Below are 57,059 nucleotides of genomic sequence, written 5' to 3' on the forward strand. Positions count from 1 at the left end.
CCCCTCCCAGCCACCGGCTGGAACTCCGGGTCATCGCAGGCCGCCCTGGCGCGGCACGGCGGCGTCACACCCCCCCGGTGGTGGCCGTAACGATCGTCGCGCCCCGATCTTCGTCCCGCACGGACGGGATCGGGAGATCGAATGCGGCGCGCGCCCGATGGGCACCCCGGTGCGAAGGAGAGGCTTCGCACAGGCGGGGATGCCCGGTTCGCCGGATGGCGAATCAGACCATCGGCCCGGTGTCCGAATTATTCCTTTGTGAACGATATGAATTTACACAACCGCACCAGAACCACCGCGCTGCCTTCACCATGCCGGACAGCCGCCGAACGGCCGGACTAGCCGGGCAGCAGGAGTTGGGTGGCGGCCAGCTCGCGGTAGAGGGCATCGTCGCCGAGCAGCTCGTCGTGGGTGCCCACGGCCCGCACCCGGCCCGCCTCCATCACCACGATCCGGTCGGCCCCGGTCACCGTGGAGAGGCGGTGTGCGATCACCAGCACCGTCGTCTCCGCCGCCACCTCCGCGATCACCTCGCGGAGCCGCAGCTCGTTGACCGCGTCGAGCTGGGAGGTGGCCTCGTCGAGTAGCAGGAGCCGGGGGCTGCGCAGCAGGGCACGGGCGATGGCGACCCGCTGGCGCTCGCCGCCGGAGAGCAGGATCCCCCGATGGCCGACCCTGGTGTCCAGCCCCTCGGGGAGCCTGGAGACCAGCTCCTCCAGGCGGGTGCGGGCGAGCACCCGCCTGATGTCGGCCTCCTCCACGCCCGGCGCGGCGAAGACGAGGTTCTCCCTGAGCGTGCCGTCCAGCACCGGCGCGTCCTGCTCGACGTAGCCGAGGCAGGCGCGCAGCTCGGCCAGCGGCCAGTCCCCGATGTCTCGGCCGTCGATCCTGATCGTCCCCGACTGCTGCTCGTAGAACCGCTCCAGCAGGGCGAAGACCGTGGACTTGCCCGCGCCCGATGGCCCCACCAGGGCGGTCAGCCCGCCCGCGGGCACCTCGAAGGAGACGTCGTCGTGGATGATCGGCCTGTCGTCGCCATAGCGGAAGACGACGCTCTCGAAGGAGACCCAGGCCGGAGTGCTCCCGACCTCGTAGACCTTGCCGCCCGTCTTCTCGACGGGAAGCTCCTCGATCTCGCGGATCCGCCGCACCGCGGCCAGGCCGTTCTGCAACTGCGTGAAGCCCTGGACCAGCTGGCCGATGGGGGCGACCAGGTAGAACAGGTAGAGCAGAAAGGCGATCAGCGAGGAGACCTCCAGCGTGCCCGAGGAGACGCGCGCGCCGCCCACGCCGAGCACGGCCACGAAGGCCAGCTGCGCGGAGACCCACGCCGAGATACCGGCGATCGAGGCCAGCCAGGCGACGGCGATGCCCCGGTCACGCGCCTCGCGGGCCGCCTCGGTCACCGCGGCGATCTCCCGCTCCTCGGCACCGCTGGCCTTGACGGTACGGAACGCCTGGAGCACCCGGTCCAGGACCGCGCCCATCTCGCCGACCGCGATCTGGGCCTGCGTCGAGGCCCGCTGGATACGGGGCAGGACCAGGCCGACGAGCCCACCGACCAGGACCAGCACTCCCAGCGTGATGAGCAGCAGCGCCCAGTCCATGATCGCCATCATGACCACGGCGCCCACGATCATGAAGAGCGAGCTGACCGTCTCGACCACGCTGTTGGCGAACACCGCGCGCAGCAGCGTGGTGTCGGAGGTCACCCGGGACATCAGGTCACCGGGTCTGAGCCGGTCGACCTCGGACGTGCGCAGCCGCAGCATCCGGTCGACCAGGCCGCGGCGGGCGGAGAAGACGATGCTCTCCCCCATCCGCTCCAGCACGTAGCTGCCCAGCGCGCCGAGGCCGGCTCCCACCAGCACGGCGGCGGTCAGCCCCAGCACCGGGCCGAGCAGGGAGCGCTGCTCCCCGAAGGCGTCGACCACCGTCTTGGCCAGGAGCGGCATCGCCAATCCGGCCAGCGAGCCGACGAGGCTGAGCACCCCGCCCAGCAGCAGGGTTTTCCGGTGGGGCCCTAAATAGGCGACCAGCAACCGCCAGGACGCGGTCTCGGACAATGCGATCCCCCTTCGAAACGACGCGATCGACCTCCGGCCGCTTTTCCTGTTTACCTCGCACGAGTCCCCCCCGAGCGCCTTCGCCGTGTTTCGTAACGAAAGTCGGTGACGTCACCAATCTTGTTAACCAAAGTTGACATCAGAGGGTCAGCGAAGGCCCCGTCGGTTCGGCGCCGTTTCACGGCGGGCCGGCGGGGCCGTACGGAATGTCAGGAATCCAGGGAGGGGGTGAGGACCAGGCAGGCGTTGCTGCCCCCGAAGCCGAAGGAGTTGGACAGGACGGGGGCGACGGCCACGGACCGGGGCTCAGCACAGACGATGTCGATGAGGTCGGCCTCGGGGCCGCCCGCGAAGTTGGCGGTCGGGGGAATCAGGCCCTCTCGGGCCGACAGCAGGGCGATGACCGCCTCCAGCGCGCCCGCGCCGCCGACGAGGTGGCCGGTCACGCCCTTGGTCGAGGTCACCGGGGGCGTACGGCCACCGAAGCAGGCGTGCAGGGCGGCGGCCTCGGCGCTGTCGTTGTGCGGGGTCGAGGTCCCGTGGGCGTTGACGTGCCCGACGTCGCCGGTGTCGAGTCCGGCGTCGAGCAGGGCGGCGCGCATGCACCCGGCCGCCACCGAGCCGTCCCTGAGCGGCGCCACGATGTGGTTGGCGTCGCAGTTGGCCGCGTAGCCGCTGACCTCGCCGTAGACACGGGCCCCCCGCGCCTCGGCGAGGTCGGCGCGCTCCAGGACCAGAAAGGCCGCGCCCTCCCCCATGACGAAGCCGTCACGGTCGGCGTCGAACGGGCGGGACGCCTCCGAGGGGGCGTGCGTCCGCTCCGACAGGGCGCCGACCCGGGCGAAGGCCTCCATCGCGAGCGGGGAGAGCAGCACGTCCAGGCCCCCGGCGACGGCGGAGCCGACCACGCCCGAGCGGATCGCGCGCAGCGCCTCGCCGATCGCGGTGGCCCCGCTGGCGCAGGCCGTGTTGAAGGTGAGGCACGGCCCCCTGAAGCCGTACCTGATGGCGACGCGCGAGGCCGTCGAGCTGGACATCAGCGTCGGAACCGCGTGGACCGGCACCTTCTCCCTGCCGAGCGTGTGCCCCACGATCAGGTTCTCCAAGGTGGCGAACCCGCCGCCGCCGGTGCCCACGTACACCCCGCAGCCCTCGGCGGGCAGGCCGTCCGCGTCGGCGACGGCGTCGATCGCCGCGGCGAGGCCGATCTGGGAGGTCCGGTCGAGGGTCCGGAGCTCGCGCCCGCCGAAGTAGTCATCCGGCTCGAACGGCGCCAGCGGGCACCCGATCGAGACCGGCACCCGGGCGTCGGCCAGTTCGGGGATGGCGGTCGCGAGCGACTTGCCCGCGAGCACCGTGGCGAAGACGTCCCCCGCCGTGTTGCCCGCCGGGCTCTTGACCCCCAGACCCGTGACGACGACGCGCGTCACCGGGCCGCCAGCGCGGCGTGCAGTACGCCCGCCATGTCGGCGACGGTCTGCGCCCCGGCGAAGTCACTGGGGTCGAGCTGGATGCCCAGCTTCTCCTCGATGATGACGGAGATCTCCACCCATTCCAGGCTGTCGATCTGGTGGTCGGCGATGGTGGCCCCTGGCTTCACCTGATCGCTCGGTACGCTCAGCACCTCGGCGATCGCCGACCGGACCACGGATGTCGCTGAATCGAGGCTTGTCATTCGCCCACCTTTAAAAGGATTGGTCCACTCGCGCCCCTGCAATGCCTTCGGACTATAGCGAAACAGACATATATTCTGTCTATGTACGACCAGGCGGAATTCTCGAAATTTCTACTCATTAAGTGATGAGCGGTGCGGGGAAAAACCACCCCTCCCGGGGCCGGCCCGAGGAGCGGCCGCCGCGTACCGGTGCCCCGCCGATCCGGAGCCGGCTCAGCAAGGAGCCCATCGGCGGAACACCGGCGAGCGGAGTCAGTGGCGGCGGACGCCGTACTCCCTGCGCATTTCCGCGACGGTGTCCAGGATCTCGTCCTGGGTCTTCAGCAGCCTCGCCTCGGCCTCCTCGGTTCTGGCCTCGGCCACCAGCCGGCGGTTGCCCGTCCGGCCGGCCAGCCTCCGCTTGACCCTGGCCTTCAGTTCGCGCAGGTTTAACTTCTCCATCAGACCCATGATCAGCACCCCTTCGGCAGGCAGGGCCGTCATCTGCCCGGCGCGCGGCCGGATATGCACGGGTTCGAAAGCTCACCACGACCGTGCCGCCGCTTTCCCCTCGTCCCTCAGTCGGGGTCGGGGACGTCGTCGTAGTCGATGTCGCCCTCCTCCGCGCGGCGCAGCCCGATGTCCTCCACCCAGGCGCCGGCGAACCGGCGGATCTCCCAGAGCCGCTCACCCCGCACGCCGTGGGCCTCGAAGTCCTCGTCGGCGATCAGGGCGACGAACTCCAGCCGCATCATCAGCTCGGCGAGCGAGAACCCCTCGTCGTACCGGCGGGCGAGGTGTTCGAGTTCGCGGAAGCCGTACGGCTCGGAGACCGAGGCGACGTCGATGACGTCGCGGGCGAGACCGCGCTCGTGCAGTGCCCACACTCGCGGGCCGATCTCGGCTCCCGGCCCACACGGCGAGGGCGACGGCGAGGACGATGGCGAGGGCATCGGCGGTTCAGCGGCGGGAGCGTCGGCGGGTGGAGGGGAGGTCATGACGGCCGGAGACGAACTCCTGGAAGGCGATCTTGCCGCGGATCACCGGGCGGCGCCAGCGCTCCTCGCGGCGCTCGGCCCTGGCCATCTTGCGGAGCCGCGGGTGCCGAGCGCCCGGAGCGAAGAACCAGTGTGCCCAGGGCGATCCCGGGCGGGCCAGCCGCACGGCCCCCGGCACCAGGAGGATCGGCACGAACAGCCCGACCAGGCCCGTCCAGATCTTGCCCTTGAGCAGCGTGACCACGGCGAGCCCGAGGTTGGTCACGATGAGGCCGGCGGTCAGCCAGGTGCCCCTGGGGGTGCCGTCGGAGTTCTCCCAGCCGAGGGGGCGCAGGCCGAGCAGGAGCAGGCCGGTGATCGCGACGGCGATGAACACCGCGTCCACGGAGGCTCGGCCCTCCTCCTCCCAGTAGACGTCGCGCAGGTGCAGGATCAGCGCGAACTCGTCGAGGACGAGGGCGGCGCCGATACCGAAGATCGCCGCCGTCACCGCGTACCAGCCCTCGGAGACCCCGGAGACGACGAGGCCGGACACCCCGCCGAGCAGGGTCAGCACCACGCCGAACACCACATGGTGAATGTGCATCTCGCCGACGTTGACGTTACGGAACCAGCCGATCTTGGCCCGGATGAGCCGGACGTTGATCCTGGTGAACACGAAGGCGACGATCAGCGCGACAAAGAAACAGAACAGCGGCAGCCGTCCTGTTTCCATGATCCGATCTCGGAGCAAATCCCCCACCGCTTTATCAGGCTATGCGAGGAAGCCCCGTAGCAGCGCGGCGGTGCCCTCAAGGTGCTCGGCCACGGCGCGGCGCGCGCCCTCGGGGTCGCCGGCCAGGATCGCCGTCACGATCGCCTCGTGCTGGATCGCGGCGTGCTCGATGTTGCGCCGGAGCACCGGGATGGCGTTGAGCAGGTCGGTGACCCGCAGCCGGGCGTCGGCGCAGGCCGCGGCGAGCAGCGGGGAGCCGGTCAGCTCGGCGATGGCCAGGTGGAAGGCCGTGTCGAGACGGCGGTAGTCGTCGGGCCCCGCCGAGTTGACCTCACGCAGCCGCTCCCGCAGGGCGTCGCGCCGCTCCTCGGTGAGCGTGGTGGTGGCGAGCACCTGGGCGGCGCCGCACTCCACGGCCATCCTGAAGGTGAGCGCGTCGCCCAGGTCGTCGGTGCCCATGTCGACGACCGCCCTGCGCAGGTCGTCACGGCGCGGGCGCGGCGGGGTGTAGGTGAGAAAGGCGCCGCCGTACCTGCCACGGCGCACGGTGAGGTAGCCCGCCTCCGCCAGGGCGCGGATGGCCTCGCGCAGGGTGACCCTGCTGATCCCGAGCTGGGCGGCGAGTTCCCGCTCGGGCGGCAGCTTCTCGGCCACCAGCCCCAGCTTGATGACCTGGAGCAGGCGCTCCACGGTCTCCTCGAACGCGTTACCCGCGCGCACCGGCCGCAGCACGGTCGCCAGTCGCGACACCTCGTCCAATTGATCTCCTCCGACCCTTGACAATGCTCCCCCCGCTACACGTCAATGGTCTGACACTAGCCCAATAAGACTCCGGCGAGGAGGGCGTGTGGACGTCCGCGAACTTCACGACGAGGTGCGGGCAGGACGGATCGACACCGTGCTGCTGGCGATCGTCGACATGCAGGGCCGCCTGCAGGGGAAACGCCTGTCGGCACGTTACTTCCTGCAGGAGGTGCTGGGACACGCCTCCGAAGGATGCAACTACCTGCTCGCGGTCGACGTCGACATGAACACGGTCGACGGCTACGCGATGTCCTCCTGGGAGCGGGGATACGGCGACTTCGTCATGAAACCCGACGTGTCCACCCTGCGCCGGGTGCCGTGGCAGGAGGGGACGGCCCTGGTGATGGCCGACCTGCTCTGGGAGGACGGCTCCGACGTGGCCGCCTCGCCGCGGCAGATCCTGCGCCGGCAACTCGCCCGGCTGGCCGAGCGGGGCTGGGGGGCGTTCGTCGGGACCGAGCTGGAGTTCGTGATCTTCAACGACAGCTACGAGGACGCCTGGCGCGGCGGTTACCGTGACCTGACGCCCGCCAACCTCTACAACGTCGACTACTCCCTCCTCGGCACCGCCAGGGTCGAGCCGCTGCTGCGCAGGATCAGGCTCGGCATGGAGGGCGCGGGCATGTACGTCGAGTCGGCCAAGGGCGAGTGCAACCTCGGCCAGCACGAGATCGCCTTCCGCTTCGGCGAGGCCCTGTCCAGCTGCGACGACCACGCCGTCTACAAGAACGGCGCCAAGGAGATCGCCGCCCAGGAGGGCATGTCGATCACCTTCATGGCCAAACCGAACCAGCGCGAGGGCAACTCCTGCCACATCCACATCTCGCTCAGGGACACCGCCGGAGAGCCGGTCATGGCGGGTTCCGAGGCGCACGGACTGTCCGCGACGGGACAGCACTTCATCGCCGGTCAGCTCGCCCTCATGCGCGAGCTGACCCTGCTGTACGCGCCGAACGTCAACTCCTACAAGCGGTACGTGCCGGGCAGTTTCGCCCCCACCGCCGTCAAGTGGGGCGTGGACAACAGGACGTGCGCGCTGCGCCTGGTCGGCCACGGCCCCTCGCTGCGGATCGAGAACCGGGTGCCCGGCGGCGACGTCAACCCCTACCTGGCGGTCTCGGCACTGGTCGCGGCCGGGCTGCACGGCATCGAGAACGAACTGCCGCTTGAGGAGGCGGTCACGGGGAACGCCTACACCTCGGGCGCGGAGACCGTCCCGCACACCCTGCGGGACGCGCTGGAGCTCTGGGAGGGCTCCGCGTTCGCGGCCTCCGTCTTCGGCGAGGACGTCGTGGCGCACTACGCGAACAACGCCCGGACCGAGCTGGCCGCCTTCGACGCGGCGGTGACCGACTGGGAGCTGTTCCGAGGATTCGAACGGATGTGACGGTGAAGATCATAAATCCGGCGACAGAAGAGGTGATCGCCGAGGTCGAGATGGCGGACGCCGCCGAGGTCGACAGGGCGGTGGAGCGCGCCAGAAGGGCCTTCGCCACCTGGCGGAGCGTCGGCCCCTCCGACCGGGCCCGGCTGCTGCGCCGGTTCGCCTCGCTGGTGCGCGAGCACGCCGAGGAACTGGCCCTGCTGGAGGTCGCGGGCGCCGGGCACACGATCGGCAACGCCCGCTGGGAGGCGGGCAACGTCGCCGACGTGCTCGACTTCTACGCCGGGGCGCCCGAGCGTGACCACGGCCTGCAGATCCCGGTGCCCGGCGGCCTGGACGTCACCTTCAGGGAACCGCTGGGCGTCGTCGGCGTGGTCGTGCCGTGGAACTTCCCGATGGTCATCATGACCTGGGGGACGGCCCCGGCGCTGGCCGCGGGCAACACCGTGATCGTCAAGCCCGCCGAGTGGACACCGCTGACCGCCCTGCGCCTGGCCGAGCTGGCCCTGGCCGCCGGGCTGCCCGAGGGGGTGTTCCAGGTCCTGCCCGGCGCCGGAGAGGTCGCGGGCGCCCGGCTGGTCGAGCACCCGGACGTGGCGAAGATCGTGTTCACCGGCTCCACCGAGGTGGGCAAGGAGATCGCCGCCGTCTGCGCCGGGCAGGTCAAGCGGCTCACCCTGGAGCTGGGCGGCAAGAGCGCCAACGTGGTCTTCGCCGACGCCGACCTGGAACGGGCGGCGGCGACCGCGCCGTACGCGGTCTTCGACAACGCGGGCCAGGACTGCTGCGCGCGCTCCCGGATCCTGGTCGAGCGCTCGGTGCACGACGAGTTCCTGGCCCGGTTCGGCGAGGCCGTGCTGAAGGTCAGGGTCGGCGACCCCCGTGACGAGAGCACCGAGATGGGCCCGTTGATCAGCGCCGAACACCGGGAGCGGGTGGCCTCCTACGTCACCGAGCCGCCCCACCTGCGGGGCACGTGCCCGTCGGGGCCGGGGTTCTGGTTCCCGGCGACGGTCCTGACCCCGACCTCGGCCGACGACCGGGCGTTCACCGAGGAGATCTTCGGACCGGTGGTGTCGGTGCTGCCGTTCGACGACGAGGCGGACGCCGTGCGGATCGCCAACGACACCCCGTACGGCCTGAGCGGATCCATCTGGACCCGTGACGTCGGCCGGGCGCTCCGGGTGGCCAGGGCCGTCGAGGCGGGCAACCTGAGCGTCAACTCGCATTCGAGCGTCCGCTACTGGACCCCGTTCGGCGGTTTCAAGCAGTCGGGCCTCGGCCGCGAGCTGGGACCGGACGCCCTGTCCGCGTTCACCGAGACCAAGAACGTCTTCATTTCCGAGGAGTAGAAGCGATGCTGCGTTTGCAGGACCGGGTGGCCGTCATCACCGGCGCCGGTAGCGGGATCGGCCTGGCCACCGCGCGCCGGTTCGCCGAGGAGGGCGCCCGCGTCGTGTGCGTGGACCTGGACGAGACGACCGGCGCGGCGGCCGCGGCCGAGGTCGGCGGCCTGTTCGTGAAGGCCGACGTGACCAGCGAGGACGACGTCGTCCGGATGTTCCAGACCGCGTTCGACAGCTACGGCAGCGTGGACATCGCGTTCAACAACGCGGGCATCTCACCGCCGGAGGACGACTCGATCCTGGAGACCGGCATCGACGCCTGGCGCCGGGTCCAGGAGGTCAACCTCACCTCCGTCTACCTGTGCTGCAAGCACGCCATCCCGTACATGCGGCGGCAGGGCAAGGGGTCGATCATCAACACCGCGTCGTTCGTGGCCGTGATGGGCTCGGCGACCAGCCAGATCTCCTACACCGCCTCCAAGGGCGGGGTGCTGGCGATGTCGCGCGAGCTGGGCGTGCAGTTCGCCCGCGAGGGCATCCGGGTCAACGCGCTCTGCCCCGGCCCGGTCAACACCCCGCTGCTGCAGGAGCTGTTCGCCAAGGACCCCGAGCGGGCACAGCGCCGCCTGGTGCACATCCCGATCGGCCGCTTCGCCGAGGCGACCGAGATCGCCGCCGCGGTGGCGTTCCTCGCCTCGGACGACGCGAGCTTCGTCACCGGCGCGGAGTTCCTGGTGGACGGCGGCATCTCGGGCGCCTACGTCACGCCACTCTGACCGCTCCCCGCCATCTCCGCCCCCGCCACCTTCGCGACCGGCGGTGGCGGGATTTGCCCAGGCCATACCCTGGCCCCGATAACGTGCGAGGACGTGGGCGGATGTCCCATGTCCCCGGCGTCCGCGTGAGAAAGAGACCATGTCCCGTCCCGTCATCGGCATCACCTGCTACGTCGAGCCCGCGAGGTTCACCGTCTGGGAGACGACCACCGCGCTGCTGCCGTACGACTACGTCGACCACGTGGCCCGCGCGGGCGGGCAGCCGGTGATCCTGCCGCCCGCGGGCGACCCCGCGACGCTCGTGGAGCGCCTGGACGGGCTGATCCTGGCCGGCGGCGGGGACGTCGGCCCGGAGCGGTACGGGCAGGAGCCGCACGAGCGGACCGGCTACGTCCGGCCGTTCCGCGACGACGCCGAACTGGGACTGGTCCGGGCGATGCTGGAGCGGGACCTGCCCTTCCTTGGCATCTGCAGGGGCATGCAGATCCTGAACGTCGCCCTCGGCGGCGGCCTCCACCAGCACCTGCCCGACGTGGTGGGCCACCAGGGGCACGCCCCGGCCCCCGGCAGCTACGGCAGGATGCCGGTACGGCTCGCCCCCGGCAGCCTGACCTCGAAGGTCTTCGGGACCGAGACCGTGGAGGTGGCCCACTACCACCACCAGGCCGTTGACCTGCTCGCCGAGGGCCTGACCGTGACCGCCCACGCCGAGGACGGCACGGTGGAGGCCGTGGAGGTGGAGGATCATCCGTTCGCCCTCGCCGTCCAGTGGCATCCCGAGACCGACGACGAGCCGGCCCTGTTCGAGGCGCTGGTCCGGCACGCCCGCCGCTGAGCGGCCCGCTCACCGTGGGGCGGAGCACCGGAGCCGGGCTCATTCCCGCGTGAGGATCAGGGCCAGCGGAAGCCGCTGCACCAGCAGGGCGGGAACAGCGGAGGCCAGGGCCGCGAGCGTGACGGCCACCACCGCCGCGACCGCCGCTCCCACGACCACCGCACTCGGCAGGTCACCCGCCAGCGCGAACGCGGCCGTCACCCCGCCCAGGACCCCGGCGAGGGCGCCGAGCAGGCCGATACCGGCCCCCTCCAGGACGATCAGCCGGGCCAGCGAGCCCCCCGACCAGCCCGAGGCGCGCAGCGCGGCCAGTTCGGTGTCGCGCTCCCGTACCCCCAGGTAGAGCACGTCGGCCACGGCCAGCACCGCCAGCCCGAACATCACCGCGACAGCCGCGTAGTCGGCCGGGCGGGCCTGCACCACTATGGCGTCGCCGAGCAGCGAGCCCACCACCCGGCCGCGGAAGCCGTAGGTGACGCCGAGCAGCACCGTCAGCCCGAAGACCGCGGCCGCGAGCGTCGCCGCGCCCAGCAGGGTCCGCCCGGGGGACCTGGTCAACCCGCTCATGGCCTCGATCACCTCGGTCATCGACCCCGAGATCATCGTGCTGACCGGCGGGACCCTGCTCGCGGGCGGCGACATCCTGCGCGAGCTCGTCGAGCACGAACTCCACGCGCTGACCATCCCCCGACCACCGCTGCTGCTGTCAACCGTCGAGGGCAATCCCGTCCTCGCCGGCGCGCTGGACCTGGCCCTCGCGACCGTCCGCGACGAGGTCTTCGGCTCCACAGTCCCTTCTTGACCCTCCCGTGTACCCCCCACCCCCCAGGAGGCAGCCGTCGTGCACCGACGCTTTCTCACCTTCGCCCTGGCCACCCTGACGGCCACCGCCCTGACCGCCTGCACCGCGGGCACGGAGAGCGCGCCCGCGCTGGGCTCCCAGCCCAAACCCTCGGGTTCGGCCTCCGCCGCGCTGCCGGCCTCCACCATCGAGCTGTGGCACGGGTTCTCCGCGCCGGCCGAGGTCAAGGCGTTCGAGGACGCCATCGCAGGATTCCGCACGAAGTTCCCCCAGATCACCGTCAAGCTGGTCAAGGGCGTCCAGGACGAGCAGATCACCCAGGCGGTGCGCGGCGGGAAGGCCCCTGACATCGCCTCCTCGTTCACCACCGACAACGTGGCCCAGTGGTGCCGCAGCGGAACGTTCCAGGACCTCACCCCGGTGATCAAGCAGGACGGCATCGACCTGTCCGTGCTGCCCGAGGTCTCGCGCTCCTACACCGAGTACGAGGGCAGGCGGTGCGTGATGCCCCTGCTCGCCGACGCGTACGGGCTCTACTACAACAAGGCCCTGATGAAGGGCTCCGCGCCGCCGAAGACGCTCTCGGAGCTGACCGAGCTGACCAAGAAGCTCACCGTCCGCGACGCGGAGGGCAACATCAAGGTCGCCGGGTTCATCCCGAGTTTCCAGTACTACGAGAACTCCGCCTCGCACCTCGCCCCGATGGTCGGCGCCACCTGGTACAAGCCGGACGGCACCTCGGCGGTCGGCTCCGACCCGGCGTGGAAGGAACTGCTGCGCTGGCAGAAGGAGCTCGTCGACTGGTACGGCTACGACAAGCTGGAGAAGTTCCGCAAGAGCCTGGGCCAGGAGTGGTCGGCCGCCCACCCGTTCTACAAGGGCAAGGTCGCCATGGTCCTGGACGGCGAGTGGCGTAACGCCATGATCGCCGGTGAGGCCGCGGACCTCGACTACGGCACCGCACCGCTCCCGGTCTCCGACACCAAGCCCGACCTGTACGGCAGCGGCTTCACCGCGGGCACCGTGATCGGCGTACCCAAGGGCGCCAAGAACCCGCAGGCGGCCTGGGAACTGGTCAAGTATCTGACCACCGACACCTCGGCACTGGTCACGCTCTCCAACGCGTTGCGCAACGTGCCGACCACCAAGGCCTCACTGGAGTCGCCCGACCTGGACAAGGACCCGAACTTCCAGACCTTCCTCGACATCTTCGCCCACCCGAAGACGAGCACGGTCCCGGCGAACGTCAACAGCACCTTCAACCAGGACTCGCTGCAGGAGTTCCTCGTCAAGTGGGAGAACGGCTCGGCCACCGACCTCGACGCCGGGTTGGCCGCGGTCGACAAGCGCCTCGACGACAAACTGAAGCTCTCCGGGGGCTGATCCTCGATGAGCATCGTCCACGCCGCGCCGCCCAGACGGCGGCGCGGCGAGGGCCTCAAGGCCCTCCTCTGGATGTCGCCCTGGCTGGTGGGGTTCGCGGTGTTCTTCGCCTACCCCCTCGCGGCGACCGTCTACTTCTCCTTCCACCGCTACGACCTGTTCACCCTGGAGTTCGTGGGCCTGGACAACTACCGCTACTTCCTGGTGGACGACCGGGCCTGGGTCTCCATCAAGAACACGCTGTGGCTGGTGGTCTTCATGGTCCCCGCCCAGGTGGTCTTCGGGCTGGGCGTGGCATGGCTGCTCACCCGGCTCAAGGCGGGCGTCGGCTTCTTCCGCACGGTGTTCTACCTGCCGTCGTTGATCCCGGTGGTGGCCGGGACGGTCTCCTTCGTGTTCCTGCTGAACCCCTCGGGACCGCTCAACCAGTTCATCGAGTTCTTCGGAATCCCCGCGCCCGACTGGTTCGGGGACAAGGACTGGTCCAAGCCCGGCCTGACCATGCTGGCCATGTGGGGCATCGGCAACACAATGATGATCTTCCTCGCGGCCCTGCTGGACGTGCCCAAGCACCTGTACGAGGCCGCGGCCATCGACGGGGCAGGCGGGTGGCGGCAGTTCAGGAGTATCACGCTGCCGACGATCTCGCCAGTGCTGATGTTCTCGGCGGTCACCGGCGTCATCTACGCCCTGCAGTACTTCACCCAGGCGATGATCGCCTCCCGAGTCGCCTCAGGGGTCACCGACTCCCCTGGCACCGCCTTCGTCCCCGGCTACCCCGAACTGTCGACGCTGACGCTGGCCCAGTGGCTGTTCCACGTGGGCTTCCGCGACTTCAGCATGGGCTACGCCTGCGTGCTGGCCCTGCTGCTGTTCGCGGTCTCCATGCTCTTCACCCTCGTCCTGCTCCGCCGGTTCCGCGCGTTCGACGAAGGAGGAGACCGGTGACCGCCCTGACCACCCCGACCACGCGGTCCGCCGAGGCCACCTCCCCCGCACCGCGCCCCGCCGCGCGCGGCCCGCGCGTCCGGGTGATCCTGTACTGGATCGCCACCCACGCCCTCGCCGTGGCGCTATCGCTGATGTTCATCGGCCCGCTGGTGTTCGTGGCGCTGACGGCTGTCATGAGCACCGACCAGACCCTCACCGCCGACCTGTGGCCGGACACCTGGAACTGGGGCAACTTCGCCGACGTGTTCGCCAGGTCGCGGCTGCTGGCCTGGCTGGGCAACACGTTCCTGTACGCCGGGCTCGGCACCGCGTTCATGCTGCTGTCGTCGATCCCGGTGGCCTACGCGATGGCCCGCTTCCGCTTCCGCGGGCGCAGACTCGCCTTCCTCGCGGTCATCACGATGATGATGCTGCCACCGCAGGTCGTCGCGGTCCCGGTCTATCTCATCTGGGCACGCCTGGACCTCACCGGCACGCTGTGGCCGCTGATCCTGCCGATGCTGCTCGGCGACGCCTTCTCGATCTTCCTGCTCCGGCAGTTCCTGGTCACGATTCCCCGGGAGTACACCGAGGCCGCCCGGGTGGACGGCTGCTCGGACTTCCGGACCCTGGTCAGGGTGATCCTGCCGATGGCACGTCCGGCGATAGCGGCGGTGGGTCTGTTCCAGTTCTTCTACTGCTGGAACGATTACTACGGTCCATTGCTCTATGCCCAGACAAACGAGGAAAACTGGACGCTCTCCCTCGGGCTGGCGTCCTTCCGGGCACTGCACAGCGTGCAGTGGAACCTCACCATGGCGGCGACCCTGCTCGTCATGGCCCCGGTGATCATCGTGTTCTTCTTCGCCCAGAAGGTTTTCATCGAGGGCGTCACGCTGACAGGAGTAAAAGGGTGAAACTCGCCGTTGTCGGGGGCGGCTCGACGTACACGCCGGAGCTGATCGACGGGTTCGCGCGGCTACGCGACGAGCTTCCACTGACCGAGATCGCGCTGGTCGACCCGGACGTCCGCCGGCTGGAACCGGTGTCCGGCATGGCGCGCCGGATGCTGGCGCGGGCCGGGCATCCGGCCACGGTCGTCGCCACCACCTCCGTCGAGGAGGGCGTCGCCGGGGCGGGGGCGGTCCTGCTGCAACTGCGCGTCGGCGGCCAGGCCGCGCGGGACGTGGACGAGACCCTGCCCCTGGAGTGCGGCTGCGTCGGCCAGGAGACGACCGGGGCGGGCGGGCTGGCCAAGGCGCTGCGCACGGTACCGGTGGTGCTGGACATCGCCGAGAAGGTCGCAAAGCACGCGCCCGACGCCTGGATCGTCGACTTCACCAACCCCGTCGGCATCGTCACCAGGGCGCTGCTGGAGGCCGGACACCGGGCCATCGGCCTGTGCAACGTGGCCATCGGCTTCCAGCGCCGCTTCGCCGCGAACCTGGGCGTCGCCCCCGAGCGGATCTCCCTGGGCCACGTCGGCCTGAACCACCTCACCTGGGAGCGGGCCGTCCACCTGGACGGAGTCGACGTGCTGCCGCGGCTGCTGGAGAGCCACGGTGCGGAGATCGCCGAGGACGTCGGCCTGAGCGCCGCACTGATCCGGCACCTGGGCGTGGTCCCCTCCTACTACCTGCGCTACTTCTACGAGCACGACCTGGTGGTGGCCGAGCAGCGGACCGGGCCGTCGCGCGCGGCCGAGGTCTCGGCGATGGAGACGGCGCTGCTGGAGATGTACACCGACCCGGCCGTGGACACCAAGCCGGAACTCCTGGAGAAGCGCGGCGGGGCCTTCTACTCGGAGGCCGCGGTGGCGTTGATCGCCTCGCTGGTCGGCGACCGCGGCGACACCCAGGTGGTCAACCTGCGCAACGACGGCACGCTGCCGTTCCTGCCCGACGAGGCGGTCATCGAGGTCCCGGCCACGATCACCGCGGCGGGCGCGACCGCGCTGCCGGTGGACCCGGTGGAGCCGCTCTTCGCCGGGCTCATCGCCCACGTCACGGCGTACGAGACGCTGGCGCTCGCGGCCGCGCTGCACGGCGGCGAGGACCGTGTCGCCGACGCGCTGCTGGCCCACCCGCTGATCGGGCAGGCCGCACTCTCGAAAGAGCTGGCCCGGCGCCTGATCGAGGCCAACCGCGGGCACCTGTCCTGGGCGAACGCGTGAGGACGGTGCTGGCCGTCGACGGCGGCAACAGCAAGACCGACGTCGCGCTGGTCGGCGAGGACGGCTCGGTCATCGCCACCGGACGCGGCGGCGCCTTCCAGCCGCAGACCGCGGGGGTGGGGGCCGCGATCGACGTGATCGGCGACGCCGTGCGCTCCGCGCTCGGCGAGGGGACGAGGACGCCGTACGCCGACCACGTGGCCGCCTACGTGGCGGGCGCGGACCTGCCGGTGGAGGAGGACGCGCTCCGCGCGGAGATCCTCCTGCGGGGGTACGGCACGGAGGTGACCGTCGGCAACGACACCTTCGCGCTGCTGCGCGCCGGGGCCTCGGGCCCCGCGGGCGTGGCCGTGGTGTGCGGCGCGGGCATCAACGCGGTGGCGGTCTCCCCCACGGGGGAGGTGGCGAGATACCCGGCCCTGGGGCGGCTCACCGGCGACTGGGGCGGTGGTCTCGGCCTCGGCGAGGAGGCGCTCTGGCACGCCGTACGCGCCGAGGACGGCCGGGGTCCCGCCAGCGCGCTGACCTCCGCGATCCGCGAGCACTTCGGCACCCGCACCGTCGAGGAGGTGTCCCTGGACATCCACTTCGGCGAGCTGCCCTACGGCAGGCTGAACGAGCTGGTACCGGTGCTGATGGCCGTCGCCGCCCAGGGGGACGGGGTGGCCCGCTCGCTGGTGGCGCGGATGGCCGAGGAGGTCGTCGTGCTCGCGGTGGTCGCGCTGCGCCGCCTGGACCTGCTCGCCGTGCCGATGGAGGTGGTCCTGGGCGGCGGCGTGCTCACCGCCCGCGACCCGCTGATGAGCGAGCTGCTCGAGCGGGGCTTCGCCGAGCGGGCCCCGCAGGCCAAGCCGATCGTCGCCGACGTCGCCCCCATCATGGGGGCCGCCCTCCTGGGGCTGGACGCCCTCGGCGCCACCGAGGAGGCCAGGGCCCGCCTGCGGGCCCACTTCCACGCCCTGACCTGAGACGCGCCCGGCTCCCCCGTCCCCCTCCCGGAGATCGGTCCTCTCCCCGGCGTCGCATCCAGGTGCGGAGTTCGGTGAGAGGGCCGCCGGGTACCGGCTGCGGAGGCGGTGTTCCCCGCGCACGGTGCGGTAACGGGCGTCTCCGCTCCGGGCCGTCCGGGAGAAGGCTCATCGTCCCCGCGTGCGGTGCGGTCGCCTCTCCCCTGACCAGCCGTTACAGGTACTGGCCGGCTTCGGCTCCGTCCGTCTTCGACACCCGCACCGACACCACGTTGGCCAGGTTGACGACCATGCCGATCATCTCGGTCTCGAAGCCGTATCTCACCTGGGTCAGCACCAGGCTGCGCCGCTCGTCCAGAGCACGGGAGATCGCCTCCACCGCCTCGGACTCCCCGTCGAAATCCCCGCTCGTCACGGAGACGTCCTCACCCCCCACCGGGTGGAATCGGATGATCAGTACATCGTTGTCAGGCACAGCCGGCTCCTTTCGCCAGTGTCCACAGGAAGTACCTGCCCAGCGTCGAACGCTGTAGACAACCGTCGCCACCCGGGCTTCACGCGGAGGACCCGGCCGTCGCGGAGGCGCCCCGTTCCCATGCGGTGAAACGGAGATATCCGCGAGGTGAATCACCCCGTTGGAATTTCGCCGGTCATGTCATCCCATTCGTGTCATAAATATTTGGTATGACGTGGCGAAAGCCTTATTCGGGCGGCCCTCACCTGCGTGATTATTACCACGGTAGCCATATGGCAAAGTTATAGAAACATGAAGGGTATTGCGGTCTCACGTCCAATGTCAGCCTTGTGCACGTCCAGGCTGCCAGGTCTCGCCGGTTCCCCGCGGCGGTGTCGCACGGTGCCGGTTTCGACCGGCCGCCCCGGCGCCGCACGCGTTCGACAGGTCGCGTCCAGGCACGTCCCCCCGGAGGCCAAGGAGGCCATTGTGGACGCCGAGAACACCCACCACCAGAATACCGGCAGCGAGAGCGGGGGCATCAGCCGCAAGACCCTGCTGAAGGCCGCTCTCATCGCCCCGATCCCGCTGCTGGTCGGCCAGGCTCCCGTGCTGGGCCGCGACGCGCAGCGGACGGACGGGCTGCTCGACCCCACCCCCTTCTGCGACGACGGCGACGACCCGACGATCGCCCAGACCGAGGGCCCCTATTTCAAGCCCAACTCGCCACGGCGCACCTCACTGGTCGGGCCCGGCACACCGGGCGTCCCGCTGACCGTCAGCGGCTACGTGTTCGGCCGCTCGTGCCAGCCGATCGCCAACGCGCTTCTGGACTTCTGGCAGGCGGACACCAACGGCGCCTACGACAACAGCGGATTCGGCTTCCGCGGGCACCAGTTCAGCGACGCCCAGGGCGCGTTCAAGCTGACCACGATCGTTCCGGGCCTGTATCCCGGACGCACCCGGCACATCCACGTCAAGGTCCAGGCCCCGAACCGGCCGGTGCTCACCACCCAGCTCTACTTCCCGAACGAACCGCGCAACAACACCGACACGATCTTCGACCCGTCACTGGTCATGACCGTGCGCACGGCCGGCTCCGGCAGGGAGGCGACGTTCGACTTCGTGCTCAACATCGTCGGCACCCCGTCGCCCAGCCCGACGCCGACCACGAGCCCTCCGCCGGGCGGGACGTGGCGGGCCGGAACGAACTACAGGGCCGGCGACCAGGTCACCTACGGCGGCGTGACCTACCGCTGCCTTCAGGGGCACACGGCCTACGCCGGATGGGAGCCGCCGAACGTACCGGCCCTGTGGCAGCGCGTCTGACGCACCGACCGGCCGACGTGACCGGCGCCCCCACCTCCGCTCGTGGACGTCGTGTCGCCGTAGCCCGGGGGCCCGGTCCGGCCTCTCCCCGGACCGGGCACCCCGCCCGAGGTCTTCCGGTCAAAGTCCGACGCGCTTCTCCCGGCGTTCGATCGACTCCGCGACCCGCGCGTAGACGGCCAGCAGAAGGTCCCAGAAGCGGCCGACGTCAAGCGAGGTGCCGACCAGGGCGTTGGGGGCGCGGCCCCGGAGGTTGAAGTCGGTCACGGTCATCCCCGAGGTGAAGCGGCCCGCCGTCTCGACGTCGACGACCGCGGGTTCCAGGGTGATCAGCGACGGGTCGATCAGGTGGGCGACCGCGCAGGCGTCGTGAATCGCGGGCCCGTCGTCGGCGGTGATCATGCCGTAGAACCGTACGCACGGGATGAGCAGGTCGGTGCCGAGCCTGCCCATGGCCGCCATTCGGGCCGCCACCGCCTCCGTGGTCATGGCGGCACGGCTCACGTCAAGGCCGATCATGGTCACCGTCCAGCCCGCGCCGAAGACGATCGCGGCGGCCTCCGGATCGGCGGCGATGTTGAACTCGGCCGCCGGGGAGAAGTTGCCCCGGGTGTACGACCCGCCGAGGATGGTGAGCCCCCGCGCCCAGTCGACGATCCTCGGCTCCCTGAGCACCGCGAGCGCCACGTTGGTCAGCGGGCCGATGGCGACCAGGGTCACCTCGCCCGGGTCGGCCCTGAGCGTCTCGACGATGAAGTCGACGGCGTGCCCGGCGGCCGGCGGGAGCGTCGCCGGAGGCAGCAGCGCGTCCCCGAGACCGGAGCCGCCGTGCACGTCGGCCGCGTCCACCCGGGCGCGCAGCAGGGCGCCCGCACTGCCCGCGGTGACCGGTACGTCGCCGAACCCCAGGAACTCGCGGAGCCGCAGCGCGTTGTCCGTGGTCCTGGCCAGGTCGACGTTGCCGCCGACCGTGGTGATCCCCAGAACCTTCAGGTCGGGGCTCCCGTGAGCGAGGGCGAGCGCCAGGGCGTCGTCGATCCCCGGGTCACAGTCAATAATGATCTTCCTAGCAGACACCCGTTCAGCTTGGATTAACTACCCCATGCCCGGCAAATCGGTACTTAGTAACCTGCGCCTGCGGGGCTCAGGCGCGCTCGTCGGGCTTACCGGCCTCCGTGCCGGCCGGCTCCGGGGGACGGTGCTCGTACGGCGTGCTGAGCACGACCGTGGTGCGGGTGGAGACGTTGGCGGCGGTGCGGATCTGGTTCAGCAGTTCCTCGAGCGCGATCGGCGAGGCCACCCGGACCTTGAGGATGTAGCTCTCGTCCCCGGCCACGCTGTGGCACGCCTCGACGGCGCTCAGGTGGGCCAGCCGTTCCGGGGCGTCGTCCGCGGCGGCCGGATCGATCGGCTTGATGGACACGAACGCGGTGAGCGGCAGCCCGATGGCGTCGTAGTCGACCAGCGCCGCGTAACCCCGCAGCACCCCGCGCTTCTCCAGCCTGCGCACCCGCTGGTGCACCGCCGACACCGACAACCCGGTCTCCCTGGCGAGATCGGTGAAGCTCATCCGGCCATCCCTGGCCAGCAACGTGACGATACAGCGGTCGATCTCCTCCATCCCGTAAACGGTAACGGCACCGGAGAGCACACGCATCGCCCGGATGTCACGGCACGGTCCCAACCCACGGGCAATCCCGCGACCCGGTTCCCGTGGCGGCCGGATCAGAACGTACAGTCGCGAAATGAGCAACCTGGAAACGGATCCGCGGGAGTCGGCGTGCGGCGGCCTCGCGGATGTGGTGGCGGAGCCGGTGACCGAAGTGCTGGCCGGCAGGGACGTGGTGCTGGGCGGCCCGCGGGCGATGAAGGTCACCAGAACCCTGCCGAACCGGGACATCAGAATGGTCGGCGCCTGGTGCTTCGTCGACCACTACGGCCCGGAGAAGACGACGATGAGCGTCCCCCCGCACCCGCACACCGGGCTGCAGACCGTCAGCTGGCTCGTGGAGGGCGAGATCCTGCACCGCGACAGCCTCGGTAGCGAGCAACTGATCAGACCCGGCCGGCTCAACCTGATGACCGCGGGACGTGCCATCTCCCACTCCGAGGAGTCGGCCGCCGAGGCCGCCCTGCACGGGGTCCAGCTGTGGGTGGCGCTCCCCTCCGCCGCCCGCGAGACGGCTCCGGCCTTCGAGCACCACCCGGTGCTGCCCGAGCTGACCCTGCCGGGCGCCAGGGTGACCGTCATCATGGGCGAGCTGGGCGGCGTCACGTCACCGGCGACGGTCCACACCCCGCTGGTCGGGGCCGAGGTGAGGCTGGAGGCCGGCGCGGCGATCTCCGTCCCGCTCCGTCCCGGCTTCGAGTACGCCGCGCTGGCCCTGTCCGGCACCGTGCGGGTCGACGAGACGGACCTGTCCCCCGGGCCGCTGCTCTACCTGGGCAGCGGGCGTTCGGCGCTGTCCATAGGGGCCGAGGATGCCGGCCGGCTGCTGCTCATCGGCGGCGAGCCGTTCGAGGAGCGGATCGTCATGTGGTGGAACTTCGTCGGCCGCAGCCACGAGGAGATCGCCAGGTTCCGGCAGGAGTGGATGAAGGGCGAGGAGTTCGGCACGGTGCCCGGCGGCGCCGCCCCGCTGCCCGCTCCCGAGCTTCCCCTGACCGCCCTGAAGGCTCGCGGACGCCGCCGCTAGCGACCGGCCCCGACCCCGCGGGGGGACGGCCCCGCCCGTCGCCAGGCCCCGCCCCTCGCCAGGCCCTGTGCCGCGCCCCTGGCCCGCGGCTCTTGCCCTGGCGGGGACCACCGGTCAGGCCGCGCCTCTCGACGCGGAGGAGGGAGCCGCGGCGATCGACGACAAGGCGGCGAGACGGCGAGACGGCGAGGCCCCGCGCCTCGCCGGAGCCACGCACGTGGCTCCGGCCCGGACCGGAGGGTGCGAAGCTGATACGACCCGCGCCACGGGAGCGGCGCGGGCCCATGACCGGTTCTGCCTGGGAGGTAAGTCGTGTCTGACGAGTTCGACGTGGTGGTTGTGGGCGCGGGCCCGGCGGGCGAGAACGTCGCCGACCGCGCGGTCAGGGGAGGGCTGACCGCCGCGATCGTCGAGAGGCACCTGGCCGGCGGCGAGTGCGCCTACTGGGCGTGCATCCCCAGCAAGGCACTGCTGCGCCCGGTGGAGCTGGCCGCCGAGGTCGCCCGGGTACCGGGCCTGACGCTGGGCCCGATCGACACCGCCGCCGTGCTCGCCCGGCGCGACGAGGCGGTGTCCCACCTGGACGACAGCGGCCAGGTCGAGTGGATCAGGAGCGTGCCCGTGGAGTTCGTCCGCGGCCACGGGCGGCTGGACGGCCCGAGGCGGGTCGCGGTGACCGCGCAGGACGGCTCGGTCCGCACGCTGACCGCCAGGCACGCGGTCGTGCTGGCCACCGGCAGCGGTGCGGTCATCCCGCCGATCCCCGGCCTGGCCGAGGCCAGGCCGTGGACCAGCCATGAGGTGACGGCGGCCAGAAGCGTCCCCGAGCGGCTGGCCGTGCTGGGCGGCGGCGTGGTGGCCTGCGAGATGGCCCAGGCCATGCACGGACTCGGCGCGAGAGAGACGACGGTGCTGGCACGCGGCGGACTGCTCGGCAGGATGGAGCCGTTCGCCGGGGAACTGGTGGCCGCCTCGTTCACCGGGGCGGGCATCACGGTGCGCGAGGGCGTCCAGGTGACGAAGGTCGAGCGGCCCGGGCCGGGGGGCCCGGTCACGCTCCACCTGTCCGAGGGCCCGCCCGTCGAGGCGGACGAGCTGCTGGTGGCCACCGGCAGGCGCCCCGCCACCGGCGACCTGGGCCTGGAGAGTGTCGGCCTGGAGGCCGGGCGCTCGGTGGAGGTCGACGACAGCATGCGCGCGACCGGCGTCCCCGGCGGCTGGCTGTACGCGGTGGGCGACGCCAACGGCCGCGCCCTGCTCACCCATATGGGCAAGTACCAGGCACGGCTGTGCGGCGACGTCATCGCGGCGCGGGTCAAGGGCGAGCCCGACGACCTGCCGGGAATGCGCGACGTGGCGGACGGCTACGGCGCGCCGCAGGTCATCTTCACCGACCCGCAGGTGTGCGCGGTCGGCCGGACCGAGGCACAGGCCCGCACCGAGGGGTTCGACGTCCGCGTGGTCGAGTACGACCTGGGCAGGGTGTCGGGGGCCTACCTGCAGGGCGACGGCTACCGCGGCATGGCCAAGGCGGTGGTGGACGAGCGGCGCCGCGTCCTGCTGGGGGTGACCTTCGTCGGCCCGGCCGTGGGCGATCTGCTGCACGCCGCGACGATCGCCGTCACCGCCGAGGTGCCCCTCGACCGGCTCTGGCACGCGGTGCCGTCCTTCCCCACGGTCAGCGAGATCTGGCTGCGGCTGCTGGAGGCGTACGGGCTCTAGCGGGGTTGTGCCGGAGGCTCCGGCTCGGGCGGGGTGTCCCCGGTGATCTCGTCGACCCGCAGAGCACCCCGGGGAGGGGCGTCCACCTCGTGGCAGACCCACACGCGGTGCGCCCCGTCCCAGTAGACGACGCGCCACCCCGGCTCCGCCGGGGGCAGCCTCAGGGCTCGGAGCGCCGCCGCGGCGTCGGCGGGAAGGTCGGCGGGCAGTCGCACGATCGTTTTCGAGCCCCGGTCGGCCAGCGTGACATGACCGGCCTCGGCGATCGAGGTCCTGGCGCGTTCGCGGCTCTCACCGGAGAGGAGATCCCGGATCCTCGTGTACAGATCCTCTCCGGCCTTGGTCGCGACCGCCTGGAGGAACGGCAGCAGGGCCGACCCGGCGAGCGCTCCGAGCAGCATCTCGGTCACACCCCGCTCGGCCGGATCCCCGCCGGGGGACATGGGGGAACTCTGCTCTCTCACGAAGTCAATCTTGGCCGATCTTCCGCCGTCGCGCACTCTTGGAAGATCGGAGAGGAGACGGTGTGGAGATCACCATCCAGGACGTCCTGACGCGCCTTGGCGGCATCATCAACGACGGCCGTCCGGATCAGGTGCTGAGCCCCTGGGCGAGTGCCGCCGCCGCGGAGCTGCTGTACAGGGCTGGCACCTGGCTCCGCGACCACGAGGGACTGCCGCCGCGGGAGACCGCCGTGCTCCTCTACGCGACCGGCATGCTGTACGGCGTCAGATACCGGGCGAGCGACCGCGGCTCCGCGGACCTCGCCATGGACTCGCCGGACTTCGTGGCCATGTTCGTCCTCCTCGACCTCTCCGATCTCTGCGGGCTCACGGTGCCGGAGCAGGTCCTGCCGTTCATCCAGCACATGCGCCGGAGGCGCCCCGGCCATCGTGACCGGCTCCTCGGGGTGCTTCACCCGGACGGCGGCTCGCTGCGCCTCCTGCCGACCGAGGACGAGAGGATCGCGCTGGGCCGGCTGCTCCTCATGGTGGCGAAATCGCTGACGCCCGAGGGCGACCCGATGCTGCCGGCCCTGATGGGGGAAGTCTCCTCGTACGCACTGGAGTGGTTCGCCTCGGCGGGCGAGAAGGACGCCCTCGACGAGGCGGTGGAGACCGCCCGGCGGGCCGTCACCCTGCTCCCCGCCGACAGCCCCGAGACGCCCGAGTATCTGAACGCCCTGGCTTTCGCGGCGGCGAACCACTTCGAGGTCTCCCGCGACCTACGGCTCCTGGAGGAGGCCGCCACGGCCTTCCGGCGGTCATGGGCGAGCGCCCCGCCCGGCAGCCGGGAACGACTCCGCTCCACGCTGGGTCTCTGCGCCGTCCTCCATCACCGTTTCCTGCACGGCGGTGACCCGTCCGTGATCGCGGAGGCGATCGACGCGGGCCGGCTCGCCCTTGAGGCCTGCCCTCCGGGCGATCCCGCGGAGGCCGCCGTGTTCCAGACCTACGGCGGGGTGCTGTCCGAGTCCTCGCTGAGAACCGGGGACGGGGCCGAGCTGCGGGAGGCGGCCACGCTGCTGCGCCGGGCGGCCGCGTTGCTCCCTCCCGAAGCTCCCGAGCGGGTGGCGTGCCTGAAAGATCTCGCCATGACGCTGCGGAACCTCTACGTCCTCACCGCCGACGGGCCTGCGCTGAACGACGCCGTCCACGCGGCGCGAGAGGCCGTGGCGCGTGTCCGCGCCGAGGATCCGATCCGGGCGGCCTGCCTGACGACCCTTGGAAACGTTCTGGAGGAGGTGTACCTGCGCCACGGTGACGACGCGTCGCTGGCCGAGTCGGTCGCGTCGCTGCGGGAGGCGGTGGAACTGCTCGGGGACGAGCCGTCGAAGGACCTGGTCATCGCCCGGAGCGCGCTCGGCAGCGCGCTGCGGAACCTGGCCATCCGCACCGGGGACGAAACGGCCCTGGAGGAGGCGGTCGTGGCGCTGCGCGCGGCGTCCGGCGGCCTGAACCCCGGTGATCCGCAGCACTCCTTCATCGTGCCGCGGCTCGCCATGTCGCTGACGATGCGATTCGCCGGGCGAGGCAGTGAGGAGGACATCGAGGAGGCGATGCGGATCGCCCGCGAGGCATTGGAGATGTTTCCCCTCCGGTCGGCCGGCCGTTACACGGTTCTCCCCGCGTACGCGCAGGTCATCCTCATCCGTTCCGCCTACCTCGGCGATCTGTCCGCCTTCCCCGAGGCCGCCGACGCGCTTGAGGAGAGCATCGACGCCGTTCCGCCCGGGGCCTCGGGCCGGGCCCTGCACCTGGACCTGCTCGGCACGGTCCAGCTCCTCCGCTTCCAGGCGAGCGGCGACGCCACCTGGCTGAACGAGGGCGTCAGACGGAAGCGCCAGGCGGTCGCCGAGACCGGCCCCGCCATGCGGGACACTCCCCTGCTGCTTTCCGGACTCGCCTGGGCGCTCAGGATCAGGTTCGACCACACGGGTGAGCGGCCCGCGCTGGACGAGGCCGTCGAGCTCTGCCGGGCCGCGGCCGCCGCTGCTCCCCCGGGGGACGCGCAGCGGCAGGCGGGGCTCAAGGAACTCGGGCGGACCCTCCTGCGGCGCGCACAGCTGACCGGCGATCCCGGCGAGCTGGCCGAAGCCATCCGCCTGCTGCGCGAGGCGGACGACCCCATCGGCGTCGGCGACGCCATGACGGAGCGATTCACCCGGAGCGGCGATGCCGCCGATCTCGACGAGGCGCTGCGGACGCTGCGAGAGGTCGCGCGGTCCCCCACCGGGAATCTGTCCGACCGGCTCCGCGCGAGCTGGAAATGGGGTCAGGCCGCGGCCGACCACGGGCGCTGGGAGGAGGGCGCGGACGGGTTCGCGGCAGCCGTACGGCTGCTTCCCCTGGCCACCACCCGCAGGCTGCCCAGGGCCGAGCAGGAACGCGTGCTCGGGGGCAACGCCTACTTCGGCCTGGACGCCGCGGCGTGCGCCCTCCATCAGGGGCAGCCGGTCCGGGCACTGGAGCTGCTGGAGTACGGCCGGGGCCTGCTGTTCGCCCAGTCCCTGGAAACCCGTTCCGACCTGGGGGAGCTTGAGGAGCGCGCACCGGAGCTGGCGCTCCGCGTGCGGCGGTTGCGCGGCCTGCTGGATCAGGAGCCTTCCGTCCTCGGCACCGCCATGGCCGGCGGCCTCACCGCCGAGCACCGCTGGCGCCTGGCGGCCGAGTGGGAGGAGGCGCTGCGGGCGGTTCACGCGATGGGCCTTCTCGTGCCCCCGCGTGGCGAGGATCTGATCGCCACCGTGGGCGAGGACCCCGTGGTGGTCGTCAATGTGAGTCCCTATCGCAGCGACGCCCTGATCGTGCGGAAAGACGGCGTCGAGTCCGTCCACCTTCCCCTCCTGGACCGCGACAGGTCGTTCCAGCACGCCATACGATTCCACCTGGCCGTCAAGGGCACCGTGGACATGCGCGTCGCCGAGGAGACGCTGAGCTGGCTGTGGGACGCGGTCGCCGCGCCGGTCCTCGACGCCCTCGGCCTCACCGGACCTCCCGCGCCCGGCGGGCCCGCTCCCCGTGTCTGCTGGTGCCCGACCGCCGCTCTCTCGTACCTTCCGCTGCACGCGGCGGGGCGGCCGGGGGAACCGGGCGTGCTCGACCACGTCGTGTCCTCGTACACCTCCACGCTGCGAGCCCTGCAGCACGCCCGCCGGCGGCCCCCGGCGCCTCCACGTCCGCGCCGTCCCCTGGTCGTGGCCGTCGACCGCACACCGGGGATGAGCGACCTGCCCGCCACCGTCAAGGAGGCCGAGCGGATCGCGCACCGGATTCCCGGGTCGGTCCTGTTGGGAGCGGTCTCCCGCGAGCGGCTGCTGGCCGCGCTCCCCGATCACGCCTGGCTGCACTTCGCCGGTCACGCCTACGCCGATCCGCACCGGCCGTCCAGGAGCCACCTGGCCCTGGGGCACGACCGGCTCGGTGTTCTGGACATCGCCCGGCAGGACCTGCCCCACGCGGAGCTCGCCTACCTCTCGGCATGCCACACCGCCGCCCCGACAGGCAGGATCGCCGACGAGGCGATCCACCTGGCGTCGGCCTTCCAGCTCGCGGGCTACGAGCACGTCATTGCCACACTGTGGGGGATCAGGGACGATGTCGCCGCGCAGGCGGCCGACCACGTCTACGCCCGGCTGGATCCCGGCGTCCCGCCCGGCGCCGGCGTCGCCGACGCCGTCCACGGCGCGAGCCTGGCCCTTCGCGAGCGATACCCCGGCCGACCGGACCTGTGGGCCGCCATCATCCACACCGGCCCCCAGAACTCCGGCGGCGCCTCGGGGTGACGACCGGGATCCCCTCCGCCCGGGCCTGAGCCCACCGCCCGGCCGGTCGGGACGTCACGCCCGGTCGCTCCTGGCGAGGGCGCGAGAGATGACGAGGCGCTGGACCTGGTTGGTGCCCTCGACGATCTGCAGGACCTTGGCCTCCCGCATGTAACGCTCGACCGGGAAGTCCTCCACGTAGCCGTAGCCGCCGAGGACCTGGACCGCGTCGGTGGTGACCTTCATGCACATGTCAGTGGCGAAGAGCTTCGCCATCGCCGCCCGCGTGCCGTAGGGCCGGCCCGCGTCGCGCAGCCGGGCGACGTCCAGGTAGAGGGCGCGGGCGGCGGCGATCTGGGTGGCCATGTCGGCGAGCATGAAGCCGACGCCCTGGAAGTCGACGATCCGCGAGCCGAACTGGCGGCGCTCGGCGGCGTACGCGGTGGCGGCCTCGAAGGCGGCCTGCGCCACGCCGACGGCACAGGCGGCGATACCGAGCCTGCCGCCGTCCAGCGCGGCCATGGCGATCCTGAAGCCCTCTCCCTCGGCGCCCAGCAGCGCCTCCGGCCCCAGTCGCACCCCGTCGAAGCGGACCTGGGCGGTCGGTGACGACCTCATGCCCATCTTCCGCTCGGGCGCGCCGAACGACAGCCCCTCCGTCCCCGCGGGCACGTGGAAGCAGGAGATGCCGCGCGCGCCGTCGGCCGAGGTACGGGCCATCAGCGTGTAGAAGTCGGCGGCGCCGCCGTGGGTGACCCAGGCCTTGACCCCGTCGACCGTGTAACCGTCCTCGCCGGGAACCGCCCGGGTCGCCAGCGCGGCGGCGTCGGACCCCGACTGCGGCTCCGACAGGCAGTAGGCGCCCAGCCACTCACCGCCCAGCATCCGGGGAAGCAGCGCGGCGCGCTGCTCGGCGGTGCCGTAGGCGGCCACCGGGAAACACGACAGGGTGTGAACCGACAGGCCGAGCCCCACCGCCAGCCAGCCGGCCGCCAGCTCCTCGATCACCTGCAGGTAGACCTCGTACGGCTGTGCCGCCCCGCCATGCTCCTCGGGGTAGGGCAGGCCGAGCAGTCCCGCGCGGCCCAGCGTGGTGAACACCTCCCGGGGGAAGCGCCCGGCGGACTCGTCGGCCGCGGCCCGGGGGGTGACCTCCTTGCCGATCAGGTCGCGGACCAGGTCCAGCAGGTCGTGGGCGTCACCGGTCGGCAGAACGCGCTCAACGGTCATCTGAATCCTTCCAACGTGGAGACCCCGCCCCTGGGCTCGGGGGGAGGGGATCGCATCCGCGTGCTCCAGGTCCTGGCGCGGACGACGAAGGTGGGTGGCCGGGGTCGCCGGCCACCCCGATTCTGGCACCCGCCGGACGGCCACGGCTCCCCCGGGGCGCGACCGGACAGGGGCCTGCGGGGCACCCGTCAGACGACCACGAGCTCGCGAGTGCGGTGGTTGACCCGCTCGCCGCCCTCCTCCGTGCAGATGAGAATGTCCTCGATGCGGGCGCCGTGTGCCCCGGGCAGGTAGATGCCCGGCTCGACGGAGAAGGCGAAACCGGGCGCCAGCGGCTCGGCATTGCCCGCGACGATGTAGGGCTCCTCGTGGGTCTCCAGGCCGATGCCGTGGCCGGTGCGGTGGATGAAGTAGTCGCCGTACCCCTCGGCCGCGATCACGTCTCGCGCGGCGGCGTCGATCGCCTCGCACGGCACCCCGGGACGCACGGCGTCGCAGGCCGCCTGCTGGGCGTGCCTGAGCACCTCGTAGTACTTCAGGAAGCCCGCCGGAGGCTCGCCGATGGCATAGACGCGGGTGGAGTCCGAGCAGTAGCCGCCGGGCATCTGACCCCCGATGTCGACCACGATCGGCTCGCGCTCCCTGACGATCCGGTCCGACAGCTCGTGGTGCGGGCTGGCGCCGTTGGGACCGGAGCCGACGATGACGAAGTCGACGGTGGAGTGCCCAGCCGCGATGATCGCCTCGGCGATGTCCCTGCCGATCTCCCGCTCGGTCCTGCCGGCCCGCAGGAAGCCGGGCACCTGGGCGTGGACGGCGTCGATCGCGGCGCCCGCCTCGCGCAGCGCCGCCACCTCGGCCGGGCTCTTGCGCATCCGCAGCCCGCGCAGGACCGTCCCGGCGAGCACCTGCTCGGCTCCGGGGATCGCATCGCGCAGGCGCAGCGACTGCATCGCCCACATCCGGTCGGCGAGGCCCACCTTTCCAACCGCACCCAAACGCCCGCCGACGACCGCGTACGGGTCGTCGGTCTCGTCCCAGGGGACGAATTCCACGCCGAGCCTGGACGCCGGAGAACGCTCGGCAGCGGGCAACTCCAGGCGGGGCACCATCAGGAACGCCTCACCCACGACCGGGAGCACCAGGCAGGTGAGCCGCTCCAGCGGCAGCGCCTCATAACCGGTCACATAACGCAGGTCTGGGCCTGGCGTGAGCAGCAGCGCGTCGAGCCCGGCGGTGGCGGCGGCCTCGCGGGCGGCCTCCAGGCGGGTCACGGGATAGAGATCAGAGGACTCCGTCGTCACACCGACCAATCTAATCCCGGGCGGAGCGGCGATGCATCCGGGAGCGGCCCCGGGACCGAAACTCAGGAAAAGGAAGGTACGACGACAGCCCCGCCACTACAATCCGTTGAAGTACGATCACATTTTGTTGGCAAAATGTCCGCAAAGCCATACATTCCGAGAGCGAGCTACATGGTCGGCGTAGTGGGCGGCCACCAGCCCCCCCTCCACCCACGAAACGACCAAGTGACCGGTTCGGCTCCGTCGATCGCCGCTGAGATGGCGCAGCGGTTGCCAGACGAACCGGACGGGCACATGGCCGTGGAGCGGCAACTCCTCAACACCCGCCTGGCGCACGCGGAACGCCTGGGCGATATGGGCTGGACCGAGTGGAATCTTCAGACCGGAGAGTCCACCTGGTCCGATCAGGTGTACACCATATTCGGCCGAGATCCCGGCGACGGCCCGATTCACCTGCGCGATCTGGCCGGCCACGTCGAGGCGACCGATCGTCCCGACCTCGACCTGCGTCTGTGGTCCGTCATGCACCGGGCCGAGCCCGGCGAGGTCGAGTTCCGCATCCGCCGCCGCGGCGAGCTCCGCCACCTTCGCGCCGTACTCGACCCCGTCGTGACCGGCGGTCACGCCGCCGTGCACGGTGTCGTCCAGGACATCACCTGCCGACGTCGCGCCGAGCGCATCATGGCCGAGTCGCGGAGCAAGCTGCTGCGGGTCCGCGAGCAGGCCGAGCAGGAACACCACATGAGCCTCGCGCTACGCGAGGCGATAATGCCCGGCCTTGGAGAGACCATCGACCTGCCGCACGCGCGCATCGCGGTCCGCTATGTGGCGGCGGATGCCAAGCCCAGCCTCGGCGGCGACTGGTACGACGCCGTTCCCCTGCCCGACGACAGGGTGCTACTGGCCATCGGCGACGTGGCCGGGCACGGGATGCCCGCGATCTCCCAGATGGCCCAGCTGCGGCACGCCCTGGTCGGCCTCGCGATGACCGGCCACTCCCCCGACCGGTTGCTGGCCTGGCTCAACGACTTCGTGCTGCACCGGATGCCGGAGACGACGGCGACCACGATCGTCGGTCACCTCGACCCGGCCACCAGGATGTTCACCTGGGGACAGGCCGGGCACCCGGCACCGATCCTGGTCCGCGAGGGAACCGCCACCCAGCTCGACCCGCCCGCCGGGGTGCTGCTGGGCGCCACCCCCGACGAGCCGTACGAGCTGGCCGGGGTCGAGCTACGGGAGGGCGACCTGCTGCTGCTTTTCACCGACGGGCTGGTGGAGCGGCGCACCCGGGACATCGACGAGGGCCTGGCGCTGACCATGGAGGCCGCGGCCCTGCTGAGGGGGGATCCGAACGACGGGCTCGATCAGCTCATCGAGGTGATCGGCGGCCCCAATCCCGAGGACGACACCTGCGTTCTGGCCATCGGGGTGCTCGGCTGATTGGTTAAATGGTCGCCATGCCCGGCCTGATGCTTCTTGACACCCCGTCGCTGTACTACCGCGCCTTCTACGGGATTCCCGAGTCGATGACCTCACCCGAGGGCATGCCCGTCAACGCGGTGCGCGGCGTCATCGACATGATCGCCATGCTGGTCCGCCGGCACTCTCCCCACGAGCTCGTGGCCTGCATGGACGCCGACTGGCGCCCCGCCTTCCGGGTGGCGGCCATCCCCACGTACAAGACCCACAGGGTCGCCGAGGACGGTGCCGAGGAGACTCCGGACACGCTCGCCCCGCAGGTGCCGGTGATCGAGCAGGTGCTCGACGCGGTGGGCATCGCCCGCATCGGCGTGCCCGGCTACGAGGCCGACGACGTGATGGGCACGCTCACCGCACGGGCGAGCGGCCAGGTCGACGTCGTCACCGGCGATCGCGACCTGTTCCAACTGGTCGACGACTCCCGGCCGGTCCGCGTTCTCTACACCGCCAGAGGGGTCAAGAACCTCCAGCTGGTCGACGAGGCCGCCGTCGCCGAGAAGTACGGCATCCCCGGCCGCTCCTACGCCGACTTCGCCACCCTGCGCGGCGACCCCAGTGACGGCCTGCCGGGCGTGCCGGGGGTGGGCGACAAGACCGCGGCGGCTCTGATCACCCGGTTCGGCTCACTGGAGGCGCTGCTGCGCGCCGTCGACGGGGACGGCGACCTGACCTCGGGCCAGCGTGCCAGGCTGTCGGCCGCCCGCGACTACCTGCGGGTGGCCCCCGAGGTGGTCTGGGTCGCCCGCGACGCGCCCCTGCCCGAGACCGACCTCACGCTCCCGACCAAGCCCCGCGACCCGGACGCCCTGGCGGTGCTGAGCGAGCGCTACGGCCTGGGCGGGCCGCTGGAACGCCTGACCTCCGCGCTCTGACCCACCCGCCGAATGTCCGATCTGACCATTTCGCCCTAGCCGGTGGGGCGGGACCACCGCCAGCCGGTAGGTTGCTCCCTGTGCCTCACAAGAGCATCCGGGTACCCGGAGAGTCCCACCCCCGGCTCGACGACGGTTTCGAACGGATCCGCCGTGAGATGAAGCTGCCCGAGGGGTTTCCCCGGGCGGCGGTCGACGAGGCCGAGTGGGTCGCCGAGGTGCCCGCCCTGCCCCGGCTGGACCGGACCGACCTGCCACTGATCACCATCGACCCTCCAGGGGCGATGGACCTCGACCAGGCCGTGCACCTGGAGGAGCGGCCCGGCGGCTACCGCGTCTGGTACGCCATCGCCGATGTCGGGGCGTTCGTCAGGCCCGGCGGGGCGATCGACACCGAGGCCCGCACCCGGGGCGAGACGGTCTACATGCCCGACGGGCGCGTGCCGCTGCACCCGCCCCTGCTGTCGGAGGCCGCCGCCAGCCTGCTGCCGGGCGTGACGCGGCCCGCCGCGCTGTGGTGCGTCGACCTCGACGCGGAGGGCCGGATCGTGGGCGCGGACGTGACCAGGGCGCTGGTGCGCAGCCGCGAGCGGCTCGACTACGACTACGCGCAGGCCGCGATCGACACCGGCACCGCCGACGGCACGCTGCGGCTGCTGGCCGAGATCGGCCGGCTCAGGCTCACCCTGGAGCGGGCCAGAGGCGGCGTCACGCTGCCCACCCCCGACCAGGAGGTCGTTCCGGACGGGGACGGCTACCGGCTGGAGTTGCGCGCCCCGCTGGAGGCCGAGGCGTGGAACGCGCAGATCTCGCTGCTGACCGGCATGGCCGCCGCCTCGATGATGCTGGACGCGGAGATCGGCCTGCTGCGGGTGCTGCCGCCCGCCCCCGCCGAGAGGGTCGCCCAGGTCCGCAGGGTGGCCGCGGCACTCGGCGTGCCCTGGCCGGAGGGTGCCGGGTACGGCGACGTCGTGCACGCCCTCGACCCGAAGATCCCCGAGCAGGCCGCGTTCCTGCAGGAGTCGACGGTGCTGCTGCGCGGCGCCGGCTACGTGGCCTTCAACGGCGAGCCCCCCTCGCAGGCGGAGCACGCCGCTGTGGGCGCGCCGTACGCGCATGTGACCGCGCCGCTGCGCCGGCTCATCGACCGCTACGCCACGGAGATCTGCCTGGCCATCGCGGCGGGCGAGCCGGTGCCGCAGGACGTCCAGGAGGCCATGGGCGAGCTGCCGGAGATCATGCACGCCACCGGGCGGCGCGCGAACGGCGTCGAGCGGGCGTGCGTGGACCTGGTGGAGGCCTTCGTGCTCCGTGAGCGGGTGGGCCAGACGTTCGAGGCGGTGGTGATCGACGTGGCCGAGGACCGGCCGTGGGGCCAGGTACAGCTCACCGATCCGGCGGTGGTGGCCCGCTGCGACGGCGAGGGGCTCGGGCTGGGCAGGAGCGTGCGCGTGCGGCTGACCCGCGCCGACCCGACCACCCGCGAGGTCCGCTTCAGCCTGGCCTGACCGCGCCTCGTCCGGGAAACCAGCCGTACCCGGTACGCCCCCCGCACGGCCCGGCTCAGGCCAGGGACGAGTAGGCCACCACCCCGCGACGCAGCGCGTCCATCGCCTTGCTCGCGTTCTGCTTGACCTTGCTCCCGGCGGGGGCGGCAGTGGAGATCTGGCCGAGAAGGTCGAGCAGCTGCTTCATCCAGCGTACGAAGTCTCCCGCGGCCAGCTCCGCGCCACCGGCGCCGTCTCGGAGCACGGAATCCAGGGTGTGCCCCCTGGCCCAGCGGAAGGCCGCCCAGGCGAAGCCGAAGTCGGGCTCCCTGATGAACGACAGCCCGTGGTCGCTCTCGATCGACTCCAGCTCACCCCAGAGACGGACCATGTCGGCCAGCGTCTGCTGCGCGCCGCCCGCGGGGATCCTGGGCTGGCGGGCGTCGTCGGCCTGCCTGGACTCGAAGACCAGCGAGGAGACGCACGCGGCCAGCTCGGCCGGGTCCAGGTCGTTCCAGAGCCCGGCGCGCAGGCACTCGGCGGTCAGCAGGTCCAGCTCGGTGTAGAGCTGGGCCAGGCGGCGGCCCTCGGTCGTGACGCTCTCACCGTCGAGGTAGCCGAGCTGGTCGAGCACCCCGCAGACCTTGTCGAAGGTGCGGGCGATGACGTGGGAGCGGCCCTCGACCCGGCGGCGCAGCCCCTCGGTCTCGCGGAGCAGCTTGTGGTAGCGCTCGGCCCAGCGGGCGTGGTCCTCGCGCTCGTCGCACCCGTGGCAGGGGTGCCGGCGGATCTCCCGGCGCAGGCGGGTGATCTCCTCGTCCTCGGCGGCGTGGTCGCGTGCCCTGACGGGCTTGCCGAAGTCCCGGTCGCCGATCTTGGCGTGTACCGAGGAGACCAGGTTGGCCCGCTCCTTCGGCGAGCGGGCGTTGAAGTTCTTCGGGATGCGCAGACGCTCGACCGGTTCGACCGGGACGGGGAAGTCGGCCGGCGACAGCTTCTTGACCTGCTTGCCGATGGTCAGCACCAGCGGGGACGGGCCCTCGCCCCGGGAGTTGAGGCCGGGGTCGAGAACGACGGCCAGGCCGGCGCGGCGCCCGCCGGGAATCCTGATGATGTCGCCGGGCTTGAGCGCCTCCAGCGAGCGCAGCGCCTGCGTCCTGCGGGCCGCGCCGCGCTGACGTGACAGCTCGGCCTCCCTGTCGGACAGGGCCCTGCGCATCGCGGCGTACTCCTCGAAGTCGCCCAGATGGCAGGTCATCGCCTGGCGGTAGCCCTCCAGGGCCTCCTCGGCCCGGCGCACCTGCTTGGCGATGCCCACCACGGCCCGGTCGGCCTGGAACTGCGCGAACGAGGACTCCAGCAGCGTCCTGGCCCGCTCCCTGCCCACCTGGCCGACCAGGTTGACCGCCATGTTGTACGAGGGGCGGAAGCTGGAGCGCAACGGGTAGGTACGGGTACTGGCCAGGCCGGCGACCTGGAGGGGGTCGGTGCCCGGCTGCCACTGGACCACCGCGTGGCCCTCCACGTCGATGCCGCGGCGCCCGGCTCGCCCGGTGAGCTGGGTGTACTCGCCGGGGGTGAGGTCGGCGTGGGTCTCGCCGTTCCACTTGTCGAGCTTCTCGATCACCACGGAGCGGGCGGGCATGTTGATGCCCAGCGCGAGGGTCTCGGTGGCGAACACGGCCTTGACCAGGCCGCGGGTGAACAGCTCCTCGACGACCTCCTTGAAGGCCGGGAGCATGCCCGCGTGATGGGCGGCCAGGCCCCGCTCCAGGGCGTCGCGCCACTCGAGGTAGCCGAGCACGGCCAGGTCCTCGTCGGGCAGGTGCGCGGTGCGCTCGTCGACGATCTGGCGGATCTCGTGGCGCTCGGCGTCGGTGGTGAGCCGGATGCCGTCGTGCAGGCACTGCATGACGGCGGCGTCGCAACCGGCCCTGGAGAAGATAAACGTGATCGCGGGCAGCAGGGCGTCGGCGTCCAGTCGCTCGATGGCCGCGGCCCGGTCCGGCGGGCCGTTCCTGCGGGGCCGCGGGTAGCCGCGGCGGCCCCTGCCGTACGCCTGGCGCTCCTCGTCCCTGGCGATGCGCAGCAGGTTGGGGTTGATCTGGGCGCGACGGTCCTCGTCGCCGGTGACGAACAGGTCGTAGATGCGGTTGCCGACGAGCATGTGCTGCCAGAGCGGGACCGGGCGGTGCTCGTCGACGATGACGCTGGTGTCGCCGCGGACCTCTCCCATCCACTCGCCGAACTCCTCGGCGTTGCTGACCGTGGCGGACAGGGCGGCCAGCCGCACCGACTCGGGCAGGTGGATGATCACCTCTTCCCAGACCGCGCCGCGGAACCGGTCGGCGAGGTAGTGGACCTCGTCCATGACGACGAAGCCGAGCCCCGCCAGGGTGCCGGAGCCGGCGTAGAGCATGTTGCGCAGCACCTCGGTCGTCATGACGACGATGGGAGCCTCACCGTTGACGCTGTTGTCACCGGTGAGCAGGCCCACCTTGGTCGCGCCGTACCGCCTGACCAGGTCGTTGTACTTCTGGTTGGACAGCGCCTTGATCGGGGTGGTGTAGAAGCACTTGCGGCCCTCCGCCAGGGCCAGGTGCACGGCGAACTCGCCCACGACCGTCTTTCCCGAGCCGGTGGGCGCCGCCACGAGGACCCCGTCGCCCGCCTCCAGTGCCCGGCAGGCGTCGATCTGGAAGTCATCCAGCTCGAAGTCGTACAGGCCACGGAACGAGGTCAGCGCCGGCCCACTCTCAGCCTGGCTCTGACGGAAGGCAGCGTATCGTTCCGCCGGGGTCGTCATACCTCCCAGCCTACCGATATCGGGATTCCGGTCCGTCCCCCCTTTTTTACCCGGCGATCCGGCCGATCGCGCGAACGGAGCGGCCCTAAACGAGGACCGCCAGCGCTCCGGGAACGACCTCGCAGGTCAGCGGGGTGGGACCGACCCGCTCGCCGTCGGCGTAGGCGATCACTCCGGGAGCCTCCACCCGCACCCTTCGGGCACGGTGCATGGTGACGGCGGGGTGACTCGCGTGCGAGCCCCGATAGACGCGGGGAAAGGCGCGCAGGAACTCTCCCCGGGGGACGGCGCCGAGGATCGTCACGTCCAGCAGGCCGTCGTCGGGCACGGCATCGGGGCACACGCGCATGCCCGCACCGTACGAGCGGGTGTTGCCGACCGCGACCAGCATGGCCTCCCGCTCGACGATCTCACCGTCCAGGTCGATCCGGAACGGGATGGGCCTGAAGGAGCGCAGTTCCTCGGCGAGCGCGACCAGGTATCTGGCCATGCCGGGCGGCCAGGTCATCCGGTTGGCCCGCTCGTTGACGCGGGAGTCGAAGCCGCAGGCCACCACCCCGGCGAACCACTCGTTCTCGCCCACCTTCGCGGCGTCGACGGTGCGCACCCGCCCGCGCAGCACGGTGTCGGCGGCGGCCAGGGGTGCCTTCAGCGGGATGCCGAGCGCGCCCGCGATGTCGTTGCCGGTGCCCACCGGGATGACGCCCAGCGGCACGCCACTGCCCGCGACCGCCTGGAGTGCCAGGTGGACCAGGCCGTCACCGCCGAAGGCCACCAGTGCCTCCGGTTCCTCGGCGACGGCCAGGCAGGCGCGGTCCAGGGCGTCGGCGGCGGAGTCTCCGAGGATCACCGAGACCTCGCGACCGCCCTGCCGCAACCGGTCGAGCACCGGGGAGAGCAGTCCCCGTGAACGGCCGCCGCGGGCGGCGGGATTGACGAGGACTGCGATCTCTGCGGGCACAGATCGGAACTTATCCCCTATTTGCTGGGATCGGTGTCGGTCGTTCTCGAATCGATAGGAGCCGGATCACCGACGGGGGTCACGTCGCCCAGAGGCGAGGCGTCGTCGTCGAGCGAGGAGGCCTCGTCGTCGTCGAGGTGGGAGAAGTCCTCGCCCTTCGGCTGCCTCTTCTCCCGCAGGTACATGAACCCCTCGGCCAGGGCGAACAGCGCCACCATCGGCAGGGCGAGCGCGATCATCGTGAACGGGTCGCCGCCGGGGGTGGCGATCGCCGCGAAGACGAACATGAGGAAGATGACCATCCGGCGGTGCTTGGCCACCAGCGCGCGCGGCAGCACCCCGATGATGTTCAGGAACACCATGAGCAGCGGCAGCTCGAAGGAGATGCCGAACACGATGATCATGAGCAGCGCGTAGCTGAGGTACTCGTCGATCGTGATGCCGGTCAGCGTTCCCGGAGGGGCGAACCCGAGCAGGATCGACAGCCCGGTGTCCATCACGAAGTAGGCCAGAGCCGCACCGGCGAGGAACAGCGGGACGGCCAGCACGATGAACAGGATCGAGTAGCGCTTCTCGTTGCGGTACAGGCCGGGGGTGACGAAACCCCAGATCTGCCAGAGCCAGATCGGCGAGGAGACGACGAGGCCGAACATCGCCGCGACCTTGAGGTTCACGAAGAAGGAGTCGAAGACGCCGAGGATCAGCATCGTGCACTGTCCAGGCCGCAACTCCTGCGCCTGGGGAAGCCCACAGTAAGGGGCAGACACGAACTGCCAGATCGGGCCAAAGAAGATGAAACCAACCACGACGCCCACGAGCAGGCCGAGCATGGCGATGATCAGCCGGTTGCGCAGCTCACGCAGGTGCTCCATGAGCGGCATGCGACCGTCGCCAGAGTCAGCGGGCGGTTCCGTCCCGTTCCGGCCCGGTTTAGGCCACTTCAGCAGCGCCATTCACGAATCCTGGGGTGACGAGTCGGTTGATCGGGGTTAGATCTTCAGGCTACCGCCGATCACTGCGTCTTGGGCGCTCCAGACTGGGCTCGCAGCCTGGCCGCCTGCTCCTCAAGCTGGCGGGCCTGCTCTTCGACGCTCTGCGCGGAGGCCGGCGTCGAAGTCGCGGCCGGGATCGGCTGCGGCGCCGGGGCGGCGGGCTGGGCCTGGGCCTGGACGACCGTGGTGGTCGTGCCGTCGGCCTCGTCGTCATCGCGGAGCTTGGCGGTCTCCGACTTGAAGATGCGCAGCGACCGGCCGATCCCGCGGGCGGCTTCCGGCAACTTCTTGGCACCGAAAAGCAGCACCAGGATCAAGCCGATAATGATCAGCTCAGTGGCTCCGAGGTTTGGCATTACACATCCTTACGCCGAACGACGTGCAGTCTCTGTGTCCGATCGTACGCTGCCTCGAGGGCAGACTCATCCCTTCGGAACACGTATCGTCCCCCCGCTCTCGCCGAACAGCACCCGGACGGGCTCCAGCCTCCCGTGCGCGCGGTCGATCTCGCGGCCGAGTTCGGTGGCCGCGCGCAGTACGCGAACAGCCAGAAAACCGAGGATTCCCAGCCCCACGAGGGCCAGCGAGAGCGCGGCGATGATCCAGCTCATAGTGGGAGATCCTAGTACCGCACGTCAGGAGACCGACTCGTAACGATTCAGCGCGGCCGTCGCGGCGGCGCGCACGCTCGCGTCCAGCGAGGCGGGCGAGATCACCCTGCCGGTGTCGCCCAGGCGCAGCGCCAGGCGTACCACCCAGCCCTGGTCCCTGGCGCGCAGTGCCACCCGCACCCGGCCCTCACCGAGCTCGGTGACCTCCTCGCACGGGTAGTACTCGGCGACCCAGCGGCCCGCGGCGGTCAGCTCCAGCTCCACCAGCTCGTCGGTCGGCGAGGGCCGGAACACCCCGGGCGTCACCTCGTCCGGCACCGCGTCGGCGGGCGGGTCGGCGGGCACGTCGAGCACGTCGACGGAGAGCATCCGGTCCAGCCGGAACAGCCGGACCGCCTCGGCCCGGTAGCACCAGCCCGACAGGTAGGGACGGCCGTCCACGACGACCAGGCGCATCGGGTCGACCTCGCGCGGGGTGATCTCGTCGCGCCCCGGCACGTAGTAGCGCAGCGACAGCCGTCTACCGCGCCGCAGCGCCTCGTTGACGCTGGGCAGCGCGTCGGGCGCGGCGTCGACCTCCACCGCGACCTGGCTGCTGACCGCCGCCGCGCCCTCGCCCGAGGCCTGCTCGAACTTGGCGATGACCCGGGCCAGCGCGTCGCGCTCCCCGAACTCCGGCATCTCGGCGAGCAGGCGCAGCGCGACCAGCAGGGCGCTGGCCTCGTCCACCCCCAGCCGCAGCGGGCGGGCGATGGTGTCGGCGTTGTCGATGACGATCTCCCCGCCGTCCCACGACACGTCGATCAGGTCGCCGGGGGTGTGGCCGGGCAGCCCGCACATCCACACCAGCTGCAGGTCGTCGATGAGCTGCTTCTCGCTCAGGCCGAAGATCTTCGCGACCTCGGGCACCTGTGCCCCGGGGTGCGACATCAGATAGGGCACCAGCGCCAGCAACCTGGGCAGGCGATCGGCGGTGCTCACGCGAGTGCTCCCTTCAGGCGGCAGATCACCGCGTCGCGGGCGTCCGGCGGGCCGACCACCTCCGCGTCGGCGGCGAAGCCCACGATCCACCCGGCCAGCCGGCCGGTATCGGTGAAGTCGACCTCCAGCTCGTCCCATCCGTCGCCGGCGGGCCGCACCGCCTTCGCCACCTGGCGCAGTCCCTGGCAGGTGTCCTGCCTGACCCGGACCAGGGCGGTACGCTCCCGGACCGCGGCGTCGCTGTAGACGACCATGGACTTGATGTCGACGCCCTCGGGCACCGTCACGGAACCCGGGCGGCCGACGGTGGTGACCGCCCCGCCGATCCGGCTGAGCCGGAAGACCCGCGGCGCGTCCCGGTCGCGGTCGTGACCGACCATGTACCAGCGGCCACGGCGGCTGACCACGCCCCACGGCTCCACGGTGCGGGTCAGCACGTTCTGGCTGGCCGCCGCCCGGTAGGCGAAGCGGACCGCCCGCCGGTCGCGCACGGCCTCCCAGAGCGCGGGGAAGGACGGATCCTGGGTGTCGACGCGCAGCTCCAACGCCCCGCCGAGCACCCCGTACGCCTCGTCGGTCTCCACGCCCCCGGCGCGCAGCTTCAGCAGCGCACCACTGGCCGCCTCGGCCAGGCTGGCCCGTTGCCACACCTGGGCCGCCAGACCCACCACCGCGGCCTCGTCCGGTTCCAGGGTGATCTCCGGCAGCTCGTAGGCCTGGCGGACGATCCGGTAGCCGGGATCCTCCTCCCAGGGGTCCTTGTGGACCTCGATCGGGATGCCGATCTCGCGCAGCTCGTTCTTGTCCCGCTCGAACATCCGCTGGAAGGCCTCGTCGTTGTCGGCGTCGTAGCCCGGCACCGCCTGGCGGATGTGCTCGGCGCTGAGCGGCCGCCGCGTGGCCAGCAGGCAGATCACGAGATTGAGCAGCCGCTCGGTCTTCCGGCGCGACATCCGGCCTCCTCCCTGTTCAAGTGACGCTACCCTTCCCCCGTGATCAGATGGCGCAGGGGCGAGGTCGTACGGATCCGGCGCGAATGGCCGGGGGCAATGGAACTCGACGTGACCACCGAGGACGGCGAGGCGCGCGCGCTCGCCTATCCGGCCCTGGTGGGACGCCCGGAGCCCGGTGACGTGGTGCTGCTCAACACGACCGCGCTCGCGATGGGTCTCGGTACGGGAGGTTACGCCATGGTGGTGGCTGTTCCCGACCGATTGCCACAAGATCCTCAAGGTCCCGGACACCTGGTGAAGGCACGCTACACCCCGTTACAGACCACCGTACTCGGCGCGGACGAGCAGGACTCGCCCTTCCACCACCTCCTGCGTGACGCCGACTCCGTGGACGGCATGCCGGTGATCGTCGCCGACCTGCACTCGGCCCTGCCGGCGATTCTCTGCGGCCTGTACGGCTCGAATCCGCCGCGTACCGGGGAGTCCGGCGGGCACCGGCCCGCCAGGGTCGCCTACGTGATGCTCGACGGGGGCGCGCTGCCCGCCTGGTTCTCCATGTCGTGCGCGCGGCTACGAGAGACCGGCTGGCTGTGCGGGGTGGTCACGGTGGGCCAGGCCTTCGGCGGCGACGTGGAGGCGGTGACGCCGCACACCGGCCTGCTGGCGGCCCGGCACGTCCTGGGGGCCGACGTCGCGGTCGTCACCCAGGGGCCGGGCAACCTGGGCAGCGGCACCCGCTGGGGCTTCTCCGGCGTCTCGGCCGGCGAGGCGATCAACGCCGCCGCCGTCCTCGGCGGCCGCCCGGTCGCGGCACTGCGGGTCAGCGAAGGCGATCTGCGCGAGCGCCACATCGGGGTCTCGCACCACTCGCTGACCGCCTACGGCCGGGTGGCGCTGGCCCCCGCCCAGATCGCCGTACCCGTGCTGCCCGGCGACTTCGGCAGGCGGGTGGCCGAGCAGTCGCGCCCGCTCGCCGCGCGGCACGAACTGATCGAGGTCCCGGTGGACGGGCTGTACGCGGCGTTGCGGGAGTCTCCGGTCAGGCTGTCGACGATGGGCCGTGGCCTGGACGAGGACCTGGCCTACTTCCTGGCCTCGGCCGCCGCCGGACGCCACACGGCCTCGCTGCTGTCGTAGAAATCCTTGAAGGTGAAGGCCTCAGGCGTGGGGCCTTCCCTCCTGAGCCGCTCCAGGCGCTCCATTCCCTCGGCCAGGGGCGGCTCGTGCCCCTCGGGAATCCACCACATCACCGAGGACGGCTCCGCCGTGCGCAGGAACCATTCCCTGCGCCGCTGCAGGAACTCCAGGTGGCCGCTGCGGTAGACGTAGTCCCACAGCGCCTCGCGCGACTCCCAGACCGAGAAGTTGATCAGCAGGTGGTCACCGTAGTCGTGCTTGACCGTGTCCCCGGGGGCGTCACCGCCCTTGAGTCTCCAGACGAAGCCGGGAGTCGCCTCGGCCAGCCGGTTGACGGGGTCGAGACCGGCGGCGAAGGGGGCCAGTTCCGGGGAGTCGACGGGAGCACGCATGTGGGCGATGTTCAGTTGGGCCAGATGCATGAGCACAGCAGATCATCCCCGGCCTTTCTATGTCAATTCTCATTATTTTTAGAGAAGGTGACGCAACACTCCGCCGGGCGCGGGTCCAGCCGGGCCGCCGAGGCGTCCTGGCCGAGCGCCTCCAGCAGCCCTCGGCACAACCCCAGGTTCACCGAGCAGACCAGCAGCGGATACTCCTCGGCCGGCACGTGGAACGGGCAGTTGCGCAGCCGTACCCGGCCCTCCTCCTCGTACGGCTCGTAGCCGCGCCGCCGCAGCACCCCGACGAGATCATCGTCCTGCCGCGCGAACCCGGCCCCGGCGCGTCGCGCGACCTGCTCGGCCCGTTCCTCCCCGCCGAGCGACTCGACCGCCTCGGCCAGCACCAGGGCGAGCGTTCGGTAGTCCCTGGCGGGCACGCTGACCTGCCACTCCCCCCGCGCCCTGTGATAGACCTTCGCCGGCCGGCCGCTGCCGGGTCCCGTCCGCTCCGTCAGCCGCCTGAAGCCCGCGTCAAGCAGGCCGGCCTCGACAAGCCTGTCGAGGTGGAAGGCGGCCAGAGTCCGCTGGATCCCCACCGCCTCGGCCGCCTCGTTGCGCCCCACCTCCCGGCCACGGGAGGTCACATAGTCGTAGACGGCCCGGCGCACCGGGTCGTGAAGTACCGCCACCTTGTCGAGGTCATCACCGCTCACAGCCCGGATTGTAGGTGGGGGCGGCAAAGGTCACGCCCGGCGCACGGGTCAGTAGGCGGCCAGCACGTCGACGACGAAGACGAGCGTCTCGCCGGGTTTGACGGACGGCGGCAGGCCGTTCTCGTAGCCGAACCTGGGCGGGACGATCACCAGGACGCGGCTGCCCACCGGGACGCCGACCAGAGCCCGGTCCCAGCCCGCGATGACGCGGCCCTTGCCGATCTGGAAGGCCTTGGGCTGCCCCGCCGCCCAGGTGGAGTCGGAGACGTCCTCGCCCCAGACCCTGCTCTCGTACTGGGTGACGATGAGCTGTCCCGCACGGGTCTCGGCCCCGGCGCCCCGGACGAGGATCTTGCTCCTCAGGTCGGCGGGAGGCGCGGTGCCCGACAGGGAGATGACCGGGCGCCCGCCGGAGACTCCGGTGACCCTGACCCCGTCGAGGACCCCGCCCCCGCCCTTCGCGGTGGCGTCGGGCGGGAACGCGCCGAGCACGTCGACCACGTAGAACAGCCCGTCCTCGGCGGTCATCCCGCCGGGCGGGTTGGGGCCGTACGCCTCCTCCGGCGGAACCGCGACGACCACCCGGCTGCCGACCTTGTGGCCGCGCAGGGCCTTGCCCACACCGGTGATCGTCTGGTTCAGCGGAAAGGACGCCGGGGCGCCCTGGTTGAAGCTGGAGGCCAGCAGGCGGTTGTCCTTGCCGTCCCACACGTGCGCGGTGTACTGGGCGACGACCAGGTCGTTCCCCCCGATCTCCGCGCCGGTGCCCGTCATCAGCTCGGTGAACTTCAGGCCGCCGGAGAGTGCGCCCTCGGGAAAGCGCACGGTGGGCCTGTCACCGAAGTTCCCGAGCACCTCGACCTCCGGCCCCGCCTGCCCGTCGCCGGAGGCGCAGGCGCAGGCGGTGACCAGCACGAGCGAAAGCGCGGCGAGCAGTGCCGTGGGACGCATCCGAACTCCCGGGGCCGGTGGCTGCGCCAACCCTAACGCCCTATTGGGAGAATTGTCAGTAGCTGGAGATCGCGGTCGCCTCGGTGTCGGCCTCGAAATAGTGGGTGAGCAGAATGCCCACGCTCCCCCCCGACGCGTCCAGCGCGACGAAGGAACTCCCAGGCCGGAACACCTTCACCCCGACGATGGTGTTCCGCCAGGACTCCGCGGTGTGCTGGACACTCCCCCAGTGGTCGACAAAGGCGCGGTTACGCACCTCCCGGGCGGCGTCCTCCAGGTCATCCCGGTAGGTGACGATCTGGAGCCCGTCCGGCAGTGAGACCTCCGGCAGCTCGGCGCCCAGGTCGAGGGCCATCCCGTAGAACCACCGGGCGGGCTCCATCCCGGCCCCGGCGACCAGCGCCCGCAAGCCCTCGTTGCGGGTGTCCACCTCGACATGAAGTTCGAGCGGCTGCCCGGGAAAGCGGCGCTCGTGCAGCACCGGGGTGTTGCCGATCGCCCACTCCAGCAGGTGGCCCCCCAGCCCCCGGCGCCGATACTCCGGATGCACCCCGCCCCACAGGCTCATCCGATGCACCGGCTCGGCCGCGGCCCGAGCCATGGTCATCCCGTACGCGACCAGCCGGCCGGACTCCCACGCCCCCAGCGTGCCCTCGACGGGATCGAGCAGCGGGTTGGCGAGATCCTCGGCGAGGTCGTCCGCGTCGGCTCGCCCCCCGACCTGATCGACCGCGTCGATCGCCACCAGCAACTCCGCCCACGCCCCGACATCGTCCTTGCCCAGCGGGGCCCACTCGACGGTCATGGTTATCGAGCGTAGAAGCAGACCGCTCCCGGCAGCGACCGGTTTTCCCCGACCGGCTCAGCTCTCCCCCAATTCGGAGGTGCAGGCCGGTCCTTGACGGTGACCTCGACCCCCAGGACGGTCGTCTGGAACGGCAGCGCCAAGTGCTCATCGAGCATGACGTGGAACCCGGAGAGCTGCTCGTCCTCGTTGTAGGCGTCGACGGTGGCCTCTTCGACCAACGCGTCCAGCTCCGCCTTGCTCAGTTCCCCCATGGCCACAACCCTGACCAGGGCAGCGCGGCACCATGGCCGTGATCTCAGCTTGAGGGACCGAGGTCGACCTCCCCTATCAGCTTCCAGTTGCATGATCCGGTTAGATGAAGACATGCGCACCAATCTGACCACGCCTGCGAAGCTGACCGCCGGAGACCGGGTCGCGGTGGTCTCGCCCTCCTTCGCGGCACCGGGGATGTTCCCGGCCGTGCATGAGCTGGCGATGCGGCGGCTTCGCGACGAGTTCGGGCTGGAACCGGTGGAATATCCGACGACCCGCCGGTTGAGCGCCTCGGCACAGGATCGAGCGGCCGATCTGATGGACGCGTTCACCGATCCGGACATCCGCGCGGTGCTGGCCACAATCGGAGGGGATGACCAGATCAGCGTGCTGCCCTTCCTGGATCCCGCCGTGGTCACCGCCAACCCCAAGCCGTTCGTCGGCTACAGCGACAACACCAACCTGCTCAACTGGTTGTGGAACCTTGATGTGGCGGGCTATCACGGCGGATCGACGATGGTGCACCTGGGGCGCGGCGGCGGCCTGCACCCGGTGTCGGCCGACTCACTGCGGGCGGCGCTGCTCACCGGCGGGGACATCGAACTGCATCCGGTCGACGTGTTCAGCGAAGACGAGCTCGACTGGGGCGAACCCGCGTCATTGAACCGTGCGGCGCCAACCCGGCCCAGTCCCGGCTGGAGCTGGCACCGGCCCGACCGGGTCGTCACCGCCCCCACCTGGGGCGGCAACCTGGAGATCCTGCACTGGAACCTGGCCGCGAACCGATGGATCCGCCCGGTCGAAGACTACGCCGGCTGCGTGCTGCTGCTGGAGACCTCCGAGGAGATGCCCTCGGCCCAGGAGGTGTTCCGCATGCTACGCAACGCCGGCGAACGTGGTCTGCTCGCGCAGTTTCCGGCCATCCTCATCGGTACGGCCAAAGCGAGCGGCCTGCTGCGCCGCACCGCGCCCGAAGCGCGGGACACCTACCGCGCCGAACAACGCGAAGCGATCCTGCGGGCACTGGACTCCTACAACCCCGAGGCCATGGTCGTGTTCGGGGTCGACTTCGGGCACACCGATCCCCAATGGATCCTGCCCTACGGCGGACAGGTGACCGTGGACGGCCCGGCTCGACGCATCATCGCTCACTACTGATCCCGGCTGTGCGCTGTCGGCGGAGGAAGCGACGGAAGAGGCCGCCCACCCAAGGATCGGTGGATTCAACCGACCCAGAACCGGCGGCACTCGGGAAGATCCGTATGACGTGCCGTCCCCTGGACTCCAAAAGACGGCGGTCTACGGGGCGATGACGTCTGCGACAACCACGACGATGTCTCGGTTACTCTCCGCCGCGAGATAACGACTCACTGAAATGTCGTAGCGGCCCGGCACACTGACGTCCGACACGGGAGGTGGGGCCATGGCACGGGGCCTGGGCAGGAACGCGATCCGGCAGTTGCTCGGGCTCAGCGTCTGGGAGATCGAACTCGCGGTCACGACCGGCCTGCTCCGGCGCTTTCCCGACCGGACCTTCGATCCCGTCTCCGTCAGGGCGGCCGAAGCCGACATCGAGTACTTCCGGCAATTACTCGCCGCGGAGCGCCGCTGCACCATCACCGAGGCGTCGGCCAGGCTCGGCGTCTCGGCCGACCGCTTCAAACGGATCACCGCCGCCGCCGGTCTGGCACCCGTGGCCACCGAGGAGATCCGGAAGTACGGCCAGACCCTCACCGTCCACTACTATCGCGCCGCTGACGTGGACGCTCTGGCCGACCACGTCCGCGCGGACGCCGAGCTACGCGCCGCCGCGCGGGCGGTCTCCCGCTCCGAGGCCGCCAGGAAGGCCGTCCAGACCCGCAAGCTGAACCTCGCACGCGCCGTCGCGGCCCGCGCGGAGATAGAGGCGACCAAGCCCACCCTCGACGCGGACGGCGTGCGGGTCCTCCTGTGGACCGCTGCACTGATGGCCGCCGCCGGCGTCTGGCCGGGGCCGCTCAGGCCCCTTCACCGCATGGCGGACCTCCGCGTCCCACCGCTCACCGAGATCCTGCGGGATGCCCGTCTCTCTCGCGCCGAACTGGAGGCGATGCTCGCCGAACTCACCCCGAGATCAGTGGAACTTGTGCGTCTCCTGGTCTCGCCCCGGGACGCGGAACGGGAGCTGGGTGTGCCCATTGAGATGATCCCAGCCGAGCTGCCCCAGTTCGGCGGCCACCTACTGGCTCCTCTCCTCCGCGAGGCGGTCTCCTCACCTCCTGCCTGGCTGCTGCGAGCGCGGGCGGAGGTGGAGTTGCAACAGGCCGTCCAGGCGGAGGAGCGGCGTGCCGCCGAAGAGGCCTCCCAGCGGCGCCGAGCCGAGCGGGCCACCGTCGACCAGGCCACCCGAGCGGCCTCCCGGCTGTCCGACGAGTCCGTGGCCGAGATGTTCGGCATACCGGCCGACGTGATCCGGTGGCTCCGCCCGGCAAGCGGCCGTTGGACGGCCGACCACGTCGCGGGACTGCTCAGGAAAACCCCGCCGTGGCTGCGGGACGAGTCCGCGGCCCGGGCGGAGGCCGACCGCCGCCGTCACCGTCGCCGTCACCGCGCCGAGCGAAAGGCCGCCCGGCGGCTCTCCTGGCGCAGCCTCTGGGCTGAGGCGCTCGGCGTCCCCCTCGACCGGATCCCCGATTCGGTCGGACGTCCCACCCGCGCGGCGATCGAAGCCGCCAGGCGAGAGCCGCCCCGGTGGGCGCGCGAGACACCACCCGGCTGAAACCTACCTGTCTCTCCGCTTCATGGCCCGCCGCAGCCGTCCGCCGGGATCAGCCTCGCCGGCTCCTCGGCACCCGCCGGGCCGATCGGACCAAGGGCGCCCATCACCCCACACCAACCCGGTGTTTAACACCCAAAGTCCCTTTCCGCCGTATTCAGGCCGCCTCCGGGTAGGGTGCCGCTGTGGATCTGGACGTCATCCGGCGTGGCCTCGACGCGCTCCGTGAGTACGACACGGACCTCGACCTCTTCGGCGCCCGCGAACACCGCTACCGGTTCACGCCGCCACTCGACGAGGCCGCCTTGGAGGTCGTCGAGGCGCGGATCGGGGTGCGCTTTCCGGCCGACTACCGCACGTTCCTGACCCGGCTCGGCAATGGCGGCGCCGGCCCGTACTACGGGGTGCACGGGGTGCGACCGGACGGCTCCTGGGCGCGGTTCGGCCCGTTCCCGTTCACCGAGGAGTGGGAGCCGCCCACGGACGACGAGGACTACGACGACGTCATGGAAGCCGCGTTCGAGGGACTGCTGCCGGTCGCCGAGCACGGCTGCGGCTACCGCTCCCACCTGGTCGTCAACGGCCCGGCCGCGGGCCAGGTCTGGGGTGACTGGACGTGCGTCGGCGAGGCGCTGGCCCCGCAGGCCGAGTCGTTCGGCGCGTGGTACCACGACTGGCTGGAGGTTTCGCTGCGCGAGGTGCTGGGCGAGCGGATCGAGGCCACCGTGCGCGACGAGACCGGCTGGAGCGTGGACCGGCGGTTGCTCAGCCTCCTCCCGCCGCCGCTTGCCGATGATCACAAACAGCCGGAGGTAAAGGTCCTCCGGCTGGCCGGCCGGGCCTACCTTGCCCTTTACGAACGCCGCAACAGCGATGTCCGCGACCTCCTCGCCCAAGCCCACGCGGTCGGCGCCGAAGGGGACCACGAAGCGGTGCGCCTCGCGCTCGCCGAAGCCGTGCTGCTGCGCGAGGAAGGCGGCATCACCGACGCCCTGACCACCGTGGAACACGCGATCCCGCGGAACGGCTGGTGGCTCGACAGGTCGTGGCTGCACCGCCTGCACGTCGAGTTGCTTCTGACGCAGAGCCGGCTGGACGACGCGTACGCGGCGACCGAGGAGCACATCGCGCGCTGTCCCAACGACGACTTCGGCTACGTACGCCGCGCCCTCCTGCGGGTGTTGACCGGTGACCCCTCGGCCGCCGAGGAGGTCCTGCGCGCCGACGCCCCGCTCGGGAGAGGACTCCGATCGGCAGGCCACCCACGTCCCGCCGACCGCACCCCCGACGCGCTACGGCTCCGTGCCCGGCGCCTGGCCTGGGAGTGCCGCCGCTGGGGACACGCCACCGACGCGTCCCGCTTCGACGCGATCGCCGCCGGTTGACCGTGGGCTCCGTGGTGTCATCCTCGGCAAGGACGCGGTGGACGATCCATCACCATGCCCACTCGTACCCATAGACCTTCGCGGATGAACTTCTACCTCTGTGAGCACTCGACTGCCATCGCCCCACGCGCCCGCTCAGCGCACCGTTCGCACTCACGCCGCAGGGCACCGCCGCCGCCAAGGCCGCGTTGCGCGCCCGCGCCCTACGGCCACGCCAAACGCTCGGCCTGGGTTGACATCAAAGGATGCCGCAATATCCGATGGCCCGTTCATAGCCGGACATGGCACTGTATGACGGTGTCCGAGAAGGTGAACGTCCGCAGAGTCGTCCGAGCGGCATCATGAGCTTCGGTACCTACGCGCGCCGGGTCCGGAATCAGGATCTGCCGTACGGCCTGCGCTACACCTCCCTCAGATGCGCGGTCGAGCGTTACATGCCCGTTGGATACAACGCGACCTGGGACTACATCACCGGCCGCGCCGGACGGATACGGACGGACGAGACCGCCCTGCTCCGCGCGCTGGACATCCTGGAGACCAGCCGGAAAGCCCGGCTGGCGGAGATGGCGGCGTTCGCGCTGCGCCGTACGACGGAGAAACGTGATCGCCGCATCCTGTCCGCCGACGAGCACCGATACCGGCACGGCTGGCGCTGGCCGGGCCCTGACGCGCATCAGGCGATGCACCGAACGGTCCAGACCCTGTGGGCCCAGCACCAGCGACCGCCCTTTCCGGAGGTGCCATCCCTGGTCACGCTGGACTCGACCGTCGCGGGCTGCGTACAGACCTACCTGCGTCAGGGTGGAGCCCTGCATCCCGACCATCGGGACATCCTGCGGTCCTGCCTGGCCGACCTGAGTGCCGTACGGTTCGATCACCGTTCGCCCGTCTCCGGGGCGTTCTCCTATTTCCTTCGGCTGCGCAAGATGGCCGAACTCATGGCACACGACGCGCTGCCTCTCGTACGCCGGGCATGGCACGGCGACGCGGAGCGGATCGCGGACGTCTTCCTGGCCGCGCGTGGCCAGATGACCTACCTGCCGCGCCTGCACACCGACGAGGAGACCAGGGCCTGGATCGCCGGGGTCGTGGTCGCCCGCCAGGAGACCTGGGTGGCCGAACTGCACGGCCAGGTCACCGGGTTCGCCGCACTGGACGGCCAGTGCCTGGAACACCTGTACGTCGCGCCGGAGGCCCAGGGCCACGGCGTCGGCTCAGCCCTGCTCGCCCAGGTCAGAAAGGTACGGCCCGGCCTGCTCGACCTGCACGTGTTCCAGCGGAACACCGGCGCCCGCCGCTTCTACGAACGGCACGGCTTCACCCTGACGGCGCTGGGAGACGGCACCGACAACGAGGAGAACCTCCCCGACGCCCACTACCGGTGGCCGACCGGCGCCGAACCGGGGTGTCGGTAAGAGTGGTGCAGCCAGGTACACGCGATTGAGTCCGCCCAGTTCAGCGGTGCCCTAATGATCAGTGGGGAGGTGGCTGACGGCGTCTTCGAGGTCGGCGTGGGTGGGCAGGGTGTACCGGCGCGTGGTGTCGAGTCGGGCATGGCCGAGGAGTTCGGCGGCGACGACGACGTCGACGCCCGCGCGCAGCAGGTTGGTCGCCAAGGTGTGCCGCAGGATGTGGGCGCACCGCGAGCTGTTCGCCTACTTCGTCCACCTGGTACGGGAACGCGCCCGCAAACCGGGCGACGACCTGATCAGCCTGATGCTGTCGCCGGACGGCGGCCGGATGGACCCCGGCACGGCCGTCTCCAACTGCTACAGCCTGCTGCTCGGGCCGGCGTCACGCTGCCCCACGTGGCCGGTACGACGGTGTTCGAGCTGGCCCGCGGCGGTGGCTACCGCGCCTGGGCGAGCCGTCCCGACCTGCTGCGCGGCGGCGTGGAGGAGGCGCTGCGGTGGGCGTCGCCCGGCAGCCACTTCATGCGGCACACGACCCGGCCGGTGCGGCTGTCGGGCGTGCAGCTCGCGGCGGGCGAGCCCGTGGTCGCCTGGATCGGCTCGGCCAACCGCGACCCCGCCGTCTTCGCCGGCCCCGACACGTTCGACCCGGCCCGCACGCCCAACCGCCATCTCGCCTTCGGCAGCGGACACCACTACTGCATCGGATCCCACCTGGCCCGGCTGACGCTGCGGCTGTTCTTCGCGACGCTCTTCGCGACGTTCGCCGACGTCGAGGTGGCCGGCGAACCGGTCCGGGTGCGATCGACCTTCCTCACCGGTTTCAAGAAGCTGATCATCTCGGGGACGCCCAGGAGAGGCCAATGACGACAGAGATCCCGTTCACCTACGCCCAGCAACTGCTGCTCGGGCTGGAGCAGGCCGTGCCGGGGAGCGTGCTCAACTCGACGTTCATCGTGCGGGCGGCCTACCGCGTGGCGCACGAGGTGGACGCCGGCGCGGGTGCACGAGAGCGCGTGACCTCGGCGCGGCTCGCCTGCACCTGCGTCACCAGCGGCTCGACCGGCACGCCGAAGCCCGTCACCGTCTCGCGCGCCGCCCTTGCATGGTCGACCGGGGCCCGGCCCACTGCGCAGCGCCGGTCACCGGGGTCCTGCTCTGCTCGTCCAACTCGTTCGACGGCTCGGCTGCCGGGATCTACTGGACGCCGGCCCGCGGCGGCAGGCTGGTCACTGGCCGACGCGTTCGGGGCGCTCGGCACGGTGATCTTCGCGGGCGAGACGTGCCCGCCCGCGCTGGTCGGGGAGCACTACGGGTGAGCGAAGCCGGCAGGGCTCGCTCACGTCGTGGGACCTCTGCCGCCCGATGCCGTGACCGGAATGCCCGCTCACACGTCGCGACAGGTACCGCCTTCCTGCAGCACCTGCCCCAGGCCCCATGGGAGACGGCCCGGCCGGCGCTGACCGAGACGTCTCCCATCAGCCGACGTCCCCATCGCGAGGTGTGACGTCACTCTCGCCGGCGCCGGAGGAGTGTCGCCGCTCAAGGGCGGTGAGCACACTCCCGATGACCGCCAGAAGGGATCCGCCGATCAGGAGCGGGACCGCCCAGGACTTCGGGTCGGACAGCATGGTGGCGACGATGAGGGTGGCGGCGCTCCAGAAGGAGAACGCGGACGCCATCACCACCACCCTGCGAAGAATTCGTATTCCACGCCCCGACGTCGACCTACTGCGATCCAATATTCAGTTCCTTGATCATCGGCATGAACATTCCGGACTGCTGATCATAGTACGTGCCCGTTTTGAACTTGAACCAGATCCCGTTCCCCTTGTTGTTGTTCAGGATCACCGCTGTCGCCACGCCGAGGATTCCGGCCGCCGCCCCGCAGACAACTCCCAGCGGTATGCCGATGATTGTGGCGGCGCTTACCCCGCACAATGCCTCCGCGAACCCGGTGATCGAACCGAGGCCGGCTGCGAGGAGGTTCGCGGCGGAGTTGCTCAGGTAGTAGACGCAGTCGCCGCCCTTCGCATTGCATTTCTTCCCGGTGAAGCCGCCCCCTTGCGTGCAGGGCTGCTCGCCCTTCATCTTCTTCGCGCACTCCAGGTAGACGTCGTCGACCCAGTTGCAGTCCTTGACGCGGTCCGTCTTCATGCACGTCATCTGCGAGTCGTACGCGGTGTTGCAGAACTGCGCCGAATGGTTGCCGTACTGCTTGGAGGACATGCAGTCGGAATAGCTGCCGGCGAAGGATTTGCAGCCGTTGTGATTGGCGTCCTTCGCCTGATCCCGGCATTTGACGTAGTAATCACTCTCCGCGGCGCAGACGGGCTGGCTGGTCTTGTTGCCGTAACGGCAGCCGCGATACATGTCCGAAGCGTTGCCGCACATCTCCTTGGAGTTGGGATGGCCGGCCCGGCAGGTTCGATAGTTGCCGGCATCCTCGATGCAGACTTTTCTCGTGCTTCCTTCGGCGCGACAGGCGATGTAGTTGTCCTTCGCGTCGAGACAGGTCGGCCGATCGATCACCGCGGCCCGGCACTCCGCGTACGTCGAGGCCGCGTCCCTGCACGACCCCAGGCTGCCGCCCTTCGAGACCACTCCCATGTGGGACTTCGCGTCAGCGCGGCAGTCCCCGTAGACGTCCTTGGTCGCGCTGCAGTAGCTCTTGCCGTTCTCCTTGCGGCAGGTCGTGTACTCCTTCTCGGACTCCTTGCAGTACGACTTTCCGTAGTCCTTGACGCACCGATTGTGGTCGGAGATGATCTCTCCGCACGTCTTGCTCTTCTTCTTCTGCCCCTTGCATTCCTCATAGGTGTCGACCGGGTTCTTCTTCGACGTGCTCTTGTGCCCGTCCGGGTCGACGTTGGTGAGGGGGTTGTTGTTGGCGTAGGCGTAGCGGTTGAGCTGGACCGACGGGTCGGGGTTCTGCGTGAGGGTGTCGCGCGAGACGAAGCTGCCGGTGGTCGGCTGGTACCAGCGGGCCGCCATGTTGATCATGCGGGTCGTGGGGTCGGTGTAGCCGCCCTGATAGCCGAGCGCGTGCTCGGGGCCGGTGCGCGTGATGACCTCGCCGAAGGGGTCGTAGGCCACCGAATCAGCCAGAGCGGTCGCGTTGGCGGCGAAGGCCCCGACCAGGTCGCCGCGTAGGTCGGAGAAGGCCAGCTGGGCTCCGGTGCCGTCGTTGATGCCGAGAGTGCGGCCGAGCGCGTCGCGGCCGAAGGTGGCCCGCTTGGCGCCGTTGGCGTCGGTGACGGCCACCAGGTTGTTGCTGACCCCCTCGTAGGCGAAGGACAAGGTCTGCCCGCTCTGTGTGCGGGTCTCCATACGATCGAGAGCGTCGTAGCCGTAGGTGACGGCGTCGTCGTTGATGAGCCGGTCGAAGGCGTCGAACTTGGTGCGCCGGACGATCCCGGCCGAATCCTCCAGCAGGGTGCCGCGTGCGGTGTACGTGTAGGTGTGTCCGTCGCCCGAGGTCAGGCGGTTGCGTTCGTCGTAGGTGAAGGTCTTGTCGCCGGCCTTGACCCGGTTGCCCGAGGCGTCCCACTCGTAGGCGGTCTTCGTGCCGCCCGGGGCGGTCCAGGAGATGAGTCGGTTGGACTGGTCGTAGGCGTAGGTGTTGGTGCCGGCCCCGGCCGTGCCGGTGGTGGTCTTGGAGGTGAGGTTGTCGTTGAGGTCGTAGCCGTACTCGATGGAGGCGATCGCGCCACCCGCGGCAGTGGTGAGCTGGTCCTTGGTCAGCCGGTTCAGCGCGTCGTAGGTGTAGCTGCGCCGCGCGCCCGAGGTCCCGTAGGCCATGGACGTCAGCCGGTTGGCCTTGTCGTAGCCGTAGTCTATGGCGGTGTTGCTGACCGGGTCGATCGACTGGGTCAGCCGGTCGGCCCCGTCCCAGGTGAAGGTGGACGTGCCGGTCACGTCGACGCGCTGGGCCAGACGGCCGTTGGCGTCGTAGGCGTAGGCGTTGAGGTCGCCGCCCGCGCCTGCCGTCTTGAGTAGCAGGCCGCGGTCGTTGAGGGTGAAGTTGAGATCACCGGCGGCGGTCAGGCGGCCCGCCGCGTCGTAGCCGAACGTCTTGTCCTCGGTGTTCGCCTCGGCGCCGGTGCCGGTCTGCTTCACCAGGCGGTTCAGCTCGTCGAAGATCCGGTCTACGCGCACTCCGCCGGGGAGGAGGCTGGTCACCGAGTTACCGCCGGCGTCGTAGAGGGTGGTCCAGGTCCGGTCTGCGGGGTCGGGGTGGGCGGCGGTGCTCGGCTCGATCATCGACTCGAGGAGGCCCAGGCTGTTGTAGGTGGCGTAGGTGGCGTTCCCGCGGCCGTCGGTCGAGCGGGTCTGCGCACCCGCGGCGTCGTAGCCGAACGTGGTGGTGATCTTCTCGGTCGCCGAGATCGGTTCGCGCTGTTCGATCAGCCGGTTCGCGGCGTCGAACAACCGCTCGGTGGTGTGCCCCTCACCGGAGGTCTGACTGGTGGCGTTGCCCGCCAGGTCGTAGCCGATGGTGTGGGTGCGCAGCACCGCACCGGCGTCGTCCAGTTCCTGGATCCGGGTCTTGCGGCCGGCCAGGTCGTAGCCGGCCTTGCTGGTCAGGCCCAGCGCGTTGGTGGTCGTCGTCGGGCGGCCGGCGAGGTCGTAGCCGAAGGTCGTGGTGTTGCCCAGCGCGTCGGTCTGCCCGGCCAGCGCGCCGGTGGCGTCGTACGTGCGGATGGAGGTGTCGCCGGTCGGCCGGGTCGTCTTGGTCACCCGACCGGCGTCGTCATACTCCATCTTCGTCACGTACACCGCCTGCGACGGCTTGCGCTCGATTGTGGTCAAGGTGATCTGCCGGCCGAGATCATCGTACGTGGACTCCGCACGCGCCCCGGTCGGATCCGTCGTCCACAGCGCCTCGCCCAGCAGGTCATAGCCGTAGTTCCACACTCCGGCCGCGGCCGAGCCCGTCCTGGGCGCGGTGACCTGCACCTTGCGACCGAGCCCGTCGTAGACCGCGGTCGTGGTCTGGCCGCGTGGGTCGGTCACGCTGACCGCATCACCGGCGGCGTTGTAGACGGTGGTGGCCTTGGGCGAGACCGGCTGTCCGCCGGGAGGCGTGTAGGTGGGGAGGTTCTGCTCCACGACCCGCCCGACCCGGTCCAGGGTCGAGCTGACGAGCCGGCCCTCAGGGTCAACCTGCTGCGTGGGCTCGCCGAAGGTGTTGTAGCCGATCTTGGCCGTGGGCCGCTGCGTCGCCGGAGCGGCGCCCGCCCGCTCCACCTGCGCCGACGGCAGTCGTACCTGCGTCTTCTGGCCCCTGCTGTCGTAGGTGACGTCGGTGGTGTAGGCGGCCGGGTCGGCCCCGGCGGCGTTGCCGCGCGGGTCGGTCGTCGCCGTGACCAGGCCACGGTCGTCCACGGTGAGCGTGGTCACCAGGTCCTGCCCGTCGTTGTGCACGGTTTGCCGGACGGGGTGGTCGCCTGCGTCGTAGGCGTACTCGACGGACTCGACGCGGTCGGTGCCCGCCGCGGACAGGCTGATCTTGGTGATGTTGCCGTTGGCGTCGTAGACGGGTGTGGTGACCCGGTTCAACTTGCCCGGGTCCACGATTTGAGAGACAACCCGTCCGGCCGCGTCGTAGGCGGCCTCCACCCGCAGTGTGCCGTTGCCGGTGGTCTGGCGGATGAGGTGGTTCGCGGCGTCATACACCTTCGAGTCCACCACCACGTCCAGCACGGCATCCGACCCGTTCAACCTGGCGCCCTTGGCCGTCGTCTCCGCCGGCAGGTTGTCGGCGTAGTAGGTGTAGGCGGTGGTGCGGCCCATGGCGTCGGTCTGCGAGGCCAGCCGTCCAGCCGGGTCGTAGGCGTTCGAGGTCAGCACGATGTCCGTGGCCGCCTGCGGCGCGGTGGGGCTGCCGGTCCAGCCCTTCAGCACCGTCGTGGCCGGCTCGCCACGCGGGGTGTAGGTGTACGCCAGCGTCGTGCCCCGTGCGTCGGTGGCGGAGATCTTCTGACCCTTGTGGTCGTAGGCGAACGTCTCCACGCTCCCCTCGGGCCCGGTGATCGTCGCCTGCCTGCCGTAGGCGTCGTAGGTGTAGACGGTCCTGCGCGGCGCGTCCCCTCCGGTCAGGTCCTCATTGGTCTCCGTCATCGGCAGGCCGTCCTCGTTGTAACCCGCCGACCAGCGCAGCGTGTGCGTCTTGCCGTCCACCTCGTTCTTGACGGCAGGGCCGGTCCTGGACAGCACTCGTCCCATCCCGTCGTAGGCGACCGTGGTCGTGACCCCCTCGGGGAACGCCTCGGAGATCTCCGT

Annotated in this window: 53 protein-coding genes (1 of these 53 running past the window's edge); 24 read left to right on the forward strand and 29 right to left on the reverse strand. The window is 70.8% G+C overall.

Annotated features, from left to right (window positions below):
- Positions 1 to 338: 338 nt before the first annotated feature.
- The 7 genes from ABZ260_RS02200 to ABZ260_RS02230 form a co-directional block, all read right to left on the reverse strand.
- Positions 339 to 2,066 carry an ABC transporter ATP-binding protein gene (locus ABZ260_RS02200; protein ID WP_355611798.1) on the reverse strand — a complete coding sequence of 576 codons (1,728 nt, stop codon included), beginning with the start codon at positions 2,064 to 2,066 and terminating at the stop codon, positions 339 to 341.
- 209 nt (positions 2,067 to 2,275) lie between these two features.
- Complete coding sequence (locus tag ABZ260_RS02205) at positions 2,276 to 3,496, reverse strand: beta-ketoacyl-[acyl-carrier-protein] synthase family protein (RefSeq protein ID WP_355611801.1); 1,221 nt, start codon at positions 3,494 to 3,496, stop codon at positions 2,276 to 2,278.
- The gene (locus ABZ260_RS02210) at positions 3,493 to 3,741 is read right to left on the reverse strand and encodes an acyl carrier protein (protein WP_084195145.1); all 249 of its coding nucleotides are present in this window, start codon (positions 3,739 to 3,741) and stop codon (positions 3,493 to 3,495) included. Before ABZ260_RS02210 ends, ABZ260_RS02205 begins: the two co-directional genes overlap by 4 nt.
- 252 nt (positions 3,742 to 3,993) lie before the next feature.
- Positions 3,994 to 4,182 carry a hypothetical protein gene (locus ABZ260_RS02215; RefSeq protein WP_355611804.1) on the reverse strand — a complete coding sequence of 63 codons (189 nt, stop codon included), beginning with the start codon at positions 4,180 to 4,182 and terminating at the stop codon, positions 3,994 to 3,996.
- Positions 4,183 to 4,298: 116 nt separating this feature from the next.
- Positions 4,299 to 4,607 carry a hypothetical protein gene (locus ABZ260_RS02220; protein WP_355611807.1) on the reverse strand — a complete coding sequence of 103 codons (309 nt, stop codon included), beginning with the start codon at positions 4,605 to 4,607 and terminating at the stop codon, positions 4,299 to 4,301.
- Positions 4,608 to 4,680: 73 nt separating this feature from the next.
- On the reverse strand, positions 4,681 to 5,433 hold the full coding sequence (locus ABZ260_RS02225; RefSeq protein ID WP_350924864.1) for a hypothetical protein: 753 nt from the start codon (positions 5,431 to 5,433) through the stop codon (positions 4,681 to 4,683).
- Positions 5,434 to 5,472: 39 nt separating this feature from the next.
- Positions 5,473 to 6,192 (reverse strand): FCD domain-containing protein, encoded by a 720-nt coding sequence (locus ABZ260_RS02230; protein WP_355611810.1) that lies wholly within the window; start codon positions 6,190 to 6,192, stop codon positions 5,473 to 5,475.
- 88 nt (positions 6,193 to 6,280) lie between these two features.
- On the opposite strand from ABZ260_RS02230, the gene ABZ260_RS02235 reads away from it, so the two are divergent.
- The 4 genes from ABZ260_RS02235 (at position 6,281) to ABZ260_RS02250 (ending at position 10,578) form a co-directional block, all read left to right on the forward strand.
- The gene (locus tag ABZ260_RS02235) at positions 6,281 to 7,624 is read left to right on the forward strand and encodes a glutamine synthetase family protein (protein WP_350961173.1); all 1,344 of its coding nucleotides are present in this window, start codon (positions 6,281 to 6,283) and stop codon (positions 7,622 to 7,624) included.
- A gap of 2 nt (positions 7,625 to 7,626) precedes the next feature.
- Positions 7,627 to 8,973 carry an aldehyde dehydrogenase family protein gene (locus tag ABZ260_RS02240; protein WP_355611813.1) on the forward strand — a complete coding sequence of 449 codons (1,347 nt, stop codon included), beginning with the start codon at positions 7,627 to 7,629 and terminating at the stop codon, positions 8,971 to 8,973.
- 5 nt (positions 8,974 to 8,978) lie between these two features.
- Entirely contained in the window at positions 8,979 to 9,743 is a 765-nt protein-coding gene (locus ABZ260_RS02245; RefSeq protein ID WP_350924856.1) for a 3-oxoacyl-ACP reductase, read from the forward strand.
- A 139-nt stretch (positions 9,744 to 9,882) separates the two neighbouring features.
- Entirely contained in the window at positions 9,883 to 10,578 is a 696-nt protein-coding gene (locus tag ABZ260_RS02250) for a gamma-glutamyl-gamma-aminobutyrate hydrolase family protein (RefSeq protein WP_355611816.1), read from the forward strand.
- Between the two features lie 39 nt (positions 10,579 to 10,617).
- On the opposite strand, the gene ABZ260_RS02255 is transcribed toward ABZ260_RS02250, so the two are convergent.
- Complete coding sequence (locus ABZ260_RS02255; protein WP_355611819.1) at positions 10,618 to 11,145, reverse strand: FtsX-like permease family protein; 528 nt, start codon at positions 11,143 to 11,145, stop codon at positions 10,618 to 10,620.
- Between ABZ260_RS02255 and ABZ260_RS02260 the strand changes: the two genes are divergently transcribed.
- Genes ABZ260_RS02260 through ABZ260_RS02285 form a run of 6 tightly spaced genes read left to right on the forward strand, consistent with a single transcriptional unit; the run spans position 11,144 to position 16,834 of the window.
- Complete coding sequence (locus tag ABZ260_RS02260) at positions 11,144 to 11,380, forward strand: hypothetical protein (protein ID WP_355611822.1); 237 nt, start codon at positions 11,144 to 11,146, stop codon at positions 11,378 to 11,380. The genes ABZ260_RS02255 and ABZ260_RS02260 overlap by 2 nt on opposite strands.
- 39 nt (positions 11,381 to 11,419) lie before the next feature.
- On the forward strand, positions 11,420 to 12,763 hold the full coding sequence (locus ABZ260_RS02265) for an ABC transporter substrate-binding protein (protein WP_355611825.1): 1,344 nt from the start codon (positions 11,420 to 11,422) through the stop codon (positions 12,761 to 12,763).
- Between the two features lie 6 nt (positions 12,764 to 12,769).
- On the forward strand, positions 12,770 to 13,711 hold the full coding sequence (locus tag ABZ260_RS02270; RefSeq protein WP_355611828.1) for a sugar ABC transporter permease: 942 nt from the start codon (positions 12,770 to 12,772) through the stop codon (positions 13,709 to 13,711).
- On the forward strand, positions 13,708 to 14,610 hold the full coding sequence (locus tag ABZ260_RS02275) for a carbohydrate ABC transporter permease (RefSeq protein ID WP_355611831.1): 903 nt from the start codon (positions 13,708 to 13,710) through the stop codon (positions 14,608 to 14,610). The genes ABZ260_RS02270 and ABZ260_RS02275 overlap by 4 nt, the downstream gene beginning before the upstream one ends.
- Positions 14,607 to 15,866 carry a 6-phospho-beta-glucosidase gene (locus ABZ260_RS02280; RefSeq protein ID WP_355611834.1) on the forward strand — a complete coding sequence of 420 codons (1,260 nt, stop codon included), beginning with the start codon at positions 14,607 to 14,609 and terminating at the stop codon, positions 15,864 to 15,866. Before ABZ260_RS02275 ends, ABZ260_RS02280 begins: the two co-directional genes overlap by 4 nt.
- Positions 15,863 to 16,834, forward strand: coding sequence for a BadF/BadG/BcrA/BcrD ATPase family protein (locus ABZ260_RS02285; RefSeq protein WP_355611837.1), 972 nt, complete (start codon positions 15,863 to 15,865; stop codon positions 16,832 to 16,834). Before ABZ260_RS02280 ends, ABZ260_RS02285 begins: the two co-directional genes overlap by 4 nt.
- Positions 16,835 to 17,048: 214 nt before the next feature.
- On the opposite strand, the gene ABZ260_RS02290 is transcribed toward ABZ260_RS02285, so the two are convergent.
- Positions 17,049 to 17,309, reverse strand: a complete 261-nt coding sequence (locus ABZ260_RS02290) for a hypothetical protein (RefSeq protein WP_350919333.1) — start codon at positions 17,307 to 17,309, stop codon at positions 17,049 to 17,051.
- Between the two features lie 468 nt (positions 17,310 to 17,777).
- Between ABZ260_RS02290 and ABZ260_RS02295 the strand changes: the two genes are divergently transcribed.
- Positions 17,778 to 18,617 (forward strand): carbohydrate-binding protein, encoded by an 840-nt coding sequence (locus ABZ260_RS02295; RefSeq protein ID WP_355611840.1) that lies wholly within the window; start codon positions 17,778 to 17,780, stop codon positions 18,615 to 18,617.
- A gap of 120 nt (positions 18,618 to 18,737) precedes the next feature.
- On the opposite strand, the gene ABZ260_RS02300 is transcribed toward ABZ260_RS02295, so the two are convergent.
- Both ABZ260_RS02300 and ABZ260_RS02305 read right to left on the reverse strand, forming a co-directional pair.
- Complete coding sequence (locus ABZ260_RS02300; protein WP_355567030.1) at positions 18,738 to 19,694, reverse strand: nucleoside hydrolase; 957 nt, start codon at positions 19,692 to 19,694, stop codon at positions 18,738 to 18,740.
- A 67-nt stretch (positions 19,695 to 19,761) separates the two neighbouring features.
- The gene (locus tag ABZ260_RS02305) at positions 19,762 to 20,238 is read right to left on the reverse strand and encodes an Lrp/AsnC family transcriptional regulator (RefSeq protein WP_350919324.1); all 477 of its coding nucleotides are present in this window, start codon (positions 20,236 to 20,238) and stop codon (positions 19,762 to 19,764) included.
- A 124-nt stretch (positions 20,239 to 20,362) separates the two neighbouring features.
- Between ABZ260_RS02305 and ABZ260_RS02310 the strand changes: the two genes are divergently transcribed.
- On the forward strand, positions 20,363 to 21,313 hold the full coding sequence (locus ABZ260_RS02310) for a pirin family protein (RefSeq protein WP_355611843.1): 951 nt from the start codon (positions 20,363 to 20,365) through the stop codon (positions 21,311 to 21,313).
- Positions 21,314 to 21,625: 312 nt separating this feature from the next.
- Positions 21,626 to 23,035: an NAD(P)/FAD-dependent oxidoreductase gene (locus tag ABZ260_RS02315; protein ID WP_355611846.1), complete on the forward strand. Its 1,410-nt coding sequence runs from the start codon at positions 21,626 to 21,628 to the stop codon at positions 23,033 to 23,035.
- Here ABZ260_RS02315 and ABZ260_RS02320 read toward each other — a convergent pair.
- Entirely contained in the window at positions 23,032 to 23,499 is a 468-nt protein-coding gene (locus ABZ260_RS02320; protein WP_355561380.1) for a hypothetical protein, read from the reverse strand. The two genes, ABZ260_RS02315 and ABZ260_RS02320, sit on opposite strands and share 4 nt — an antisense overlap.
- A 62-nt stretch (positions 23,500 to 23,561) precedes the next feature.
- Between ABZ260_RS02320 and ABZ260_RS02325 the strand changes: the two genes are divergently transcribed.
- Complete coding sequence (locus tag ABZ260_RS02325) at positions 23,562 to 27,320, forward strand: CHAT domain-containing protein (RefSeq protein WP_355611849.1); 3,759 nt, start codon at positions 23,562 to 23,564, stop codon at positions 27,318 to 27,320.
- Between the two features lie 54 nt (positions 27,321 to 27,374).
- On the opposite strand, the gene ABZ260_RS02330 is transcribed toward ABZ260_RS02325, so the two are convergent.
- Together ABZ260_RS02330 and ABZ260_RS02335 are read right to left on the reverse strand one after the other, a co-directional pair.
- Positions 27,375 to 28,529 carry an acyl-CoA dehydrogenase family protein gene (locus tag ABZ260_RS02330; RefSeq protein ID WP_355611852.1) on the reverse strand — a complete coding sequence of 385 codons (1,155 nt, stop codon included), beginning with the start codon at positions 28,527 to 28,529 and terminating at the stop codon, positions 27,375 to 27,377.
- Between the two features lie 188 nt (positions 28,530 to 28,717).
- Positions 28,718 to 29,833: a Xaa-Pro peptidase family protein gene (locus tag ABZ260_RS02335; protein WP_355561371.1), complete on the reverse strand. Its 1,116-nt coding sequence runs from the start codon at positions 29,831 to 29,833 to the stop codon at positions 28,718 to 28,720.
- A gap of 270 nt (positions 29,834 to 30,103) precedes the next feature.
- Between ABZ260_RS02335 and ABZ260_RS02340 the strand changes: the two genes are divergently transcribed.
- The 3 genes from ABZ260_RS02340 (at position 30,104) to ABZ260_RS02350 (ending at position 33,695) form a co-directional block, all read left to right on the forward strand.
- Complete coding sequence (locus ABZ260_RS02340) at positions 30,104 to 31,276, forward strand: SpoIIE family protein phosphatase (RefSeq protein WP_355611855.1); 1,173 nt, start codon at positions 30,104 to 30,106, stop codon at positions 31,274 to 31,276.
- Between the two features lie 17 nt (positions 31,277 to 31,293).
- Complete coding sequence (locus tag ABZ260_RS02345; RefSeq protein WP_355611858.1) at positions 31,294 to 32,187, forward strand: 5'-3' exonuclease; 894 nt, start codon at positions 31,294 to 31,296, stop codon at positions 32,185 to 32,187.
- A gap of 80 nt (positions 32,188 to 32,267) precedes the next feature.
- Positions 32,268 to 33,695, forward strand: coding sequence for an RNB domain-containing ribonuclease (locus ABZ260_RS02350; RefSeq protein WP_355611861.1), 1,428 nt, complete (start codon positions 32,268 to 32,270; stop codon positions 33,693 to 33,695).
- A gap of 55 nt (positions 33,696 to 33,750) precedes the next feature.
- On the opposite strand, the gene ABZ260_RS02355 is transcribed toward ABZ260_RS02350, so the two are convergent.
- From ABZ260_RS02355 to ABZ260_RS02385, 7 genes are all read right to left on the reverse strand, one after another.
- Positions 33,751 to 36,480 carry a DEAD/DEAH box helicase gene (locus ABZ260_RS02355; protein WP_355611864.1) on the reverse strand — a complete coding sequence of 910 codons (2,730 nt, stop codon included), beginning with the start codon at positions 36,478 to 36,480 and terminating at the stop codon, positions 33,751 to 33,753.
- An 85-nt stretch (positions 36,481 to 36,565) separates the two neighbouring features.
- A complete protein-coding gene (locus ABZ260_RS02360) occupies positions 36,566 to 37,441 on the reverse strand; it encodes a diacylglycerol kinase (protein ID WP_355611867.1) in 876 nt (291 codons plus the stop codon).
- A 17-nt stretch (positions 37,442 to 37,458) separates the two neighbouring features.
- Positions 37,459 to 38,313, reverse strand: a complete 855-nt coding sequence (gene tatC / locus ABZ260_RS02365) for a twin-arginine translocase subunit TatC (protein ID WP_355611870.1) — start codon at positions 38,311 to 38,313, stop codon at positions 37,459 to 37,461.
- Positions 38,314 to 38,453: 140 nt separating this feature from the next.
- Complete coding sequence (gene tatA / locus ABZ260_RS02370; RefSeq protein ID WP_355611873.1) at positions 38,454 to 38,789, reverse strand: Sec-independent protein translocase subunit TatA; 336 nt, start codon at positions 38,787 to 38,789, stop codon at positions 38,454 to 38,456.
- Positions 38,790 to 38,855: 66 nt separating this feature from the next.
- On the reverse strand, positions 38,856 to 39,044 hold the full coding sequence (locus ABZ260_RS02375; RefSeq protein WP_350963105.1) for a hypothetical protein: 189 nt from the start codon (positions 39,042 to 39,044) through the stop codon (positions 38,856 to 38,858).
- Positions 39,045 to 39,068: 24 nt separating this feature from the next.
- Positions 39,069 to 40,025 (reverse strand): WYL domain-containing protein, encoded by a 957-nt coding sequence (locus ABZ260_RS02380; protein WP_355611877.1) that lies wholly within the window; start codon positions 40,023 to 40,025, stop codon positions 39,069 to 39,071.
- Entirely contained in the window at positions 40,022 to 40,978 is a 957-nt protein-coding gene (locus ABZ260_RS02385; RefSeq protein WP_350919276.1) for a WYL domain-containing protein, read from the reverse strand. Before ABZ260_RS02385 ends, ABZ260_RS02380 begins: the two co-directional genes overlap by 4 nt.
- Before the next feature lie 39 nt (positions 40,979 to 41,017).
- On the opposite strand from ABZ260_RS02385, the gene ABZ260_RS02390 reads away from it, so the two are divergent.
- Complete coding sequence (locus ABZ260_RS02390) at positions 41,018 to 42,115, forward strand: DUF3866 family protein (protein WP_355611880.1); 1,098 nt, start codon at positions 41,018 to 41,020, stop codon at positions 42,113 to 42,115.
- Here ABZ260_RS02390 and ABZ260_RS02395 read toward each other — a convergent pair.
- Genes ABZ260_RS02395 through ABZ260_RS02415 form a run of 5 tightly spaced genes read right to left on the reverse strand, consistent with a single transcriptional unit; the run spans position 42,061 to position 45,221 of the window.
- A complete protein-coding gene (locus tag ABZ260_RS02395; protein ID WP_355611883.1) occupies positions 42,061 to 42,537 on the reverse strand; it encodes a DUF3291 domain-containing protein in 477 nt (158 codons plus the stop codon). The two genes, ABZ260_RS02390 and ABZ260_RS02395, sit on opposite strands and share 55 nt — an antisense overlap.
- Positions 42,538 to 42,569: 32 nt before the next feature.
- Positions 42,570 to 43,211 carry a transcriptional regulator gene (locus ABZ260_RS02400; RefSeq protein WP_355611886.1) on the reverse strand — a complete coding sequence of 214 codons (642 nt, stop codon included), beginning with the start codon at positions 43,209 to 43,211 and terminating at the stop codon, positions 42,570 to 42,572.
- A gap of 48 nt (positions 43,212 to 43,259) precedes the next feature.
- A complete protein-coding gene (locus ABZ260_RS02405) occupies positions 43,260 to 44,162 on the reverse strand; it encodes an FKBP-type peptidyl-prolyl cis-trans isomerase (RefSeq protein ID WP_355611889.1) in 903 nt (300 codons plus the stop codon).
- A gap of 55 nt (positions 44,163 to 44,217) precedes the next feature.
- Positions 44,218 to 44,967, reverse strand: a complete 750-nt coding sequence (locus ABZ260_RS02410; RefSeq protein WP_355611892.1) for a GNAT family N-acetyltransferase — start codon at positions 44,965 to 44,967, stop codon at positions 44,218 to 44,220.
- 2 nt (positions 44,968 to 44,969) lie between these two features.
- Positions 44,970 to 45,221 (reverse strand): calcium-binding protein, encoded by a 252-nt coding sequence (locus ABZ260_RS02415; RefSeq protein WP_355611895.1) that lies wholly within the window; start codon positions 45,219 to 45,221, stop codon positions 44,970 to 44,972.
- Between the two features lie 112 nt (positions 45,222 to 45,333).
- On the opposite strand from ABZ260_RS02415, the gene ABZ260_RS02420 reads away from it, so the two are divergent.
- From ABZ260_RS02420 to ABZ260_RS02435, 4 genes are all read left to right on the forward strand, one after another.
- Complete coding sequence (locus tag ABZ260_RS02420) at positions 45,334 to 46,380, forward strand: S66 peptidase family protein (protein ID WP_350915306.1); 1,047 nt, start codon at positions 45,334 to 45,336, stop codon at positions 46,378 to 46,380.
- A gap of 265 nt (positions 46,381 to 46,645) precedes the next feature.
- Positions 46,646 to 47,980 (forward strand): hypothetical protein, encoded by a 1,335-nt coding sequence (locus tag ABZ260_RS02425; RefSeq protein WP_355611899.1) that lies wholly within the window; start codon positions 46,646 to 46,648, stop codon positions 47,978 to 47,980.
- A gap of 182 nt (positions 47,981 to 48,162) precedes the next feature.
- Positions 48,163 to 49,362 (forward strand): SMI1/KNR4 family protein, encoded by a 1,200-nt coding sequence (locus ABZ260_RS02430; protein WP_355611902.1) that lies wholly within the window; start codon positions 48,163 to 48,165, stop codon positions 49,360 to 49,362.
- Positions 49,363 to 49,703: 341 nt separating this feature from the next.
- A complete protein-coding gene (locus ABZ260_RS02435) occupies positions 49,704 to 50,777 on the forward strand; it encodes a GNAT family N-acetyltransferase (protein ID WP_355611904.1) in 1,074 nt (357 codons plus the stop codon).
- A 51-nt stretch (positions 50,778 to 50,828) separates the two neighbouring features.
- Here ABZ260_RS02435 and ABZ260_RS02440 read toward each other — a convergent pair whose 3' ends face one another.
- On the reverse strand, positions 50,829 to 50,993 hold the full coding sequence (locus ABZ260_RS02440; protein WP_355611919.1) for a site-specific integrase: 165 nt from the start codon (positions 50,991 to 50,993) through the stop codon (positions 50,829 to 50,831).
- A gap of 177 nt (positions 50,994 to 51,170) precedes the next feature.
- Here ABZ260_RS02440 and ABZ260_RS02445 point away from each other — a divergent pair, with 177 nt between their 5' ends.
- On the forward strand, positions 51,171 to 51,641 hold the full coding sequence (locus ABZ260_RS02445) for a cytochrome P450 (protein WP_355611908.1): 471 nt from the start codon (positions 51,171 to 51,173) through the stop codon (positions 51,639 to 51,641).
- A complete protein-coding gene (locus tag ABZ260_RS02450) occupies positions 51,638 to 52,093 on the forward strand; it encodes a hypothetical protein (protein ID WP_184758757.1) in 456 nt (151 codons plus the stop codon). Before ABZ260_RS02445 ends, ABZ260_RS02450 begins: the two co-directional genes overlap by 4 nt.
- 159 nt (positions 52,094 to 52,252) lie before the next feature.
- Here the strand turns inward: ABZ260_RS02450 and ABZ260_RS02455 are convergent, their stop codons facing one another.
- Both ABZ260_RS02455 and ABZ260_RS02460 read right to left on the reverse strand, forming a co-directional pair.
- Positions 52,253 to 52,456 carry a hypothetical protein gene (locus ABZ260_RS02455; protein ID WP_184758756.1) on the reverse strand — a complete coding sequence of 68 codons (204 nt, stop codon included), beginning with the start codon at positions 52,454 to 52,456 and terminating at the stop codon, positions 52,253 to 52,255.
- A gap of 46 nt (positions 52,457 to 52,502) precedes the next feature.
- On the reverse strand, positions 52,503 to 57,059 hold the 3' portion of the coding sequence (locus tag ABZ260_RS02460) for an RHS repeat-associated core domain-containing protein (protein WP_355611913.1). It continues 3,222 nt past the right edge of the window; 4,557 of the gene's 7,779 nt are visible here — the last part of the coding sequence; its start codon lies beyond the right edge, outside the window — the gene reads right to left on this strand; its stop codon occupies positions 52,503 to 52,505.

The organism is Streptosporangium sp. NPDC006013 (genome assembly GCF_040614275.1).
Taxonomy (GTDB): Bacteria; Actinomycetota; Actinomycetes; order Streptosporangiales; family Streptosporangiaceae; genus Streptosporangium.

Excerpts from the sequence above, each read along its gene's own strand:
- ABZ260_RS02210 (WP_084195145.1), bottom strand. The coding sequence starts at position 3,741 with ATGACAAGCCTCGATTCAGCGACATCCGTGGTCCGGTCGGCGATCGCC.
- ABZ260_RS02215 (WP_355611804.1), bottom strand. The coding sequence starts at position 4,182 with ATGGAGAAGTTAAACCTGCGCGAACTGAAGGCCAGGGTCAAGCGGAGG.
- ABZ260_RS02225 (WP_350924864.1), bottom strand. The coding sequence starts at position 5,433 with ATGGAAACAGGACGGCTGCCGCTGTTCTGTTTCTTTGTCGCGCTGATC.
- ABZ260_RS02245 (WP_350924856.1), top strand. The coding sequence starts at position 8,979 with ATGCTGCGTTTGCAGGACCGGGTGGCCGTCATCACCGGCGCCGGTAGC.
- ABZ260_RS02250 (WP_355611816.1), top strand. The coding sequence starts at position 9,883 with ATGTCCCGTCCCGTCATCGGCATCACCTGCTACGTCGAGCCCGCGAGG.
- ABZ260_RS02260 (WP_355611822.1), top strand. The coding sequence starts at position 11,144 with ATGGCCTCGATCACCTCGGTCATCGACCCCGAGATCATCGTGCTGACC.
- ABZ260_RS02255 (WP_355611819.1), bottom strand. The coding sequence starts at position 11,145 with ATGAGCGGGTTGACCAGGTCCCCCGGGCGGACCCTGCTGGGCGCGGCG.
- ABZ260_RS02270 (WP_355611828.1), top strand. The coding sequence starts at position 12,770 with ATGAGCATCGTCCACGCCGCGCCGCCCAGACGGCGGCGCGGCGAGGGC.
- ABZ260_RS02305 (WP_350919324.1), bottom strand. The coding sequence starts at position 20,238 with ATGGAGGAGATCGACCGCTGTATCGTCACGTTGCTGGCCAGGGATGGC.
- ABZ260_RS02310 (WP_355611843.1), top strand. The coding sequence starts at position 20,363 with ATGAGCAACCTGGAAACGGATCCGCGGGAGTCGGCGTGCGGCGGCCTC.
- ABZ260_RS02330 (WP_355611852.1), bottom strand. The coding sequence starts at position 28,529 with ATGACCGTTGAGCGCGTTCTGCCGACCGGTGACGCCCACGACCTGCTG.
- ABZ260_RS02345 (WP_355611858.1), top strand. The coding sequence starts at position 31,294 with ATGCCCGGCCTGATGCTTCTTGACACCCCGTCGCTGTACTACCGCGCC.
- ABZ260_RS02355 (WP_355611864.1), bottom strand. The coding sequence starts at position 36,480 with ATGACGACCCCGGCGGAACGATACGCTGCCTTCCGTCAGAGCCAGGCT.
- tatC (WP_355611870.1), bottom strand. The coding sequence starts at position 38,313 with ATGGAGCACCTGCGTGAGCTGCGCAACCGGCTGATCATCGCCATGCTC.
- tatA (WP_355611873.1), bottom strand. The coding sequence starts at position 38,789 with ATGCCAAACCTCGGAGCCACTGAGCTGATCATTATCGGCTTGATCCTG.
- ABZ260_RS02375 (WP_350963105.1), bottom strand. The coding sequence starts at position 39,044 with ATGAGCTGGATCATCGCCGCGCTCTCGCTGGCCCTCGTGGGGCTGGGA.
- ABZ260_RS02385 (WP_350919276.1), bottom strand. The coding sequence starts at position 40,978 with ATGTCGCGCCGGAAGACCGAGCGGCTGCTCAATCTCGTGATCTGCCTG.
- ABZ260_RS02395 (WP_355611883.1), bottom strand. The coding sequence starts at position 42,537 with ATGCATCTGGCCCAACTGAACATCGCCCACATGCGTGCTCCCGTCGAC.
- ABZ260_RS02405 (WP_355611889.1), bottom strand. The coding sequence starts at position 44,162 with ATGCGTCCCACGGCACTGCTCGCCGCGCTTTCGCTCGTGCTGGTCACC.
- ABZ260_RS02410 (WP_355611892.1), bottom strand. The coding sequence starts at position 44,967 with ATGACCGTCGAGTGGGCCCCGCTGGGCAAGGACGATGTCGGGGCGTGG.
- ABZ260_RS02415 (WP_355611895.1), bottom strand. The coding sequence starts at position 45,221 with ATGGGGGAACTGAGCAAGGCGGAGCTGGACGCGTTGGTCGAAGAGGCC.
- ABZ260_RS02420 (WP_350915306.1), top strand. The coding sequence starts at position 45,334 with ATGCGCACCAATCTGACCACGCCTGCGAAGCTGACCGCCGGAGACCGG.
- ABZ260_RS02425 (WP_355611899.1), top strand. The coding sequence starts at position 46,646 with ATGGCACGGGGCCTGGGCAGGAACGCGATCCGGCAGTTGCTCGGGCTC.
- ABZ260_RS02435 (WP_355611904.1), top strand. The coding sequence starts at position 49,704 with ATGAGCTTCGGTACCTACGCGCGCCGGGTCCGGAATCAGGATCTGCCG.
- ABZ260_RS02450 (WP_184758757.1), top strand. The coding sequence starts at position 51,638 with ATGACGACAGAGATCCCGTTCACCTACGCCCAGCAACTGCTGCTCGGG.
- ABZ260_RS02455 (WP_184758756.1), bottom strand. The coding sequence starts at position 52,456 with ATGGCGTCCGCGTTCTCCTTCTGGAGCGCCGCCACCCTCATCGTCGCC.